General features: G+C 62.3%; 55 protein-coding genes (1 of these 55 running past the window's edge). 19 read left to right on the top strand and 36 right to left on the bottom strand.

Translation table 11 applies throughout. The features are described from left to right. Positions 1-36, bottom strand: the 5' end (the start) of a protein-coding gene (locus T5B8_RS13870; RefSeq protein WP_353179657.1) for an APC family permease. The gene continues 1,368 nt to the left of window position 1, outside the view; 36 of the gene's 1,404 nt are visible here — the first part of the coding sequence; the start codon lies at positions 34-36; the stop codon falls past the left edge of the window. Positions 37-389: 353 nt separating this feature from the next. On the opposite strand from T5B8_RS13870, the gene T5B8_RS13865 reads away from it, so the two are divergent. The 4 genes from T5B8_RS13865 (at position 390) to T5B8_RS13850 (ending at position 6,597) form a co-directional block, all read left to right on the top strand. Beyond that, entirely contained in the window at positions 390-1,880 is a 1,491-nt protein-coding gene (locus T5B8_RS13865; RefSeq protein WP_353179655.1) for an efflux transporter outer membrane subunit, read from the top strand. Between the two features lie 79 nt (positions 1,881-1,959). Further along, a complete protein-coding gene (locus T5B8_RS13860) occupies positions 1,960-3,192 on the top strand; it encodes an HlyD family secretion protein (RefSeq protein ID WP_353179653.1) in 1,233 nt (410 codons plus the stop codon). Continuing rightward, positions 3,189-4,712 (top strand): DHA2 family efflux MFS transporter permease subunit, encoded by a 1,524-nt coding sequence (locus tag T5B8_RS13855; protein ID WP_353179651.1) that lies wholly within the window; start codon positions 3,189-3,191, stop codon positions 4,710-4,712. The genes T5B8_RS13860 and T5B8_RS13855 overlap by 4 nt, the downstream gene beginning before the upstream one ends. Positions 4,713-5,094: 382 nt before the next feature. Next, positions 5,095-6,597 (top strand): M23 family metallopeptidase, encoded by a 1,503-nt coding sequence (locus tag T5B8_RS13850; RefSeq protein WP_353179649.1) that lies wholly within the window; start codon positions 5,095-5,097, stop codon positions 6,595-6,597. 483 nt (positions 6,598-7,080) lie between these two features. On the opposite strand, the gene T5B8_RS13845 is transcribed toward T5B8_RS13850, so the two are convergent. Beyond that, a complete protein-coding gene (locus T5B8_RS13845) occupies positions 7,081-8,754 on the bottom strand; it encodes a BCCT family transporter (RefSeq protein ID WP_353179647.1) in 1,674 nt (557 codons plus the stop codon). A 265-nt stretch (positions 8,755-9,019) separates the two neighbouring features. Between T5B8_RS13845 and T5B8_RS13840 the strand changes: the two genes are divergently transcribed. From T5B8_RS13840 to T5B8_RS13815, 6 genes are all read left to right on the top strand, one after another. Beyond that, a complete protein-coding gene (locus T5B8_RS13840) occupies positions 9,020-10,240 on the top strand; it encodes an acetamidase/formamidase family protein (protein ID WP_353179646.1) in 1,221 nt (406 codons plus the stop codon). A gap of 238 nt (positions 10,241-10,478) precedes the next feature. Further along, a complete protein-coding gene (locus tag T5B8_RS13835) occupies positions 10,479-10,637 on the top strand; it encodes a YqaE/Pmp3 family membrane protein (protein WP_353179645.1) in 159 nt (52 codons plus the stop codon). A 74-nt stretch (positions 10,638-10,711) separates the two neighbouring features. Then, positions 10,712-11,701, top strand: coding sequence for an LLM class flavin-dependent oxidoreductase (locus T5B8_RS13830; RefSeq protein WP_353179643.1), 990 nt, complete (start codon positions 10,712-10,714; stop codon positions 11,699-11,701). Between the two features lie 147 nt (positions 11,702-11,848). Continuing rightward, a complete protein-coding gene (locus T5B8_RS13825; RefSeq protein WP_502950702.1) occupies positions 11,849-12,310 on the top strand; it encodes a MarR family winged helix-turn-helix transcriptional regulator in 462 nt (153 codons plus the stop codon). Positions 12,311-12,445: 135 nt separating this feature from the next. Continuing rightward, the gene (locus T5B8_RS13820) at positions 12,446-12,592 is read left to right on the top strand and encodes a hypothetical protein (RefSeq protein ID WP_353179640.1); all 147 of its coding nucleotides are present in this window, start codon (positions 12,446-12,448) and stop codon (positions 12,590-12,592) included. A gap of 36 nt (positions 12,593-12,628) precedes the next feature. After that, a complete protein-coding gene (locus T5B8_RS13815) occupies positions 12,629-13,078 on the top strand; it encodes a hypothetical protein (RefSeq protein ID WP_353179638.1) in 450 nt (149 codons plus the stop codon). Positions 13,079-13,138: 60 nt separating this feature from the next. Here the strand turns inward: T5B8_RS13815 and T5B8_RS13810 are convergent, their stop codons facing one another. From T5B8_RS13810 to T5B8_RS13800, 3 genes are all read right to left on the bottom strand, one after another. Beyond that, a complete protein-coding gene (locus T5B8_RS13810; protein WP_353179636.1) occupies positions 13,139-13,450 on the bottom strand; it encodes a YMGG-like glycine zipper-containing protein in 312 nt (103 codons plus the stop codon). Positions 13,451-13,654: 204 nt separating this feature from the next. After that, the gene (locus T5B8_RS13805; protein WP_348765029.1) at positions 13,655-14,821 is read right to left on the bottom strand and encodes an acyl-CoA dehydrogenase; all 1,167 of its coding nucleotides are present in this window, start codon (positions 14,819-14,821) and stop codon (positions 13,655-13,657) included. Continuing rightward, positions 14,818-16,035, bottom strand: coding sequence for a 3-oxoadipyl-CoA thiolase (locus tag T5B8_RS13800; RefSeq protein ID WP_353179634.1), 1,218 nt, complete (start codon positions 16,033-16,035; stop codon positions 14,818-14,820). Before T5B8_RS13800 ends, T5B8_RS13805 begins: the two co-directional genes overlap by 4 nt. Before the next feature lie 371 nt (positions 16,036-16,406). Here T5B8_RS13800 and T5B8_RS13795 point away from each other — a divergent pair, with 371 nt between their 5' ends. Next, the gene (locus T5B8_RS13795) at positions 16,407-17,165 is read left to right on the top strand and encodes a class II aldolase/adducin family protein (RefSeq protein ID WP_353179632.1); all 759 of its coding nucleotides are present in this window, start codon (positions 16,407-16,409) and stop codon (positions 17,163-17,165) included. 120 nt (positions 17,166-17,285) lie between these two features. Here T5B8_RS13795 and lipP1 read toward each other — a convergent pair whose 3' ends face one another. The 29 genes from lipP1 to T5B8_RS13650 form a co-directional block, all read right to left on the bottom strand. Next, complete coding sequence (gene lipP1 / locus T5B8_RS13790; protein WP_353179630.1) at positions 17,286-18,236, bottom strand: LipP1 family hormone-sensitive lipase; 951 nt, start codon at positions 18,234-18,236, stop codon at positions 17,286-17,288. Positions 18,237-18,293: 57 nt separating this feature from the next. Continuing rightward, complete coding sequence (locus T5B8_RS13785; protein ID WP_353179628.1) at positions 18,294-19,085, bottom strand: alpha/beta fold hydrolase; 792 nt, start codon at positions 19,083-19,085, stop codon at positions 18,294-18,296. 26 nt (positions 19,086-19,111) lie between these two features. Then, positions 19,112-19,273 (bottom strand): DUF2256 domain-containing protein, encoded by a 162-nt coding sequence (locus T5B8_RS13780; RefSeq protein WP_353179744.1) that lies wholly within the window; start codon positions 19,271-19,273, stop codon positions 19,112-19,114. Positions 19,274-19,312: 39 nt separating this feature from the next. Next, complete coding sequence (locus tag T5B8_RS13775) at positions 19,313-19,750, bottom strand: GNAT family N-acetyltransferase (RefSeq protein ID WP_353179626.1); 438 nt, start codon at positions 19,748-19,750, stop codon at positions 19,313-19,315. A gap of 24 nt (positions 19,751-19,774) precedes the next feature. Continuing rightward, the gene (locus tag T5B8_RS13770; protein WP_353179625.1) at positions 19,775-20,881 is read right to left on the bottom strand and encodes a histone deacetylase family protein; all 1,107 of its coding nucleotides are present in this window, start codon (positions 20,879-20,881) and stop codon (positions 19,775-19,777) included. A gap of 90 nt (positions 20,882-20,971) precedes the next feature. Then, a complete protein-coding gene (locus T5B8_RS13765) occupies positions 20,972-21,910 on the bottom strand; it encodes a ketopantoate reductase family protein (RefSeq protein ID WP_353179623.1) in 939 nt (312 codons plus the stop codon). 142 nt (positions 21,911-22,052) lie between these two features. Beyond that, positions 22,053-23,204 (bottom strand): acyl-CoA dehydrogenase family protein, encoded by a 1,152-nt coding sequence (locus T5B8_RS13760; RefSeq protein ID WP_353179621.1) that lies wholly within the window; start codon positions 23,202-23,204, stop codon positions 22,053-22,055. A gap of 27 nt (positions 23,205-23,231) precedes the next feature. Beyond that, positions 23,232-24,419 carry an acyl-CoA dehydrogenase family protein gene (locus T5B8_RS13755; protein WP_353179619.1) on the bottom strand — a complete coding sequence of 396 codons (1,188 nt, stop codon included), beginning with the start codon at positions 24,417-24,419 and terminating at the stop codon, positions 23,232-23,234. A gap of 23 nt (positions 24,420-24,442) precedes the next feature. After that, the gene (locus T5B8_RS13750; RefSeq protein ID WP_353179617.1) at positions 24,443-26,530 is read right to left on the bottom strand and encodes a 3-hydroxyacyl-CoA dehydrogenase NAD-binding domain-containing protein; all 2,088 of its coding nucleotides are present in this window, start codon (positions 26,528-26,530) and stop codon (positions 24,443-24,445) included. Positions 26,531-26,607: 77 nt separating this feature from the next. Next, positions 26,608-28,266: a long-chain fatty acid--CoA ligase gene (locus tag T5B8_RS13745; protein ID WP_353179615.1), complete on the bottom strand. Its 1,659-nt coding sequence runs from the start codon at positions 28,264-28,266 to the stop codon at positions 26,608-26,610. Between the two features lie 179 nt (positions 28,267-28,445). Next, complete coding sequence (gene surE / locus T5B8_RS13740; RefSeq protein ID WP_353179614.1) at positions 28,446-29,249, bottom strand: 5'/3'-nucleotidase SurE; 804 nt, start codon at positions 29,247-29,249, stop codon at positions 28,446-28,448. Positions 29,250-29,309: 60 nt separating this feature from the next. Continuing rightward, positions 29,310-30,392 carry a phosphotransferase family protein gene (locus T5B8_RS13735; RefSeq protein WP_353179612.1) on the bottom strand — a complete coding sequence of 361 codons (1,083 nt, stop codon included), beginning with the start codon at positions 30,390-30,392 and terminating at the stop codon, positions 29,310-29,312. A gap of 2 nt (positions 30,393-30,394) precedes the next feature. Further along, positions 30,395-31,162 (bottom strand): SDR family NAD(P)-dependent oxidoreductase, encoded by a 768-nt coding sequence (locus T5B8_RS13730; protein WP_353179610.1) that lies wholly within the window; start codon positions 31,160-31,162, stop codon positions 30,395-30,397. Positions 31,163-31,226: 64 nt separating this feature from the next. Beyond that, entirely contained in the window at positions 31,227-32,441 is a 1,215-nt protein-coding gene (locus T5B8_RS13725) for an acyl-CoA dehydrogenase family protein (RefSeq protein WP_353179608.1), read from the bottom strand. A gap of 367 nt (positions 32,442-32,808) precedes the next feature. Further along, entirely contained in the window at positions 32,809-33,273 is a 465-nt protein-coding gene (locus T5B8_RS13720; RefSeq protein WP_353179606.1) for a PaaI family thioesterase, read from the bottom strand. A gap of 2 nt (positions 33,274-33,275) precedes the next feature. Further along, entirely contained in the window at positions 33,276-34,076 is an 801-nt protein-coding gene (locus tag T5B8_RS13715; protein WP_353179605.1) for an IclR family transcriptional regulator, read from the bottom strand. Between the two features lie 403 nt (positions 34,077-34,479). Then, on the bottom strand, positions 34,480-35,925 hold the full coding sequence (locus tag T5B8_RS13710) for a DHA2 family efflux MFS transporter permease subunit (RefSeq protein ID WP_353179603.1): 1,446 nt from the start codon (positions 35,923-35,925) through the stop codon (positions 34,480-34,482). A gap of 9 nt (positions 35,926-35,934) precedes the next feature. Continuing rightward, the gene (gene curA, locus T5B8_RS13705) at positions 35,935-36,966 is read right to left on the bottom strand and encodes an NADPH-dependent curcumin/dihydrocurcumin reductase (RefSeq protein ID WP_353179601.1); all 1,032 of its coding nucleotides are present in this window, start codon (positions 36,964-36,966) and stop codon (positions 35,935-35,937) included. A gap of 125 nt (positions 36,967-37,091) precedes the next feature. Then, a complete protein-coding gene (locus tag T5B8_RS13700; protein ID WP_353179599.1) occupies positions 37,092-38,261 on the bottom strand; it encodes an ABC transporter substrate-binding protein in 1,170 nt (389 codons plus the stop codon). A gap of 69 nt (positions 38,262-38,330) precedes the next feature. Continuing rightward, positions 38,331-39,038: an ABC transporter ATP-binding protein gene (locus T5B8_RS13695; RefSeq protein WP_353179598.1), complete on the bottom strand. Its 708-nt coding sequence runs from the start codon at positions 39,036-39,038 to the stop codon at positions 38,331-38,333. Further along, a complete protein-coding gene (locus tag T5B8_RS13690) occupies positions 39,025-39,789 on the bottom strand; it encodes an ABC transporter ATP-binding protein (RefSeq protein WP_353179597.1) in 765 nt (254 codons plus the stop codon). Before T5B8_RS13690 ends, T5B8_RS13695 begins: the two co-directional genes overlap by 14 nt. Beyond that, on the bottom strand, positions 39,782-40,825 hold the full coding sequence (locus T5B8_RS13685; RefSeq protein ID WP_353179595.1) for a branched-chain amino acid ABC transporter permease: 1,044 nt from the start codon (positions 40,823-40,825) through the stop codon (positions 39,782-39,784). The genes T5B8_RS13690 and T5B8_RS13685 overlap by 8 nt, the downstream gene beginning before the upstream one ends. Further along, the gene (locus tag T5B8_RS13680) at positions 40,825-41,688 is read right to left on the bottom strand and encodes a branched-chain amino acid ABC transporter permease (protein ID WP_353179594.1); all 864 of its coding nucleotides are present in this window, start codon (positions 41,686-41,688) and stop codon (positions 40,825-40,827) included. The genes T5B8_RS13685 and T5B8_RS13680 overlap by 1 nt, the downstream gene beginning before the upstream one ends. Positions 41,689-41,701: 13 nt before the next feature. Next, the gene (locus T5B8_RS13675) at positions 41,702-41,929 is read right to left on the bottom strand and encodes a hypothetical protein (RefSeq protein ID WP_353179592.1); all 228 of its coding nucleotides are present in this window, start codon (positions 41,927-41,929) and stop codon (positions 41,702-41,704) included. Positions 41,930-42,324: 395 nt separating this feature from the next. Then, on the bottom strand, positions 42,325-43,020 hold the full coding sequence (locus T5B8_RS13670) for an ABC transporter ATP-binding protein (protein ID WP_353179742.1): 696 nt from the start codon (positions 43,018-43,020) through the stop codon (positions 42,325-42,327). An 11-nt stretch (positions 43,021-43,031) separates the two neighbouring features. Continuing rightward, positions 43,032-43,778, bottom strand: coding sequence for an ABC transporter ATP-binding protein (locus tag T5B8_RS13665; RefSeq protein WP_353179590.1), 747 nt, complete (start codon positions 43,776-43,778; stop codon positions 43,032-43,034). Beyond that, complete coding sequence (locus T5B8_RS13660) at positions 43,775-45,055, bottom strand: branched-chain amino acid ABC transporter permease (protein ID WP_353179588.1); 1,281 nt, start codon at positions 45,053-45,055, stop codon at positions 43,775-43,777. Before T5B8_RS13660 ends, T5B8_RS13665 begins: the two co-directional genes overlap by 4 nt. Beyond that, positions 45,052-46,002, bottom strand: a complete 951-nt coding sequence (locus tag T5B8_RS13655; RefSeq protein WP_353179586.1) for a branched-chain amino acid ABC transporter permease — start codon at positions 46,000-46,002, stop codon at positions 45,052-45,054. Before T5B8_RS13655 ends, T5B8_RS13660 begins: the two co-directional genes overlap by 4 nt. A gap of 117 nt (positions 46,003-46,119) precedes the next feature. After that, entirely contained in the window at positions 46,120-47,388 is a 1,269-nt protein-coding gene (locus T5B8_RS13650; RefSeq protein WP_353179584.1) for a branched-chain amino acid ABC transporter substrate-binding protein, read from the bottom strand. A 266-nt stretch (positions 47,389-47,654) separates the two neighbouring features. Between T5B8_RS13650 and T5B8_RS13645 the strand changes: the two genes are divergently transcribed. From T5B8_RS13645 to T5B8_RS13620, 6 genes are all read left to right on the top strand, one after another. After that, entirely contained in the window at positions 47,655-48,440 is a 786-nt protein-coding gene (locus tag T5B8_RS13645) for an SDR family NAD(P)-dependent oxidoreductase (protein ID WP_353179582.1), read from the top strand. Between the two features lie 199 nt (positions 48,441-48,639). Beyond that, positions 48,640-50,277, top strand: coding sequence for an electron transfer flavoprotein-ubiquinone oxidoreductase (locus tag T5B8_RS13640; protein WP_353179740.1), 1,638 nt, complete (start codon positions 48,640-48,642; stop codon positions 50,275-50,277). Between the two features lie 82 nt (positions 50,278-50,359). Next, positions 50,360-51,106, top strand: a complete 747-nt coding sequence (locus T5B8_RS13635) for an electron transfer flavoprotein subunit beta/FixA family protein (RefSeq protein ID WP_293628002.1) — start codon at positions 50,360-50,362, stop codon at positions 51,104-51,106. Continuing rightward, positions 51,103-52,053, top strand: coding sequence for an electron transfer flavoprotein subunit alpha/FixB family protein (locus T5B8_RS13630; protein WP_353179580.1), 951 nt, complete (start codon positions 51,103-51,105; stop codon positions 52,051-52,053). Before T5B8_RS13635 ends, T5B8_RS13630 begins: the two co-directional genes overlap by 4 nt. A 96-nt stretch (positions 52,054-52,149) precedes the next feature. Further along, complete coding sequence (locus T5B8_RS13625; RefSeq protein ID WP_353179578.1) at positions 52,150-52,608, top strand: MaoC family dehydratase; 459 nt, start codon at positions 52,150-52,152, stop codon at positions 52,606-52,608. 10 nt (positions 52,609-52,618) lie between these two features. Beyond that, a complete protein-coding gene (locus T5B8_RS13620; RefSeq protein ID WP_353179576.1) occupies positions 52,619-53,401 on the top strand; it encodes an enoyl-CoA hydratase-related protein in 783 nt (260 codons plus the stop codon). Positions 53,402-53,583: 182 nt separating this feature from the next. On the opposite strand, the gene T5B8_RS13615 is transcribed toward T5B8_RS13620, so the two are convergent. Beyond that, positions 53,584-53,985: a four-helix bundle copper-binding protein gene (locus tag T5B8_RS13615; protein WP_353179575.1), complete on the bottom strand. Its 402-nt coding sequence runs from the start codon at positions 53,983-53,985 to the stop codon at positions 53,584-53,586. A gap of 311 nt (positions 53,986-54,296) precedes the next feature. After that, positions 54,297-55,253, bottom strand: a complete 957-nt coding sequence (locus tag T5B8_RS13610) for an NAD(P)H-dependent flavin oxidoreductase (protein WP_353179573.1) — start codon at positions 55,251-55,253, stop codon at positions 54,297-54,299. 341 nt (positions 55,254-55,594) lie between these two features. Here T5B8_RS13610 and T5B8_RS13605 point away from each other — a divergent pair, with 341 nt between their 5' ends. After that, positions 55,595-56,797: an acetyl-CoA C-acyltransferase gene (locus T5B8_RS13605; protein ID WP_353179571.1), complete on the top strand. Its 1,203-nt coding sequence runs from the start codon at positions 55,595-55,597 to the stop codon at positions 56,795-56,797. 153 nt (positions 56,798-56,950) lie between these two features. After that, positions 56,951-57,622, top strand: coding sequence for an NYN domain-containing protein (locus tag T5B8_RS13600; protein ID WP_353179569.1), 672 nt, complete (start codon positions 56,951-56,953; stop codon positions 57,620-57,622). The last annotated feature ends 49 nt before the right edge of the window (positions 57,623-57,671 follow it).

Raw genomic sequence — 57,671 nt, 5'->3', positions numbered from 1 at the left:
CCGCACGAAGCGTGGCGTTTCCCCACTCATGCTCATGATTCCCCCTGGCCCGCAGGCCGATTGACCGTCTACGCTTGCCCCTGTCACGCAGATTAGCACCGACGCGTCGTTTGGGGCATTGACCCAAACGTCATATAGCAACAATCGCGCCACGCCCGCTCGCTATCGTGTGACCACGTACCCGGCAGCCGACCTGCCCGCCGCCGCAGCTGGACCGCCGGCATGGCGTGGTGCGCTGCTATCTCCGTTGGTGTATTTGACAAATATTGTCATATGCACATAACTTGGCGCTCGAATGAGCGCTCCCGCTCTCGCACTTTTCATCATCGAGTGCCATGGCATCGACACCCCTTTTCCGGATCGGCGCATGCGCTTCGCGCGCGGGCGTCATGGCCAGCCTTGCCGGGCTGTTATTGCTCGGCGGCTGTGTCGTGGGCCCGGATTACGAGCGCCCCGATACGCCCGGCGATCAGGCCTACACCGTGGCGCCCGATACCGCGCCGACCGCGTCGGGTGAGGCACAGATGTTCGAACGCGCCGGCGAGGTCCGCGCCGACTGGTATCGAGTGTTCGGCTCGGACAAACTCGATCGGCTGATCGAAAACGCGCTGGCCGACAGCCCGACACTCGCCGCAGCACGCGCACGCCTGCAGTCCGCCCAGCAAGCGGTCGTTGCCGGACGCGCCGCGCTGCTGCCGCAGGTCGATGCCTCGGCCGGGGTCTCACGCCAACGGGCCAGCGGCATCGAACTGGGTATCGACGATCCATCGTTCATCAATACCTTCAATCTCTATCAGGGGCGAATCAGCGCCCGTTACGATCTCGATATCTTCGGCAAGACCCGGCGCGAGATCGAACAGACCCAGGCGCGCCTGGATTTCGCCCGCTTCGAAGCGCTCGATGCCTACGTCACCCTCATCAACAACATCGTGGCCAGCGCGATCGCCGAAGCCGGGGTCAACGCCGCGATCGATACCACAAAACAGATCATCGATAGCCAGCAACGTACGCTGGATATCGTCGACCGCCAGATCGAATACGGGGTAGCGGTCGACGCCGACGCCGCTCAGATACAGACCCGGCTGGCGCGTACCCGTGCCTCGCTCGAGCCCCTGCGCAAACAGCGTGCGATCGCGGTCAACCGGCTGGCGGTACTCACCGGATCGACACCGGGTACATTCGCCGACCCGCACTTTCATATCGACGACCTCACCCTGCCCGCCACGCTGCCGGTAAGCCTGCCCAGCGCGCTGGTGCGCCAGCGCCCGGACATTCTCGCCGCCGAGGCCATGGTGCACGCCGCCAGCGCCCAGATCGGCATTGCTGCGGCCAACCTGTTGCCGGATGTCTCGATCGGCGCCTACTACAGCCGCGAAGGCCTGAGCCTGGGCGATTTGAGCGATCCGGTGACGGCACTCTGGCAGCTCGGTGCTTCGGCGAGCGCGCCGCTGTTCGCGGGCGGCCGCCTGCGTGCACAAAAACGTGCCGCGGGCGATGCCTATGTCGCTGCCCTTGCGGATTATCGTGCGACCGTGCTCGCTGCCTTCGGCGATGTGGCAGACAGCCTGCGCTCGCTGGAATCCGATGCACGCGCGCTCGAAGCCCAACAAACAGCGGCCGACCAGGCGCGACGCAACCTCGATACCGTGCGCGCCCGGGTCGATAACGGCGCGGCCACGTATATCGCCTTGTATACCGCCCAGGTCCAATACCAGGACACGCTCCTGGACGTGGTCGATGCACGCGTGACCCGCTATAGCGATAGCGCTGCGTTGTTTCGCGCACTCGGCGGCGGTTGGTGGAATGCCGACGATCCGCTCGACATGGCCGACGCCCGCCCCGCCAAACCACGCCGTATGAGCACGGATCGGCCCGGCTGACGCCGCGCCTGTGCTCGATCGTTGTGGGCAGCGGACGCCGTTCGTTGTCTCGATGCTGAATCAATAATCAGGAATGCCCATGGCCGATGCTGCTACTTCGACCGACCGTGAACTGCCCCGCTCCGGCAACAGCCGCCGCAAGTGGTATCTGCTGGGCCTGGCGGCGTTGTTCATATTGATCGGCGTGGCCTATGCGGCCTATTACTTTCTCGTCGCCCAGTTCTATGCCGACACCGACGACGCCTACGTCCACGGCAATCGGGTGATGCTGGCCCCGCAACGCGCGGGTACGGTCACCGCCATCTATGCCGAAGATACCGACCGCGTGGAAGCCGGCGATACCGTCATCGAACTCGACGATACCGATGTCGACAACGCGCTGGAGCGCGCCAGCGCCCATCTGGCCCAGACCGTACGCCAGGTGCACCAGCTGTTCGCCCAGGCCGATGAGCAGCGCGCCACCGTCGACATGCGCCAGACCCAGCTTACCCAGGCCCGGCGCGACTACGAACGCGATCAGAAGCTGCTCAAGGTCCATGGTGTCACCCGCAAGGCCTACGAACACAGTCGCTCGGATTTCGAGCAGGCACGCTCGGCGCTGTCCGCAGCCCGGCACCGGCTGGGCGAACTCGAAGCCCAGACCGAGGGCACTACGCTGCGCGGCCATCCTGCGGTACGCGAGGCCGCGGCCCAGCTGCGTTCGGCCTATCTGGATGTCCAGCGCAGCCGGGTGCCGGCGCCGGTGGCTGGCTACGTCGCCCAGCGCGATGTGCAGCTCGGCCAGCGCGTCGAGCCGGGCAAGCCAATGCTCTCGATCGTGCCTATCGATCAGGTGTGGGTAAACGCCAACTTCAAGGAAACCCAGCTGGCGGCGATGCGTATCGACCAGCCCGCGACCGTGTATGCGGATTTCTATGGCGACGAGGCCGTCTACCACGGTCATGTCGCCGGCATCAGTCCCGGCACGGGCGCGGCCTTCGAACTGCTACCGCCACAGAATGCGTCCGGCAACTGGATCAAGATCGTACGGCGTGTGCCGGTGCGTATCGTGCTCAGCGGCGACGAACTCAAGCAGCATCCGCTGCGGCTGGGGCTGTCGATGCACGTAAGCGTGGATCTGCACGATAGCAGCGGCCGTCCGCTGGCCGAGGCGGCACGCGACAAGGCACGGCTGCGTACCGATGTCTATCGCCAGCGCGAGGACGGCGCGGCCGCGATCATCGACCGTATCATCGCCACCAACGACGGCGACCCCAAGACCACCGCCCGCGCCCCGGCGAACACGATCGGCCGGCTTACCGCCCACCCATGAGTACCGCGCAGGACGACAACACGCACCCGCCGCTGCCCGCCGGTGCGCTGTTCGTCGTGACGCTCAGCCTCGCGCTGGCGGTATTCATGAATGTGCTCGATGTGTCGATCGCGAATGTGTCGATCCCGGCCATCGCCGGCAATCTGGGCGTCTCCACCAGCCAGGGCACCTGGGTGATCACCTCCTTTGCGGTGGCCAACGCCATTGCCGTACCCGTGTCCGGCTGGATGGCTAAACGGGTCGGCGAAGTGAAGCTGTTCGTGTGGTGCACGGTGCTGTTCACTCTGTTTTCGTTTCTATGTGGCCTGTCCGGTTCCTTCGTGATGCTGCTGGTCATGCGTGCCGCCCAGGGGGTGGTCGCCGGGCCGATGATTCCGCTGTCGCAGAGCCTGCTGCTGGCCAACTATCCACCCGACAAGCGCGGCTTCGCCAATGGCATCTGGGGCATGACCGCGGTGGTCGGGCCGGTGGCCGGGCCGATTCTCGGCGGCTGGATCACCGACAACATCAGCTGGTCGTGGATTTTCTATATCAACGTGCCGGTGGGCGCGTTCGCCGCAGCCGGCACCTGGCTGGTGCTGCGCAACCGGGAAACCGAAACCCAGCGCCTGCCTATCGACCTCGTGGGGCTCGCACTGCTGATCGTGGGTGTGGGCGCGCTCCAGGTCATGCTCGACAAGGGCAACGATGAAGCCTGGTTCCAGTCCACCTTCATCGTCGTGCTGGCGATCACCGCGACCGTGTTTCTGGCCTTTTTCGTGGTCTGGGAATTGACCGACGACAACCCGGTGGTCGATCTCAGGCTGTTCGGTCGCCGTAATTTCACCGTGGCCACGCTGTGCGTAACGCTGGGCTTCATGACCTATTTCGCGGGCGTCGTTCTGCTGCCCTTATGGCTACAGAACGAACAGGGCTATACGCCCACCTGGGCCGGTATCACCACGGCCTCGCTCGGACTGATGGGCGCAATCTTCTCGCCGATCGTGGGCCGCCTGACCGACAAGATCGATCTGCGTTTCATCGTCACCTTCGGCATGTTGCTGTTCGCCGGACTGTCGTTTCTCAAGGCGGATGCGAATACCCAGATCAATTTCGAGCGCCTGTTTCTCACCCGTCTGCCCTGGGGCATCGGTCTGGCCTGTTTCTTCATTCCGCTGATCACGCTGTCGTTGACCGGCCTGCCTGCCAGCAAGGTAGCCAGCGCGTCGGGGCTGTTCAACTTCATGCGCCTGATCGCGCTGAGCTTCGGCACGTCATTGTCGGTCACGATGTGGGATCGCCGCCAGGCCTATCACGATCATGTGCTCTCGGCGCATACCTCGGTCACCGACCCGCTCACCCAGCAATGGCTTGCTCAGGCACAGGCCCAGGGAATGAGCGAACAGCAGTCCTACGGCGCGCTGGCACGCGTGATTTCGGAGCAGTCGTTCATGCTCGGCCTCAACGAGATGTATTACCTGGCCGGGGTGATCTTCATCGGCCTGACCGTACTCATCTGGCTGTCCCGGCCGAACGAGTGAAACGCGTACCCGGCCGACGACATCGCCGCCAATCGGCCATCGCGCGCACGACGACCCGATTCGCCCGCGGGCCCGCGCGGCTGCCACAGTTCAGGCGTTGCCCGATCAACGCCGCGTTAACCCCCAAAGGTAAAGCGAAAACATGGCCCGCCGATACAGCTGACGCGCGTCGCGAAGCGCAGGTTATCGCAGCGTGGGCTCGTGTTCGCCGCGATGTTACTGTATAACTCTGCGCTCACGAGCGGTTTGGCAGCACGCTTCGGTGGGGACCGGGCGCACAGTGGCAACTGCGACGAAACTTTTCGCCTCCATGGCATGTCGAAGACGACTGTCGGGCGATAATTTCATCGTGCAAGAGCGCGAGAAAGACCGAGGGTATTGAATGCGTTGGTCGAATTTTCTGCGGGCCGGTACACACGGCGCGCTGGGTATGAGTTTGTTTGTGTGCATGGGCACCAGTGTTCATGCAAATCCGTTCTCGCATGGCGCCGAGGCCGGACTTCATGCCACCGCATTCGATAGCGGTACTGCCCTGGGCACGCACGAATCCCGGCCCCAACTCGCCGACGAACTCGGCCCCGACGAACGCCAGGCGCTGCTGGCCAAAAGCGCGCCCGAGATCACGCCCTGGCGCGAAATCACGGTCGCCCCGGGGGATTCGCTGTCACGGATCTTCGAACGCGCCGGCCTGCCCGCACGCGAGCTCATGGCCCTGGTCGGCCTGGGCGATATCGTCGACCCGCTCAAACGCCTGCGCCCGGGCAATACCCTGGAACTGCGCAAGACCACCGATGGCCGGCTGGCCGAACTCCGCTTCAAGCTCAATGCGGTCGATACGCTCTCGATCGCCCGCTCGGGGCTGGACAGTGACGGCGGCCCGGGCGCACTCGAGGCCGAGATCGTGCACCTGAAAACCCAGACCCGGCGCATGACGGCCCGCGGTACGGTCGACGGCTCCCTTGCCCAGTCACTGGCCGAAGCCGGCGTACCCGCCGGGGTGGCGACACAACTGGCCCATATCTATCGCTACCGGGCCAATCTGTCTCGGCATATGCACCCGGGCGATCGCTTCAGCGTGGTCTATGATGCCGAATATGCCCAGGGTGAGCGCGTGGCGCTGGGCCCGGTAATCGCGGCGAGCATCACCACCGGCGGCCAGAACCTGAAAGCCTTTCGGGCCATCGACGAGGACGGCGACGCCCGCTATTACGACGCCGAAGGCCATGCCTACGAGCCGTCGCTGTCGCGCCATCCGGTGAATTACTCGCGAATCAGTTCGCCGTTCAATCCCGATCGCATGCATCCGATCCTGCATATCCGGCGTCCGCACTGGGGCGTGGATATGGCCGCACCGCGCGGTACGCCGATTCATGCCGCCGGCGATGGCGTGGTGAAATTCGTCGGCCGTCGCCACGGCTATGGACGGATCGTGCAGCTGACCCATTTCGACGGCTATTCGACCCGCTATGGGCATATGTACAAGTTCGCCAAGGGCCTCAAGCGTGGCGACCATGTCAGCAAGGGCCAGATCATCGGCTATGTCGGCGCGACCGGCGAAGCCACCGGCCCGCATCTGCACTATGAAATCCGCCTGAATGGCCACCCCCACAACCCGTTGACCATGAAGCTGCCGGACGGCCACCCCTTGCCCAAATCCCGCCTGGCGGCCTATACCAACCGTATTCAGCCATTGGTCGCGGCCCTGGATAATGTCCCCGACATGCCGCATACGCTCATTGCCTCGAGCACCGGCGTGGATGCCCGTCACGGCTGTACCCAGGCGAGCACGGTCAACGCGACCTTCGCGCTGGCGCCGGAGAACTCGCGGCGCCGCCATTCGCTGGCCGAACTGTTCTGCGTGGTCTCGACCGACACGAACGCCTAGTCGCGCACCGCGCCGCACAATCGCGAGCCCCGAACAGCAACGCCGGCTACGTGCCGGCGTTTTTTTTTGGGTTTGAACACAGCGCACGTGCGTTTTTAACGATCGGCCTTCGGCCGTCGGTGCGCCTGTTCGCGTTCATGTGCAGACAGAATACGGGCGTAAGTCGCGCGCTCAAACAGCGCGGCACTGGCGCCTCCATCAACGTACGACAGCAACGGTTTTTCGTCGTCAAACAAGGAAACCGGTCCGCGAATGCAAGCCAATACTTGCTCAGGGAAACCGGTGCGATCGGCAAGCCACCGGAGCCGGCGCAATCCGTGCTTCGCTTTGTTCGCGTGTCTTGGCGTTCATTGGCCAACAATCTGCCGGCCTGGACACCGCCCACGGGGTGCCCTACATAATGCAGCACGCAGGTTTGTCCGGTTCACAAAGCGAGCCTGGGCCACGCCGAGTCTGCGTCGGCGTGGCCCGGACTGGCAGGCGTTAGGAAGCCGGCTCGTTCGCGCCTTTCGAGCGCGTGCCTTCGTCGTCGGCGTCTTCGAGATCTTCTTCGTCCCAGACATCGTTGAGAATGTCGCGGGCTTCGAAGGCGTCGGCACCGACCGGCATCGACTCGTGCTTTTCATACAGGTCGAGCAGCATGCGCCGACGGTCGTCGCGCAGTTCCTTGGCGAGCACGAAGACCATGCAATAAAGCACGAACACGAACGGCAGTGCGGCGAGCAAGGCCCCGGTCTGCAACCCCTTGAGGCCACCGGCGACGATGAGCGTCAGACAGATCGCCGAAATCAGCAGGCCCCAGGACAACCGCTTGTACAACGGCGGTTCGAGCGAGCCTTCGTCGGTCATCTGCGCCACGATATAGGACGCCGAGTCGGCCGAGGTCACGAGGAACACGAAGATCAGGCACATCGCCAGTATCGACAGCGCGGTACTGAAGGGCATCATTTCGAAGAAGGTGAACAACGCCGAGGTAATGTCCTTGTCGGCGGCGGCGGTGAGCGTACCCGCGGCATCGCCGAACAGTTCCATATGCAGCCCGGCCCCGCCAAACACGCCGATGAACCCACAGGCCAGCAGCGGCGGCACGATGAGCACGCCCATGACGTACTCGCGAATCGTGCGGCCCTTGGAAATACGGGCCACGAACGTACCCACGAAGGGCGACCAGGCGATCACCCAGGCCCAGTAGAACACGGTCCAGGTCGAGATCCAGTCTTCGCCGGTATCCTCGAACGGGTTCATGCGCAGACTCATGGCGACGAAATTCTGGATGTAATCGCCAATACCCACGACGATGGTGTTGAGAATGAAGATCGTCGGGCCGGTGAACAGCACCCAGCCCATCAAGCCCAGACACAGCGCCAGGTTGATGTTCGACAACCACTGAATGCCTTTATCGAGCCCGGAATAACTGGATACGGTATAGCAGGCACACATCACGCCCAGAATGATGAACTTCCAGAGCGTGGTATCCGGCACGCCGAACATCTGGTTGAGGCCGCCGTTGATCTGTAGCACGCCCAGGCCAAGCGATGTCGCCACACCCATGACCGTGGCCACCACCGCCAGAATATTCAGGCCATCACTGGTGGGCTGACGGGCAGCTTCGGGCAGCTTGTCGGTAAGTGGCTCGACGACCGTGGACACCAACCCCGATTTGTTACGGCGAAACTGAAAATAGGCAATGATCAGGCCGACGATCGAAAAACCGGCCCACTGGCTGATGCCCCAGTGGAAAAAGCTGTACTGGATCGCATAACGCGCCGATTCCGGCGTCGACCCTTCCATGTCGTTATAAGGCGGGTTCAGATAATGCAGCACCGGCTCGGCCAGGCCGTAGAACACCAGCCCTACACCGAAACCGGCCGCCAGCAGCATGCTCACCCAGGAGAAAAAACTGTACTCCGGCTCGCTGTAGGGTTCGCCCAGGCGAATCTTGCCGTAGCGACTGAATGCCAGACCCACCAGAAAGATCACGAACCCGAACACCGACAACAGATACAGCCAGCCGAAAACATGCGATACCGCATTCAGCGCACTGTTGGCGAAATCGCCGAATGCCTTCGGAAAACTCGCGCCGACGATCACCAGGGCCAGAATGATCAGTGCCGAGCCGGTATAGACGCGCTGGCTACGCGATAGCAATTTACTCAAGAGACCCCCAGAAATCGGTGTAAGCGTAACGCCGGTCGCTGCGGTGCGCCTCGGCCGTGGTTACGCCGTGTTGTGCGAGCGTTGCCACCATTACTAGCACTTCATTACAGCCCCCGCAAACGTGTCGAATATGCAGCGGACCGCCGGGCGGCCTTTCGGGGCGTGGCTTTCGCGAGCGCAGTTGCAGCCTTAGTGAGCACGTATTCCGAAAAGCTGGTGCGTCTCTTGCTAGAACACCATTTCATTTTAGTTCGAGACCGATTTCATGAGATACACCATCGCAGGCGCGCTGGCACTATGCTGCAGCGCCCTGAGCGTGCCCGCGGGCGCGGCCGATTTCGACGTACTGCAGCCCTTGGCCGACAAGCCGCAGAAGATGACCACCGGCGACTACGCCGGCAATTACTACGTGCCGTCCACCACGGAAACCGTGCGCTGGGGGTATCTGCCCAATAAGAAGGCAAAACCGGTGCTCACCGTGCCCTCTGGCAGTGCAGTGACCTTCGATACGATTTCGCACGAAGGCATCCTCGAAGACCAGGGCCGGGATCCGGTGGCCTACTTCGCGAGCAAGAACGTACCCGAACAGCAGGTGCTCGACGATGCCATCGCGATCACGGCCTCGGATATGGCACACGATTTCTTCAAGGACGGCCCGCATATCGTCACCGGCCCGGTGGCGATCGAAGGTGCCGAGCCCGGCGACGTGCTCAAGGTGGAGGTCATCAAGCTCGAACCCCGGGTGCCCTACGGCGTGATCTCCAATCGCCATGGCAAGGGCGCGTTGCCGGGTGAATATCCGAAGACCGAGCCAAAGCCCAATCCGAGCAGCGAATACCCCGAACGCTATGCCAACGTCTCGACCTTCGCGCCGATCGAGAAGGACGGCGATCAGTGGTATGGCGTGCTCGATGCGGGTAACGATAAGGCCATCCGTTTCCCGCTGCATCCGTTCATGGGCATCATGGGCGTCGCCCCCGACACCGACGAGCCGGTCAACTCGGTGCCGCCTTCGCGTATCGGCGGCAATGCCGATATCAACGATCTGGGCGCGGGCAGCACGGTCTATTACCCGATCGAGGTCGACGGCGCCCTGTTCTATACCGGCGATAGCCATTTCACCCAGGGCGACGGCGAAGTCGCGCTCACTGCGCTGGAGGGCTCGCTACGTGCCACGCTCAAGCTGACCCTGCTCAAAAGCGGCAAGGCAGAGCTGCCGGGCAAACAGGTCGACAAACTGTTGGGCGAAACCAGCGATTACTGGATCACCGTCGGCCTCGACGAAGATCTCGATCTGGCCATGAAGGATGCCGTACGCGAGTCGATCCGTTTTCTGCATCAGCAGTACGGCATCGATGAAGCGCTCGCACTGGCCTATCTGAGTGCCGCGACGGACTTCGAAGTGTCGCAGGTGGTCGACAAGACCAAGGGCATCCACGCACTGATCCGTAAATCGGATTTCGACGCATTCGATACCAACCCGTAACCCACCATCTGCGCATGGCCCCGGCCGCGGCGTATTGCCGCGGCCGGCTTTGAGCCACCCTTGAGAACGCAGCGGGCTATCTCTGCAAGCGTTTAGCCGACCCGAGACGGATCGAGCGTACGTCAGCGTTGTTCGCCTGACGACCACGCCGCGGGTGGATTGCGATGCATGGCGTCGTTCAGGCCCTGTTCGACAAATGAATTACCATGCGCCCCTGTTTTCCCGACCTACGAAATTCATGGATATCATTCGTATCCTGCTGTCGATTCTCCTGCCCCCGCTGGGTGTATTCCTGCAAGTGGGCATCGGCCTGCACTTCTGGCTCAACATCCTGCTGACCCTGTGCGGCTATGTGCCGGGCATCATCCATGCGGTTTATATCATTCTCAAAAGATAAGACGCACAGGCTGTAAAAATACCGATTCATGCCCACTTATATGACAGCGTTTCTGCCGGCATGAGACTCGTTCTATGAAAGCCGATCTATCCGTTCTCGATCTCGTCCCCGTACCCAGCGGCGTGGCCGCGTCCGAAGCGGTGCGTAACAGTATCGATCTGGTGCGCCTGGCCGAACGCTGCGGCTATACCCGTTACTGGGTATCCGAACATCACAGCATGCCGAGCATCGCCAGTTCCGCGCCCGAGGTGCTGCTCTCGCGCGCTGCGGCGTTGACCGAGCGTATTCGGGTCGGCTCCGGCGGCATCATGTTGCCCAATCATGCGCCGCTGCGCGTCGCCGAAACGTTTCAGACGCTCGAAGCTTTGTATCCGGGACGTATCGACCTGGGCCTGGGGCGCGCGCCCGGATCGGACGCCCGTGCCAGTCGCGCCCTGCGCGCGGCCTCGGGCGAGCAGTTCGCCGATCTGCTCAATGAAATGCTGGCCCTGTCGCGCGGCACGCTGCGTCGTGGTCATCCCTATGAAGGCGTAACCGTAAGCCCCAGCGATGCGCCGCTACCGCCGATCTGGATTCTCGGCTCCAGCGGCGCCAGTGCGCATGTGGCCGGTTCTGCCGGTATGGGCTACAGCTTTGCGAGTCACTTCAGCCCGGTGCCGGCCGAACCGGCACTACGGCGTTATCGCGGTGCATTCTCGCCCTCGCCGGGCTTTGCCGAACCCCACGCCATTCTCGGCGTGTCGGTCATCTGTGCGCCGACCGACGAAGAGGCCGAATACCTTGCGGCCACTGTCGATCTGATGTGGCTCAGACTGCGCAAGGGCGAGTTTCTGCCCCTGCCCTCGCCCGAGGAAGCGCTGGCGTACGACTACTCCGAAATGGAGCGCAACGCGGTGCTCGAAAATCGCCAGCGCCATATTGTCGGTGGCCCGGAATCGGTGCGCGCGCAGCTCGAGGACTTGTATAGCGACAGCGAGCCTGATGAAATAATGGTTGTATCCAACATACACGATCCAGCCAAGCGCCTACGCAGCTATGAACTGGTCGCCGAAGCGATGCGATAAGCCGCCGGGAGCGGCTATGAGTTTGATATTAAAAACCTAACTTACGACCCTGAAAATCGGGAATTTTTCCCCAAGTCGGCTTTTAATTAGCGCTTATCGTTCAAAAGCGTCACAATACGTCACGCACGTACATACAGGCCCCGGGCTATGCGCGCTTCGACCGCACCAGAAAACGAAGAATCAGATCTGCGCTTGCTTGACGAGCAGCTGTGTTTTTCGTTGTACACGGCGACGCATCGCATTATCCGTGCCTACCGGCCCCTGTTGGAGCCGTTAGGGCTGACCTATGTCCAGTATCTGGTCATGCTCGTACTCTGGGAGCACGCGCCGCGATCGGTAGGCGAGCTGGGCAGCGAACTGTATCTGGACAGCGGCACCCTTACGCCCTTGCTCAAACGCATGGAAAAGACCGGCCTGATCGCGCGCGAGCGCGATAGTGAAGACGAGCGCCGGGTTCTTATCTCGGTGACCGATGAAGGCCGCGACCTGCAGCACAAGTCCGCCGAGATTCACGAGGCGATGCTGTGCCAGATCGAGCTGACCCGGCCGGAAGCACTGGCGCTACGTGAACGCATCATGGAACTGGCCGACACCCTGCGCCAGGCCTGAACGGTTCGCCGTTTACAGCAAACTGCGCGCCGCACGTGACATCGCCTGTCGACGCTCGGCAATTCTACGCATAGCCCTGGCGCACGGGCTCGCGCAGAATTGCGCGCCGCTTATCCGAAACAAGGCCGACCAACCATGTGGCAGTGGATCAACGACAATGCCCAGGCCCTGTCTTTCTTCGCCAGCATCGGCACACTCGGTGTCTGGCTGTTCTATGCCCACCTGCTCTATGCCGGTTTCCGGCGGCAGCGTCAGGCCCGTATCCTGATCAACCAGGGCTAGGGCCAGCAGATCGATTCGGTGTGCCTGATCAGTAATATGAGTCAGGAGCCTATCTATATCCATAGCCTGGTGATGACGATTCGCGCGAGTGATGACGAGTACAGCGAGTCGATTACCGACTTCGACAATGCTCAGCCCAGCGACAGCGAAGACCGGCCGCAGCACGTAACCCGTCAGGGGCCGTTGAACTCTGGCGAACAGATGAATCTCGGTACGTTTCGTTCCATCATCCGCCAGACGTCGAAACGACACGACAATCTTGACGCCGATGACGAGCAGCCGATTCGTACGCTGGCCATCGAGAACTTCAAGATCACGGTGATCGCCAGCTACGGCCCCGAGGGCGGGATTATCGGCGCCCAGCGCAAGTTCATCGTCTCCGGTGAAGACAACGAATTGATGCGCCCGGCGGCGACCACCACCAAACGCATGGCCAAACGCCATGCGCGGGCCAAGCTCCAGCACTGGCTCGAACAGCAACTCTAGGTCGGCACTTGGCGGCGACCCGGCACGACGATCGCGCCGTGCCGGGCTAAAGAACAGACGCTAGCAGCGCCCCTTCTTGGCCTGCCCCGGCGGGCAGTGATAACCGCGATGATCATCGCGGCGATCGTGATAGTCATGATGGTCGTCGCGATCGGTGGTGATCGCGGCACCGCCTGCGGCCCCTGCAGCGCCACCCAGAATCGCGCCGGTACGCCCGCCGACTTCATTGCCGATCGCCGCACCCGCCGCACCACCCAGACCGCCGCCGATCGCGGCGTCGACGGTATTGTCGTCGAGCGCATAAACCGGCGCGCTCAACGTCATCGCCAGCAGACCGGCGATCGTCACTCGTTCCAGGATAGTGCTTTGCATGCTCGGCTCCCAACGCCTGTTCAGCGGCTTGTTTGTCATTGCGGCGTATTTAACCCTTGGCGCGCTGAACGTCTTATGAACTACCGACGCACGGTCGGCACGGCGCGGCTATGGCCCATCAGGCCTCATAGGCGAGCATAAAAAAAGCCTGCCTGGATCAGACCAGACAGGCTTGCGATCCATACCGCTTTTCAGGCGGCGAAGCTAGCCGAACGCCTGAATCCCGGTCTGGGCGCGGCCCAGAATCAGCGCATGCACATCGTGCGTGCCTTCATAGGTATTGACCGCTTCCAGGTTCATCACATGACGGATGACATGGTATTCGTCGGAAATACCGTTGCCGCCGTGCATATCGCGTGCCTGGCGGGCGATATCCAGCGCCTTGCCGCAGTTGTTGCGCTTCATCAGCGACACCATCTCGGGCGCCCAGTTGCCTTCGTCCATGAGCCGGCCCAGACGCAGACAGCCCTGCAGGCCGAGCGTGATCTCGGTCTGCATGTCGGCCAGCTTTTTCTGGATGAGCTGGGTGGCGGCCAGCGGACGCTTGAACTGCTTGCGATCGAGCGTGTAGCTGCGCGCGGCATGCCAGCAGAACTCGGCCGCACCCATCGCGCCCCAGGAAATGCCGTAGCGGGCCTTGTTCAGGCAGGAGAACGGGCCTTTGAGGCCTTCCACGTCGAGCCGGTTTTCTTCCGGCACGAAGCAATCGGAGAGCATGATCTGACCGGTGGCCGAGGCCCGCAGCGAGAACTTGCCTTCGAGCTTGGGCGTTTCCATGCCGCCGAAGTCGCGCTCGACCACGAAGCCGTTGATCTTGCCGTCGAGATTGGCCCAGACCACCGCCACGTCAGCGATCGGCGAGTTGGTGATCCAGTTCTTGGCGCCGTTCAATACATAGCCGCCGTCGACCTTCTTGGCCTTGGTGCTCATGGAGCCGGGATCGGAGCCGTGATCGGGTTCGGTCAGCCCGAAGCAGCCGACCCATTCGCCGCTGGCCAGCTTGGGCAGGTATTTCTCGCGCAGCGTTTCGCTGCCGAAGGTATAGATGGGAAACATCACCAGCGAGGACTGCACGCTCATCGCCGAGCGATAGCCCGAATCCACCGACTCCACTTCGCGGGCGAGCAGGCCATAGCAGACGTGGTTCAGGCCGGCGCCGCCGTACTGTTCGGGAATGGTGGCACCCAGCATGCCGAGCTCGCCGAGCTCGTTCATGATCTCGCGATGAAAGATCTCGTGGCGGTTGGCTTCGAGCACGCGCGGCATGAGGCTGTTCTGACAATAGTCATGACCCGCATCGCGGATCATGCGCTCGTCTTCGGTAAGCTGCGCATCGAGCAGCAGCGGATCGGACCAGGCGAAATCTTTCATGAAGAGGCTCCATTCTTTCGTTCGATAAGCATGGCCACACCCTGCCCGATGCCGATACACAGGCTGATCAAGGCATAGCGGCCGTTAATACGTTCGAGCTGACGCAGACCGGTGAGCGCCAGGCGCACACCCGAAGCACCCAGGGGATGACCCACCGCGATGGCGCCGCCGTTGGGATTGAGACGTTCGTCGTCGCCGGACAAGCCCAGTTCGTGACAGCAACCCAGGACCTGGGCCGCGAACGCTTCGTTGATTTCGATCACGTCCATGTCCTTGAGCGTGAGCCCCGCACGGTCGAGCACCTTCTGGCAGGCGCCGACCGGGCCCAGACCCATCACCCGCGGTGGCACGCCCATTACACCACCGGCGATGATACGCGCCCGCGGCGTCAGACCTGCGGCAACGCCCGCTTTTTTCGAGCCCAGGATCAACGCACCGGCGCCGTCATTCACGCCCGAGGCATTGCCGGCGGTAATAATGCCATTGGCCACGATCGGCGGCAGCTTGGCGAGTTTTTCTGCCGTACTGCCCGGCCGCGGATGTTCGTCGGCGTCGACGGTCAATGGCGGCTGCTTGCGTCCCTGAGGCACATCCAGTGGCATGATCTCGTCGTCGAAAAACCCCTCGGCGCGGGCGGCTTCGTAGCGCGCCTGCGACTGGGCCGCATAGGCATCGGCGGCCTCGCGGCTGATGCCGAAATCGTCGGCGACGTTCTGGGCCGTTTCCGGCATGGCGTCGGCGCCGTACTCGTCGAGAATCTTCGGATTGGGAAAGCGCGCGCCGATCGTCGAATCGAATACCGAAACATTGCGCGAATAGGCCTTGTCGGCCTTGGCCATGACGAATGGCGCGCGGCTCATGGATTCCACCCCGCCGGCGATCACCAGCGCGCCTTCATCGACCGTGATTGCACGGGCGGCATCGACAGTCGCAGCCAGTCCACTGCCGCACAGACGGTTGACGGTCTGACCCGCCACCGACACCGGCAAGCCAGCCAGAAGGCCTGCGTGACGCGCCACATTGCGCGCATCCTCGCCTGCCTGGTTGGTACAGCCGGCGATCACATCCTCGTAATCGTTGCGATCGAACGGGTTGCGTTCGACAAGCTGGCGAATGACCGCCGCAAGCATATCGTCCGGGCGAACCGGAGCGAGCACGCCGCCATGGCGGCCGAACGCGGTTCGCAGACCGTCGTAGATATAAGCGTCGAGCATGCCATCTCCATCAGCTATCGCGACCCGATGTCGCCGCAACCGCCGTCGGCGTTGCACCGGCGGCATCGCGTTTTTTTCGCATTGTTATTCGTTGTGGGCTCGAACACGGCCGTGCGCCGACCGAGCGGCGAACAAAGCACAGCGCTCAGGCTACACTCAAGAGGCCGCGCTTGCCGAAACACCGTTTCGAAAACCGCGAGCAAGAATAGGCGGTGGCCGAATACAACGCAACCGCAAGCACGGGTAGCGCGGCGCTATGCGCCCGCCTGCATCCAGGTTCAACGCGTGGATTGACCCCACTCCGAGCAAGGGCTACTTTGCCTGACAGCAAAATTGCGTTTTACAAATAACTTGCCCATAGGAGGAGACTCATGGCAGATGCCGCGACCCATCGTTCGCCCCGGATGACCGAAGAGGAATGGCAGGTCCGCAAGGATCTCGCTGCTGCCTATCGACTGGTATCGCTCTACGGCTGGGACGATCTGGTGTTCACCCATCTTTCGGCGCGCGTGCCCGGGCCGGAGCATCATTTCCTGATCAACCCCTACGGCTGGCTGTTCGACGAAATCACGGCGTCGTCATTGGTGAAGGTCGACGAGGACGGCCAGATCGTCGACCCCGGCGCCACCAACCGCGTGAACCCGGCCGGCTTCACCATCCATAGCGCGGTTCATATGGCCCGCGAAGAAGCCGGCGCCGTACTGCACCTGCACGCCGCCGACGGCGTAGCCGTCAGCGCGCATCCCGACGGGCTGCTGCCACTGAGCCAGACCGCCATGCTGTGTATCCCGCATATCTGTTTCCATGAATACGAAGGCGTAGCACTGAACCTGGACGAGCGCGAGCGTCTTGTCGCCGATCTGGGCGATCACGACATCATGCTGCTACGCAATCACGGCACCCTTACGGTCGGCAAGAACGTCGGCGAAGCCTTCACCTATATGTATTTCCTGATGAAGGCCTGCCAGATCCAGGTACGTACGCTGGCCATGGGCGCCGGACACATGCCCTCGCAACAGGCCCTGGATACCACCGCCCAGCAGGCCCAGAGCCTGGGTGCGGGCCACAAGCTGGCCTGGCCGGCCCTGATCCGCAAGCTCGAGCGTATGGGCAGCGACTACGCGACCTGAACACCCAGAACGCCAGCGAAAGCACATACCCCGGTTCGGCGATGAACCGGGGTTTTTTCGTTTATACGCCGATCGCGTTCGTATTCAGCGGCTGCCGCCGCGCACTTGGGCGCCGACGCGCTATGCCGGCTGGGCGAAAACGCGCTGCAAACGCATGCCGCAGGCTTCCAGGCATTCGTGCGCCGCGTCCAGAACGCCGGGCATGTTGATGAAACCGTGGATCATGCCCGGGTAATGCAGGTGCTCGGCGTCGTTGCCATGGGCGCGCAGTTGTTCGTAATAGGCGATATCTTCGTCGCGTAGCGGATCATAGCCGGCGGAAATCACCAGCGCCGGTGGAAGTCCGCCGAGGTCGTCGGCATGCAGCGGCGACGAGTACGGATCGTTCGCGTCCGCGGGTTCACCACTGAAATAATGATTCATGAACCAGTCGAGCAGGGGACGCGTGAGTCGGTAACCTTCGGCAAGTTCGGTGTGCGAAGGCTGACTGCGCGTACGATCGGTGCCCGGATATATCAGCAGCTGATAGACGAAATCCGGTCCGCCCTCGGCCTTGGCTTTCAAGCAGGTCACCGTGGCCAGGTTGCCGCCAGCGCTGTCGCCACCGATGGCGATACGGTCGCGACGCACGCCCAGCGCCTCGGCCTGCTCGACGATCCAGTTCACCGCCGCCCAGCAATCCTCGACCGGCTTCGGGTACGGGTATTCGGGCGCCATGCGGTAATCCACCGAAATCACCATGCAGTCGCCGTGTATGGCCAGATGACGACAGGGAATATCGTGACTGTCGAGACTGCCGATCACATAGCCGCCGCCGTGGATATAGATCAGCAAGGGCATGGCCTCGCCGGCCGGATCGCGCGGGGTATACACGCGCAGGCCGATATCGCCGAGCGGCCCCGGGGCGGCGATATCGCGCACCGCGAACATCTGCGGTGGGCGGCCGCCCACCATGGCGCAGCCTTTTTCGTACTGTAGGCGTGCCGCCTCGGGCGAGAGTGTTTCCAGAAGTGGCAAATCACTTTGTTCGGCGGCCTGGAGTACACGGGCGGCCTGCGGGTCGAGTGTCATGGGCAATCTCGATGCGGCGACGCGATACCCCGTCGCCGGTATGAAACAAAAATACGACTAGTCGATACGTTGCAGAAACGCCTCGATCGCGGCATTGACCGGCTGCGGGTGGGTCAGATTCGCTGCATGCCCGCCGCCCGGCACGACGACCAGCTCGGCATCGGCCAGGTTGTCCGCCAGCTGCTGCGCACGTTCCATGGGAATGGCCATATCGGCATCGCCGTGCACCACCAGCGCCGGTTGCGCGATCTGGCCGAGCTTGGCAGTAATATCGTCACGCGAGGTCAACGTATGAAATGCGGCCAGCAGGTTATGCGACTGCCAGGCACGCCATTTGTGTTGCCAGTGGGCGGTTTCCTTGGCATCCGCGCCGAGGATGATGCCGGCAATCGTATCCGCGATTTCCTCCGGCAGACCGTGGGTCGCCCAGGTATCGATCATCTGCTTGTAGCCGGGCAGATGGTCGGGGTTCTCCTGTCCGGCCTGGGTATCGAGCAGAATCAGCGCGCGCACACGACTCGGGTGCGTCAACGCACAGCGCAGGCTCAGAAAACCGCCCTGGCTCATGCCGGCGAGAATCGCATTCTCGATGCCCAGATGATCGAGCAGACCGACCAGATCATCGGCCGAATCATAGTAGCTGAATGGCGCCGGCGTCTGGCCGCTGGCAGTCTGACCATGCGCTCGTTCGTCCCAGACGATGCAGCGGTAGCGATCCTGAAAGGCCGCGACCTGGTGAGCGAACATTTCATGATCCATGAGCAGACCGTGCGAGAACACGATCGCCGGCGCATCGCCGCCGCTGTCCTGATAGAAGATCTGCTGTCCATTGATCGAAGCAAACGGCATCGGGCTCTCCCCGTCGTTATCAGTTGTCATTCGCGCAAGCGCGCATTGGCGCGCTGCTTGTACGCCCGCTTGCAGGCCTGACTGCAAAACCGGATCGCCGGCCAGTCGCGTGCCCACTTCCTGCGCCAGGCAAACGCCCGCTCACAGTAAAGACAGTTTTTGGCGGGCAGGTCCGCCTTCCTGCGCATTCGTCCCATGTCCGCACTCGCTGTACCCAGGGGCCGCGCTCACGGATAGCGAAGCACATCCTCGCCATGAAAATGCTGGCCGGTATCGACGAAACCGTGGCGCTCGTACAGGCGGCGCGCGGCGGTATTGTCCGGGGTGAGGCTGATCAGAATCGGCGCGTCCGGGCGTTCGTCCTTGAGCGTGTCGATCAACGCCTGCAGGGCCAGTCCGCCATAACCGCCGCCCTGCCAGGCGGTATCGATCATGAAGCGCGGAATGTTGTAAGCCTCGCGCGCGGGCAGGTATTCGGCCATCGCGAAACCGATGAGCGTGGCGTTGGCATAGATGGCGTAGGGTTCGCAGCTCGGCTGCACATAGGCCTCGGCCAGCGAATACAGATTGGAGGCTACGCGCGTGGCCTGTTCGGGCGACAGGCGCAAGTGGATCACCTGCTGCCAGTTGCTCAGATCGACCGGGCGCAGTGTTACCGTCGGCATGGGGTCGTCACTCGGCATCGCAGATCATTCCATATCGGCAAACGCCGAACGGTGGAATTCGGCGATCTCGGCGACCTCATCCACCCCCGGCTCACGGACCGTGGCCGGTGTACCGCCGGCCATCACCTCGAGCACCCGGTGCGTGCAGCGGGCCAGCGTGTCCGGGTTGTAGCCACCCTCCAGCGCCATCACCAGCCGACCGTCGCAATACTGATCGGCCAGGCGCTGCACGATCCCCGCCAGTGCACTGTAGCCATCGAAGCTCATGTTCAGACACAGCTCCGTACGGTGGGCGTCCATACCGGCCGATACCAGAATCAGCTCCGGATTGAACCATTCTGCGGCCGGCACGAGGATATCCTCGAATGCCTTGATAATGGCCAGGTCGCCGGCATCCTCGGGCAGCGGCACATTGACCGTCGTGCCTTCGCCCAGGCCTTCGCCGATTTCCTCCAGATCGCCGGTGCCGGGATAGAACGGCGCGGCGCGATGGGTATCGAAGAACATCACGCTCGGATCGGCCGCGAAGATATCCTGCGTACCGTTGCCGTGATGCGCATCCCAGTCGATGATCAGCACGCGCTCGATATCCCAATGGAACTGGGCATGGGCCGCGGCCACCGCGATATTGTTCAATAAACAGAAGCCGCGCGCGCGCACCGCATTCGCGTGATGCCCGGGCGGGCGGCAGATCACGAACGCTGACTGGGCCTTTTTCTCGAAGACGGCATCGATCGCCGCAATGGTCGAGCCGGCGGCCACCTCTGCCGCCTCGAGACTGCCGGCGGACACCGCGGTGGTATCCACATCCAGCCAGGCCTGTTTACCTTCCAGCTCGTGCAGGCTTTCCAGATACGAGGTGGTATGCACGCGATTGAGCTGCTCCTGGGTCGCCTTCTGGCCGGTGGCGACACGCACGCCGGCAATGGGCTCGGCGCTGAGCAGCTCCTTGATTGCGATCACCCGGCCTGGATGTTCGGGGTAACTCCATTTGGCCTCGACGCCGAGCCCGTCGAGGATATGCCGAATCCGCTTGTCCATGCGGCCCGGCAGAAATTCTTCCTCGGCCTCGGGTCGGTGCGCGAGCACCCGTTCGTCGTAAATCACCAATACGTCACGATCGCCCACCACGGCAGATACTCCTTGGTAACCCTCGCACGAGCCTAACAGCTGCCCCATGGGGGCCGTTGGTCACGGCCAAGAATAAACAATTCGCAGCAGTTACGCCTGTTTATCGCCCAATACCTCGCGCATGGCAAACGTCACGCGCATGGTTTCCAGGCGCGGCACATCCACGCCGTGCCGGTGGGCGATGTCCACCACGTTACCCAGAATCGCCTCGATTTCCATCGGCCGGCCGTTGAGGTAGTCCAGGGCCATGCTGTTGATATAGGCCGGCATCTTGCGGGTACCGGCGATGTTCTTGTCGATTGCGTCTTCGGGCATCGGATAGCCGTCGGCCGCGGCGACCGCACACACCTCGGCCATCATCGCCCGGGCCAGCGCCTCGCCGCCGGGCGTATCCAGCAGAGTGACCGTATCGGCACCGCCGGCCAGCACCGACAACGGGTTGAACGGCGTATTCCAAAGGCTCTTGCGCCAGCGCTCGCCGACCACGGCCTCGGAACGTTTCACATCGATGCCGCCGGCCTCGAACAGCGCTGCGATCGCGCGACATTCCTCGCTTACGCCTTCGGGCCAGCTCCCCATGGTGAGTGCGCCGAACGCCTTGTGCTCGATTTCGCCGGGCGCGACACGGCTGACCGCAATGAACGCCAGACAACTGATAATCGGATTGTTTGGCAAGGCATCGGCGACTTCGCGTTCGATATCGATACCGTTTTCGATGAGCACGACACGGGTGTTGTCGCTCACCCAGGGCTTGATCAGGGCACCGCGGTCGATCGACGACAATACCTTCACGCAGCAGATCACGTAGTCGGCTTCGCCTTCGGGCGTATCGCCGTCACGATAGACCGCGTCGGGCCGGTACGACAGGTCGCCCAGCGGGCTGTCGATTCGAAAGCCGTTGGCCTTGACCGCGTCGTACTCCGAACGCAGCACCACGCTTACATGGCAACCGGCACGCTTGAGAATCGCGCCATAGAAACTGCCGATCGCACCGGCACCCACCACGACAACACGTGTGCTTTCACTCATCGCAAATTCCTTTTCGGTGTTGCAGCGCCGGCACGTACACCGGCCCGCGCTTCAATGTAACGCCAAGTGCGCTAAAAACCTAAAAAAAACGGGCTGCCGGCAAGCGCCGACAACCCGTGATTCGCCAGCCGCGACGCCCGGATCAGGCGGCGGCGTTTTCCTCGACCAGCAGGTCGATGAGGCGGTCGGTGTGGTAGTTGCCATCACCCAGGTAATGGTCGATCAGCACGATCCGCTTGGCGTAATGCGAGATGGAGGATTCGTCCATCATGCCCATGCCGCCGAACAGCTGGATCGCCTCTTCGGCCACGTGCCGGCCGGCCTTGCTGACCATGGCCTTGGCCGCGGCCAGACGCTGACGACGCTCGGCGTCCGGGGCCTCCAGCGAACAGGCCGCCCACAGCGCCAGCGAACGCACTTTCTCCAGCGAAATACGCATGTCCACCATGCGATGCTGCAGGGCCTGGAAGCTGCCGATCGGCACGCCGAACTGCTTGCGTTCCTTGATGTAGTCCAGGGTCAGATCGCAGGCCACTTCCATGGCACCGGCGGCCTCTGCGCACAGGGCGATGATGCCGCGATCCAGCGCATACTGCAGCGGTGCGGCCGCGCCGCCCTCTTCGCCCACCAGCGCGTCGGCGCCGACCTTGACGTTGTCGAGGCTGATTTCAGCGGCTCGGTGGCCGTCGAAGGTCGTATAGCCTTCGCGCGACACGCCGTCGGCGTTGCCGTCGACCAGGAAGGCACTCAGGCCGTTCTTGCCCGGGTTGTCGCCGCTGCTGCGGGCGATCACCAGCAGCCGGTCGGCGCTGTCGCCGCCGAGCACCACGGCCTTCTTGCCGGACAGCACATAGCCGTCGCCGTCCTTGGTCGCCGTGGTTTCGATCCAGAACGGATCGTAGCGGCCATTGGGCTCGTAGCAGGCCAGCGCATATTTCTGTTCGCCGCTGATGATCGGCGCCAGGGCGTCCGCCTTGGCATTGTCATCGAGGGCGGCATCCAGGAAGGTACCGGCCAGTACCACGGTCGACAGATAGGGCTCGACCACCAGACCGCGGCCAAAGCCTTCGGCTACCACCATCAGCTCGGCGCCACCGCCATCGAAACCGCCGGCGGCTTCCGAGAACGGCACCGCCAGCAGGCCGAGTTCGGCGAACTGCGACCACACCTCGGGCGAGTAGCCGGGTTCGGATTTGATGATCTTTTCGCGCTGCTCGAAGCTGTACTGATCGGCCACGACGCGGTCGACCATGTCCTTGAGCATGCGCTGCTCGTCGCTATAGGAAAAATCCATTGTCTATTCCTTTTCCTGCGTACCGGACTACAGTCCGAGGATCGCCTTGGAAATGATGTTCTTCTGAATCTCGTTGGAGCCGCCGAAGATCGACAGCTTGCGCAGATTGAAGTACGTGGAGGAGGCCGAGGCCGAGAACTCGGGGCCGAAGGCGTCTTCGCCCACCTCGAGATCGGGGAACGGCAGCGCATAGGGGCCGGCCAGCTCGCGATAGAGATCGGAGATCTTCTGGCGCACTTCCGTGCCCATGACCTTCAAAAACGAGCTTTCTGCGCCGGGTACGCCGCCGGCCTCGGCCGCGGAGACCACACGCAGGTTGGTCATTTCGACCGCCATGAGTTCGAGCTCGAGTTCGACCAGACGTTCGGCCACACGCGGATGCTCGATCAGCGGCTTGCCTTCAGCCTGCTCGTTGCGCGCGATCTGCTTGAGGTGTTCCAGCGCAGCCTTGGAGATACCCACGCCGGCAATACCGGTACGCTCGAAGGTGAGCAGGTACTTGGCACAGGTCCAGCCCTTGTTCTCTTCGCCGACCAGGTTCTCGACCGGCACCTTCACGTTGTCGAAGAACACTTCGTTGACTTCGTGCGCACCGTCGAGGGTGATCAACGGACGCACGGTCACGCCGGGGGTGTTTTCCATGTCCACGAGCAAAAAGGAAATGCCTTCCTGCTTCTTGACCGTGGTATCGGTGCGCACCAGCACGAAGATCATGTTCGCGTGCTGGCCCAGCGTGGTCCAGGTCTTCTGACCGTTGACGATGTAATGGTCGCCATCACGCTCGGCGCGGCACTTCAGACTCGCCAGGTCCGAACCGGCGCCCGGCTCGGAATAACCCTGGGCCCACCAGTCCTCGCTTTTGAGGATACGCGGCAGGTAGTAGTCCTTCTGTTCCTGGGTACCGAACTTGATGATCACCGGGGCGACCATGTTCAGGCCGAACGGCAGGATACGCGGCGCGCCCGCTTCTGCACTCTCTTCCTCGAAGATGTGCTTCTGAATCGGGCTCCAGCCCGGGCCGCCGTATTCCTTCGGCCAGTTGATCGCCAACCAGCCTTTTTCATACAGCGCGCGCTGCCAGGTGATCATATCCTCCGGCGAGACATGCTCGGACGACTTCACCTTGTCGGAAATTTCCTTGGGCAGTTTCTCTGCCACGAAGGCCCGGACCTCGTCGCGGAATGCGAGTTCGGCTTCGTTATATTGAATATCCATTGATTACTCCGTAGTGCGCAGCGTTACAGGTCGCCGAACTTGCGGCCTTCGCTGGCCAGCTTTTCCAGCAGGGCCGACGGCTGCCAGACCGGATCGCCCGATTCGTCGTAGAACTGTTTGACCTTGGCATGGATCGTGTCCAATCCGACCTGGTCGGCCCAGAACATCAGACCGCCCCGGTAGACCGGGAAACCGTAGCCATAGATCCATACGATATCCACATCCAGCGGACGCATGGCGATGCCTTCCTCGAGGATCTTGGCGCCTTCATTGACCATCACGTAGAGACAGCGTTCCAGAATTTCCTGATCGCTGACCTCGCGGGTCTCGATGCCCTTCTCGGCACGATACTTCTCGATCTCGGCCATGGCCGTTTCCGACGGACGCGGGGTGCGATCGCCTTCGGCGTAGTCGAACACGCCGCCGCCGGTCTTCTGGCCCCAGCGTTCCTGCTCGGCCAGAGCGTCCATCCAGTCGCGCTCGGGCGCGTTTTCCGGATCGTCCTCACGCAGGCCTTCACGAATACGCCAGCCCACGTCCAGACCGGCCAGGTCGGCCATGGCAAACGGGCCCATCGGCAGGCCGAAATCGAACAACACCTTGTCGACCTGCGAGGGTGTTGCGCCTTCGTTGACCAGCTTGACGGCCTGGGCCTGGCGCTTATGCAGGATGCGGTTGCCCACGAAGCCGTTGCACACGCCCACCAGCACGCCGACCTTGCCGATACGCTTGGACAGGTTCATCACCGTGGCGATGACTTCATCGGAGGTCGCCTCGCCGCGCACGTTCTCGAGCAGCTTCATGACGTTGGCCGGCGAGAAGAAGTGCATGCCGATCACGTCTTCGGGGCGCTTGGTGGACTGGGCGATTTCGTTGACGTCCAGCGTCGAGGTATTGGTGGCCAGAATCGCGCCGTCCTTGCAGACGCGATCGAGCTCGCCGAACACCTGCTTTTTGACCTTCATGTTTTCGAACACGGCCTCGATGACCAGATCCACATCGGACAGGTCGTCGTAGGACAGCGTCGTGCTGATCAGCGACATGCATTTTTCGACCTGCTCTTCGGTCATGCGGCCTTTCTTGGCGGTCGCTTCGTAGTTCTTGCGAATGAGCGCCACGCCCTTGTCGAGCGCTTCCTGCTTCATTTCCAGCATCTTCACGGGGATACCGGCCGACAGGAAGTTCATGGCGATGCCGCCGCCCATGGTGCCGGCACCGATGATGCCCACCTGCTTGATCTCGCGCTGCGGCGTTTCCTTGGAAATGCCGGGCACCTTGCCCACTTCACGCTCGGCAAAGAAGACGTGGCGCTGAGCCGCGGATTCCGGCGAATTCAGCAGTTCGGTGAACAGCTCGCGTTCGCGCTTCATGCCGGCGGCGAAATCCAGTTCGGTGGCCGCCTGAACCGCCTTGATGCAGTGGAACGGCGCCAGGAAGCCGCGCTTCTTGCGGGCGATGGACTGTTCGAATTCCGAAAAGACGTTCTCGCTTTCCTTTTCGACGGACAGCTCGCTGACCTTGCGCCGCGGCGCGCCGTCGGCTACCAGTTTTTCGGCATAGGCAATCGCCTCGGCCTTGAGATCGCCGGAGACGACTTCATCGACCACGCCCATTTCCTTGAGCTTGGCGGCCTTCATCGGCTTGCCTTCGACGATCGCCTGCATGGCGGCCTTGGCGCCGATCAGGCGCGGCAGACGCTGGGTACCGCCGGCACCCGGCAGCAGACCGAGATTGACTTCCGGGAGGCCCATCTTGGCCGAGTCCAGGGCCACGCGATAATCGCAGCCCAGGGTGATTTCCATGCCGCCGCCGAGTGCGGTGCCATGCACCGCGGCGATCAGCAGCTTGTCGCTGTTCTCCAGCGTCTGTACCACGTCGGGCAGACCCGGTTCCTGCGGCGGCTTGCCGAATTCGCGGATATCGGCACCGGCCGGGAAGGTACGCCCGCCGCCGATGATCAGCAGCGCCTTGGCGCCATCGTCGGCCATGCCCTTGTCCAGCGCATCGACAATGCCCTGGCGCACGGCGTGCCCGAGCGCATTCACCGGCGGATTGTCGACCGTGATGACGCCAATATCGCCATCGCGTTCATAGGAAACCACTTCGCTCATAACTACTCCTTGTCCAATCGGTTGCCGGGCACGCAGGCCCGGTGTGTTTATTCGTTGTTTGAGTCGCGATTACCGCATCAGCCGGCCTGCGGCCATTCCTGTTCCTGCAGGGCGCGCCACATGAGCTTGCCGGTGGGCGAGCGCGGCAGTGTTTCGCAGATTTCGATCACCCGCGGCACTTTATAAGCCGCCATGTTTTCGCGACACCACTCGCGAATCTCTTCGGCCGTAGCCGCATCGGCGCTGTTGAGCACCACACAGGCTTTCACGCTTTCGCCGCGGCGCGGATCGGGCGTGGAAATCACGCAGGCCTCGCGGATCGCCGGGTGACGATACATCAGGCTTTCCACCTCCGCCGGCCAGACCTTGTAACCCGAGGCGTTGATCATGCGCTTGACCCGGTCGACGATGAAGAAATAGCCCTCGTCGTCGTAGTAGCCGATATCGCCGGTACGAAAGAAGGACTTGCCGCCCAGATCAATGAACGCCGCCTCGGTCTCCTCGGGTCGTCGCCAGTAGCCGGAAAACACCTGCGGGCCGTTGGTCACGATCTCGCCAACTTCGTTGGGGCCCAGTTCGGTCAGCGTTTCGGTATCGATGATGCGCGAGTCGACGTCGAATACCGGTATACCCAGGCACTGCGGCTTGGGCGCATCGAAGGGGTTGATATGGGTGCCGGCAATGGTTTCCGACAGTCCGTAGCCTTCGATGTAGTGCAGTCCGGTCAGATTGAACAGCTTGTCCGACACTGCGGCCGGCATCGCCGCGCCACCGCCGCCGATGTTCTCCAGGCTCGACAGATCGTAGTTGTCGATCTCCGGATCGGAGAGCATATCGATCGCCATGGTCACGATATTCGTCCAGCGGGTGATGCGATAGCGCTCGATCAGCCGCGCCGCGGTACGCCGTTCCCAGCGCGTCATCAGCACCACCGTGCCGCCGATGTAGATGGGCGCGTTCATGCCGTTCTGCATACCGGTGACATGAAAATACGGCAGCGTGGCCAGGGACTTGCCTTCGGACGTGCTGCGACTCCAGTAGACGCTGTGCACCGCGGTCGCCATGACCGTGCGATGCGTATGCACACAGCCCTTGGGCGCACCGGTGGTACCGGAGCTGTAGGGCAGCACGCACAGATCGTCGGGGCCGGCCTCGTGGGCACGCGGCGTGTGCCCGGCATTGATCGCATCCGCCCAGAGCACCGCCTTGTCGCTGGCCGCGGCCTGCGTGTCGGCCTTGACCTCGGCCGGCAGATCCAGATCGGTGGGCTCGGTGACATAGTCGCCGTAGTTGGCTACGATCGCCTGTGCGAGCTTGCCGCTGTCGAGCAACGGCGCCACCGCTTCGTAACGCTCCTGACCGCAGAGACAGATCGTGGCCTCGGTATCCTCGACATAGTGTTCGAGTTCGACGCTACGGTTCATCGGGTTGACCGGCACCACTGCGGCATCGGCACGCAGGATGGCGTAGTAGCCGACCACGAACTGCGGCGCGTTCTGCATGAACAGCAGCACCCGGTCTCCGCGCTTGACGCCCTGCGCCTGCAGATAGCCGGCCAGCGCACGCACCTGTTCGTCGAGTTCGCGATAGGACAGCGGCGTATCGTAGTAAATGATCGCCGGGCGATCGGGATAGCGCCGCGCCGAAATCTCGAGATTCGTGTACAGGCTGGTCTGTGGCAGACCCAGCGAATGCGGCAGGTTGGCAGGCCAGACGGCATAGTGCCGATCGAACATAAAGGTCATCTCCTCGCTTTCCAGCGGTCTGCGCTGCCGCACTCTTGCCCGGTGCTTGGCAGGCGATGGCTTGGGTTGCCATGGATGTACAGCGCCTGTCGCACGAGCGACATGCCACGGGCGGCGCACATACCTGACATTTTACAATTGAAATACCGTTTCGTTTTTCAGCGGCTTTTTTACTCTGCAGCCTCGCCGATGTCCAGTCGCCACTGCCCGTGATCGGCCGTGTCGGCAAGCAATGCTTCATCGCAACGGCTGCCATGCAAGGGCGTGGCCGAGACATAGCCGTCGCGCAGCGCGACCACATCGGACAGCGGATCGGCGATGGTCGTGGTATCGCGCTCGAAGCTCAGCCAGTGATACACCAGCCCGCGCCCATCGGTACCCGCGATCAGCCGCGGGGCGACGATGGTACCGTTTGACTGCCGGGTAAAACGTAGCCCCTGTATCGTCTCGGGCGCCCGCATGGGGAAATTCAGATTCCAGCAACAACGCCGGTTCGAATCCCGTGCCGCCCATAGTTGGCGTATCGCCTCGACCGCATAGGCTTCGGTGGCTGTGAAGTCGAGCGCGCCGCGGTCGTGAAACGCCTGGCTCAGCGCGATCGCCGGGATACCCAGATGATCGGCCGCCAATACCGCACCCACGGTGCCCGAATACATCACCGAGTCGGAGAGATTCGCGCCCCAGTTGACCCCGGACAGCACGAGATCCGGCGGATCGTCGCGTAGCCAATCGGCCATGGCGACCATCACGCAATCGGCGGGCGTGCCGGTGAGCGCGTAGCGCCGGGTGCCGTATTCAGTCACGCGCAGCGGATGGTGCATGGATATGCCCTGGCCCACGCCACTCTGGTCGGCCATGGGCGCGACCACCCAGACCTCGTCGGCCACCGCCGCGGCAACGCGTTCGGCTACGGCCAGCCCGGGCGCCTCGACGCCGTCATCGTTGGTCAACAGTATTCGGCGAATCGGCTTCATGGCATTGTATGGCTGTCGGATACCGGCAGGCGCAGTCTCGCATGCGCCTGTGTCGATCGTTTAATCATGCGCACGGGCCACGGCCCAGCCGCGTTCGGCGATCAAACCGGCACGCCGGCCGACATTCAATGCATCGCTGTTGCTCGCGTTGCCCTGCAATGCACGCGCATACACGCCCTGCAGAATCGCGGCGGTACGAAACAGCGAAAACGCCACGAATACCGGCCAGTCGTCGATCGGCGCCAGCCCGCGGGCCTGGCGATAACGCTCGAGTTGCTCGGCCTCGGTCGGAATGCCGTGGGCGGCCAGGTCCAGCCCTTCCACGCCCCGCACACCGGCCACGCCATGCGGCAGGTAATAAGGCATGCAGGCATAGGCCAGGTCCGCAAGCGGATGGCCGATGGTGGCCAGCTCCCAGTCGAGCACCGCGGCCACGTCGGTCGAATCCGGCGCGATCAACAGATTGCCGATCCGAAAATCGCCGTGGGCGATCGCGGGCGTGGTGTCGTCGGGGATGTGGTCGGTCAGCCACTGGCCGAGCGCATCCATATTCGGGTCGGTTTCGGTCGCCGAGGCCTCGTACTGGCCGCGCCAGCGTTTGATCTGGCGTTCGACATAACCGTTCGGCCGGCCGAAATCGGACAATCCCACCGCCTCGACATCCACGTCGTGCAGCGCGGCCAGCGCATCGATGAGGCCGCGATAGATCTCGCCGCGCTCACCGGCCGCCAGTTCCGGCATGGCCGGATCGCCGAATACACGCCCGGGCACATAGTCCATGACATAGAACGGCGTACCGATCACGTCGGCATCCTCGCAGTGCACATGCATGCGCGGCACCGGTACGCCGGGCGCGTCGACCAGCGCCGACATCACCCGGTATTCACGGTCGATACGATGGGCCGAGGGCAGAATCTTGCCCGGCGGCTGTTTGCGCAGCACGTAGTGGCGCGGGGCGCCGGCACCGCCCGTGGTCAGAAAAAAGGTCGGGTTCGATTGCCCGCCCTGAAACTGGCGCACCTCGAGTCCGCCCTCGACCAGCCCATGGTCACGTAGATACTGTGCCAACGCATTCTCATCGAAGCGGTGCGCCTCGCGCACCGCCACGATTTCCGGCGCGCCGGCCTGGTTCTTTTCAGCCATGGTTAGCTGATCGTCTCGCCGCCATCGGCGACGAGCGTCTGCCCGGTTACATAGGCACTGGCGTTAGTGGCCAGGAAGATGGCGACGCCGGCAATATCCACCGGTTCGCCGATACGCCGTACCGGCGTACGCTGTTCGGCCTGTTCGAGCCGCTTCGGATCTTCGACCAGCGCCTTGGCGAAATCGGTGCGGACCAAGCCGGGCGCGATGGCGTTCACACGAATATTCTTCGGCCCCCATTCGACGGCCAGATTACGCACCAGCGCGGCTTCGGCAGCCTTGGACACGCCATAGGCGCCGATCACGGTATTGCCACGCAGGCCAGCGATCGACGACAGCACGATCACGTTGCCGCCGCCTTGCTCGGCCATGCCGGGCAGTACCATGTTGCATAGCCAGAACGTGCCGCGCACGTTGGTTTCCATGATCTTGTCCCAGGCCTCGTCGGAAAGCTCGGCGGTGGTGCCATAGACCGGGTTGGTCGCGGCATTGCACACCAGCACATCAATCTGGCCATAGGTTTGTTTCGTCTTGTCGACGAGATTCTGCAGGTCTTCTTTCTTGCCCACATGACAGGCAATCGCGATGGCATCGTGGCCGGCCTTGCGCAGCTCTTCGGCCACCGGCTCGCAGGCTTCGCTCTTGCGGCTGGAAATCACCACCTTGGCACCGTGCTCGGCCATCTGCCAGGCAATTGCCTTGCCGATACCGCGGCTCGAGCCGGTAATGACGGCGACCTTGCCGTTCAAATCAAACAAACTGGACATCAAATTCTCCTCACGTTGACAAACGCGTGCCGGCGACCCGCAGGCCGCCGGCACAGGGCCGACAAAGCTAGCCGCGGGCTGCGCGCTGACGGCGCAGTTCGAGCTTGGCGATGCTGTCCAGATGCACTTCGTCCGGGCCGTCGGCCATACGCAGCGTGCGCACGTTCGCCCAGGCGGAGGCCAGGAAGGTGTCCTGACACACGCCCATCGCGCCGTGTGCCTGAATGGCACGATCGAGCACGTTGAGCGCCATCTCGGGGGCGATGACCTTGATCATGGCGATTTCCTGGCGGGCTTCCTTGTTGCCCACCTCGTCCATCATCTTGGCGGCCTTGAGCGTGAGCAGACGGGCCTGTTCGATTTCGATACGCGAACGGGCGATGTTCTTGCGAATCGAATCAAACTCGGAGATCTTGCGGCCAAAGGCCTCGCGGTTTTCCACCCGTTCGCACATGGCTTCCAGTGCCCGCTCGGCGATGCCGATGGTGCGCATGCAGTGATGGATACGTCCCGGCCCCAGACGACCCTGCGCGATCTCGAAACCACGGCCTTCGCCCAGAATCAGGTTCTCGGCAGGCACGCGCACGTTGTCGTAGTGGATTTCGGCATGGCCCTTGGGGGCATGGTCATAGCCGAACACGTGCAGTGGCCGCTCGATGGTCACGCCGGGGGTATCCAGCGGCACCAGAATCATCGACTGCTGGCGATGCTTTTCGGCGTTCGGGTCGTTCTTGCCCATGACGATCGCGATCTTGCAGTTACGCGCCATCGCACCGGAGGACCACCACTTGCGGCCGTTGACGATGTACTCGTCGCCGTCGCGCTTGATTTCGGTGGCGATATTGGTGGCATCCGAAGAAGCCACGGCCGGCTCGGTCATGGAGAAGCAGGACTTGATCTTGCCTTCCAGCAGCGGCTCCAGCCACTCTTTCTTCTGGGCTTCACTGCCGTAGCGCTCGAGCACTTCCATGTTGCCGGTATCCGGCGCGCTGCAGTTGAACACGATGGGCGCGATCGGCGAGCGGCCCATGATTTCGCACAGATGCGCGTAGTCGTAATTGGACAGCCCGGCGCCGTAATCGCTTTCCGGCAGGAACAGGTTCCATAGACCTTCGGACTTGGCCTTGGCCTTGAGCTCTTCCATGATCGGCGGCCAGGCCCAGCGATCTTCGGCTTCCTCGTGCTGTTTTTCGTAGACCGGTTCGGCCGGGTAGACGTGTTCGTCCATGAACGCGAGCAGCCGGGCGTGCAGATCCTCGGCCTGCTTGGATAGTGCAAGCATGATCTCTCCTCATTGTGGCGGACTGTTGTGCTCGCACCCGTTTGCGCGGGCAAACGAATCCAAGCGTGTTCTTGTACCGACCGGAAACTGACACAGCCCGAATGGGTCGTCAATTTAATGAAATGCAGTTTCGAATCGGCATGAACGATCGTTCGTTTTCGCGACGCGGGATATCCTCTGAATGGTCCATTCACGGATCATGCAAAGGCCGGCCCCGAAACCGAACGATCGTTCACCGAACTCGACCATACGCCGAGTCGCGATAAAAATCGACTGTTTATTGCCGGTTTTCGATGACCGGTGCCGTAGGCTTGAGTAATCGGGGTGGCCCCGCCGCTGGCGAGCGCCTGTGACCCCATGGCTGGCTTTAGGCGTTGCTGGCGACGCCGCGCGGATCTTCGCTGCCCCGGCGCAGGCGGTAGGTACCTTCGCCGATGGCCAGCAGGCGCTCGTCGGCATCGACGATATCCACGCTCGAGTTGAAAATACGCTGTCCTCCGGCACGGCGGCGACCGATTGCGCGCACCATGCCAACACTGGCCTGGCCGGTGAACGTGGTGGTCATGGACAGCGTGATCGCCTTGCGAATGCGCCCCGGATACGGGCAATAACTACCCGCGGCCGCCCCGGCGATATCCAGTAGCGTCGCGAGAATGCCGCCGTGCAGAACGCCCGCGAGATTGAGATGCCATTCCTGGATGTCGAGCTGGAGTACGGCGCGATCCGGCACCCATTCGACGAACTCGAAACCCAGGTGCGCGGCAAAGCCGCGATCGTAGCGGGCATTGGCATCGGCCAGCGAGAAATGACCCGCTTCATTGCGTTCGCCCATCGCTAGTCGCTACCCACGACCAGCGCTTTGACCTGTTCGACCACCTGCTTGAGCCGCGGGCCGAGGTTGTCGATCATCACCTCGCGGGTCAGCCGCTGCGCCGCACCGCCGCAGTTGAACGACACCACGCGCTGGCCATTCTCCAGCACCAGCGGTACGCCCACCGCGCTGATATCGCGACTCCAGGTACTGGCCGTCATGCAGAAGCCATAGCGGTCATAGTCTTCATAGGCGTACTCGAGCAACGATTCGACCTGCGGCCAGGGCATGCTGCTTTCGGCGCGAATACGCTCGTAGTACGGCTCGCGCGCCGCCGGCGTATGCGCAGCCAGAAATGCCAGCCCCATCGAGGACAGCCCCATGGGCACCCGGGAGCCCACCTGCAAGCGCAGAATCAGCGGCCCCTTGCCCTGACAGGCCTGGGTATAGGTCATCTGCGCACCTTCGGGTACGCCCAGTGCGACCATGCAGTCGGTCGCGTCGGCCAGTTCCTGCATGAACGGACGCGCGATATTGCCCACGCCTTCGCTGGCCAGATAGCGATAGCCCAGATCGAGTACCCGCGGGCCCAGCCGGTATTTCTCCAGATGCGGCATATACAGCAGATAGCCGAGCTGGGTAAGCGTTGCGGTTAGACGCGATACGGTAGGTCGCGGAATGTCGGTGCGCTTGGCCAGTTCCGCATTACCGAGATATTCCGCTGCATCGCCAAAACAGCGCAGCAACTCCAGCCCCCGCGCGAGCGCGGTGACATAGTTGTGGCCTTTCGTATCCGCACTGTCCGACGACATCGTCTTTCGCATGATCTAGATTCCCCACCCACCAGTTTGTACCGCGGCCTGCCCAATACAAGGCCGCAATATCGGTTTTCCAATTATCACCCCGAGGCCGCCATCGTGTGGCAGCCACAACTCAAAGGCGCTTGCCCGACCGCAGGCCGTACCAGCCCGCCTGATCGATCACCCCACCACCGCGCAAGGCTACAAGATAGACATAACCGTGCGTATATGCCATACGGAAAAAGTCGCATGGCAACAGGGCTCTGTCCGTGCGCCATGTCCTCGATCTTATACACAGACGTTCAGATCCAACTACCATGGTTTTAAAACAAGGCCGCGCGCGCTGAATATTATCGCGCAGCGCCGACCGAATCGAGAAATTAATCTTTTTTTGATTTTCCAGGCAATCCCCGCTGTATCAGCCGGATCAAACCGCATCCCTCGCGATTGCACGTGAAAGCCTGTGCAGCGGCCAGAAGGCAAGCACGAATAACAGCGCGAGCACCACGAACGCGTAATCGAAACCGGCTTCGAACACGCGGGTGGCGGGTTCGTTGGGGTGGCGAAAGCGATAGAAATCGCTGGCGTACTGCGCCAGAACCGCGGACAGATTCACCCCTAACGCGCCGCCGATCTGGCGGCCGAAATTGATAATACCCGAAGCGCGATCGAGCTGATCTTCGGGCAAAAGACCCAGGCTCGCGGTGGTGATCGGCGGCATCATCAAGCCCACACCCAGGCGCCCGAACAGTGCCCACACGACCAGCCAGGCTGCCGAGGTCGGGATTTCCGCGGCCGCCAGCAACACCATGCTCGCCACGAAAAACGCCAGACCGGCGGCCACGATCCAGCGTATGGGCACGCGGTCGGTCAGATGACCGGCCACCGGGAACACGAACGCCATGGCCAGACCCGCTGGAACCAGCATCAGACCGGAGGCCGACGCACTCATGCCCGCCGACTGCTGAAAATACAGCGGCGCCAGATAGGTGCTGGCGAACAGCCCTGCGCCCATGACGATCGACAACACGAAGCCGCTGGCAAAACCGGGCTGGGCGAGCACCCGCAGCTCCAGCAGCGGCTCGCGCACGCGCCGCTGCCAGGCCACGAATAGCAATGCCAGAATGATACCGCCGAACAGCGCCAGGCCGACCCACGGATCAAGCAGCCCGCGTCGGTGCAAGGAGGCGATCGCCCATAACAAGGCGAGCAAGGCGGCACTGAGCAGCGCGACACCGAGCCAGTCCAGCGACGCGCGCCGGGGCCCGCGCCCGGGCAGAAAACGCCAGGCCAGCCCAGCGGCCACGGCACAGGCTGGCAGAACCACAATAAACGTCGCCCGCCAGGAGAAACTGTCGACGAGCACCCCGCCCAGTGCCGGCGCAATGGCCGGGCCGAGAATCACGCCCATGCCGTAAATACCCATCGCCTGGCCGCGTCGATGCACCGGAAAAACCTGAAAGATGGCGACCAGCGCATGCGGCTGAATCATGCCCGCGGTCAGCCCCTGACCCACGCGGGCGGCAACGAGCACGGCGAAATCGCCACTGAAACCACCGACGAGCGAGGCAAGAATAAACCCGCCCATCGCCAGGGCGAAGGCGCCGCGCGAGCCAAAACGTGCGGCCGCCCAGGCATTCAGGAGCATGCCGACCGTCATGGCGGCAAGAAAGCCGGTCGCCAGCCAATGCACCTGATCCTGGGCGACCGCGAAACGGGTCATGATCGCGGGCACGGCCACGTTGATGATGGTCGCAGCCAGGACCACCGAGAAGGTGCCGAGCATCACCGTGGCCGACACATACCACTTGTAGCGTGCGCCAAAGCGCTCGCCGAGTGTGGCGTAGGTTCGCGCCTGTGCGTGGCCGTGCAACGCCGCGCCCTAACCGCGGGTGGGGTCGGCCGCTACGCGTACCAGCAACTTGCCGCGGTTGCGCCCCTGCAACAATCCCTGGAAAGCATCGACCGCATTCTCCAGGCCGTCGACGATATCCTCCTGGTAGCGCACTTCGCCGCTACGAACCCAGGCGCTCATGTCGCGCTGAAAATCCCCGGCGCGATGGCGATAGTCGAACTGGATGAAGCCCTGTACCCGCAGGCGTTTGACCAGCACCTGGCCCATGAACGCCACCAGCCGATCCGGGCCGGGCGGTGCTTCGCTGTCGTTGTAATGCGCGATACGTCCACACACCGGCATACGTGCGAAGTCGTTGAGCAACCCGCGTACCGCTTCGAATACGGTACCGCCGACGTTTTCGAAATAGACATCGATGCCATCCGGGCAAGCGTTAGCGAGCTGGGCTTCGAAATCGTCGTCCTTGTAGTTCACACAGGCATCGAAGCCGTATTGATCGACCACATGCGCGCACTTGTCGGGCGCACCGGCCACGCCCACCACACGACAACCCTTGATCTTCGCGATCTGGCCAACCACCTGACCGACCGCGCCGGCTGCAGCCGATACCACCACCGTTTCGCCGGCCTTGGGCTGGCCGATTTCGTCGAGGCCCACGTAGGCCGTAAAACCGGGCATGCCGAGCACGCCCACGGCTGTACTGATGGGCGCGGCGTCGGGATCCAGCCGGCGCAGCGTCTTCGCCGCCTGCACGGCATATTCCTGCCAGCCGCCATGGGCAAGCACGTAATCGCCGACCGCCAAACTGTCGTCGTTGGATTCGACCACCTGACCGATGGTCGCCCCTTCCATGACCGCACCTTCGGCCACGCTGGCAGCATAGGACTTGGCCGCGCTCATGCGCCCGCGCATGTACGGATCCAGCGAAAGATAAATGGTCTTGACCAGCACCTCGCCCTCGCCGGGGCTGGGTATTTCGGCCTGCTGCAACTGCAGGTGGCTTTCATCGGGCATGCCCTGGGGACGCCGGGCAAGAATGATCTGACGATTGACGCTCATCGAGAACTCCTGAAAATCGATCGTACGCTGACTATTGGGCGTCGACCCTGACAAAACACCATCGCCGCAAAGAAAACAGGGGCACCGGAGTGCCCCTGAAGAGGCGGGAGTGTCCCGTCAAGGACCTATTCGGCGCCGATCTCCGAGATCTTGCGCAATTCGACCTTGCCATCGACCACTTCCGCGATCTCGACATCCACGGCCAAGTTGCCGCTATCGGTGATGTCCTTGACCTCATAGGGGTTGTGGTTGGTGGCCACCTTGCTCAGTGCCTGCGGAATCGCCGCCCGGATGGCCTTGGCATCCTCGACCGTGCCGGCCTCTTCCATGGCGCGCGCAACCAGGAACATGGCGAAATAGTTATAGGCGGTTTCCGAGGTCGGTACGCCGTCGTGACTCTTCTTGTAGAGCTTGACGAAGTCCGCCGCACCCGGGTTGTCGGAATAGACCAGCGGGGTCACGCCGACCGCGCCCTCGACGGCATCCATGCCGCCGGCAACATTGGCCACTTCATCGATCTTGGCCTGATCCATGACTACGAAGCCGCCCTTGAAGCCCAGTTCGCGTGCCTGACGCACCACCAGGCCGGTCGGCTCGGAGGCGCCGCCCACGAACAACACGTCCGGGTTGGACGCGAGCACCTTGCTCACACCGGTATAGAAGTCGGCCGACTTGTTGTAGTCCATCGGATTGCTGGCCACGACTTCACCGCCAGCGGCTTCCCAGGCCGGCACGAAGGCCTTGGTCCAGTACTTGGCATAGTCGTGGGTAGCATTGGCCACGCCCAGCTTGTTGCCGAAGCGATCCATGGTGAGCTTGGTGAACGGCTTCACGTAGTCGGTGAAGTTCGGCGGAATCTTGACCGTGAGCTCATTGCCCTTTTCCGTGACCGACGGAATCGAGGTGTAGGACATGATCAGGAAGCCGTCGCGTTCGTTGAACGCCTGCAGCGCGAAGGTGCCGCCCGAATGCGGGGTGAACACCACCGGCGTGTTGGACTGCTGAACCAGACGCTTGCCGTTGACCGCCGCGCGGCTGGGCGAATACATGTCGTCTAGACTGACGATATTGATTTCGTAGTTGGTGCCATCGACATCGATGCCACCGTTGCTGTTGATCTCCTCGGCGGCCATGCGCAGGCCTTCCAGCGTGTTCTCGCCGTAGAGTGCGGCACCGCCGGACAGCGGCCCGGTAAAGCCGATGTTAACCTTTTCCGCGGCCTGAACCGCACCGACCATGCCCATGGCCAGCGCCGTGGCCACCGCCGCGCGGCGTAGCGTTTTCTTGAATGTCATTGTCTATCTCCCCTCTTTTATTCGGGTTGGTTGGCTAGCACTCGTGTGATTACGAGATTCTTCGAATGTCTAAGCGCCGATATAGGCCTTGCGTACGGCCTCGTTACCGAGCATTTCCTCACGGCTGCCCTGCATGACCAGCTTGCCGTTTTCGATCACGTAGGCCCGGCTGGCAATCTTGAGCGCGGCATAGGCGTTCTGTTCGGCCAGCAGCACGGTCGTGCCTTCGGCATTGATCGATTGCACCGTCTCGAATACCTGCTTGACCACCAGCGGCGCCAGCCCGAGCGACGGCTCATCCAGCATCAGCAACTTGGGCCGGCCCATGAGCGCACGCCCGACGGCGACCATCTGCTGCTGACCGCCGGACAGCGAGCCGGCCGGTTGATCCTTCTTTTCTTCGAGGATCGGAAACATGGCCAGAATATGCTCGAGCGTGCGATTCATGCCGGCTCGGTCGCGCCGGTGGACATAGCCGCCCAGACGCAGATTCTTGAGTACCGACATGCCGGGAAAGAGCTTGCGCCCTTCCGGACACTGAACCACGCCCGCGGCGACCAACGCCGAGGGCTTGCGCCCGGTCACATCCTTGCCATCGATACTGATACGCCCGGCCGCCGGCTTCATCAGCCCGCTGATGGTATTGAACAACGTGCTCTTGCCGGCGCCATTCGCGCCCAGCAGCACCACCAGTTCGCCGGCATCGATTTCCAGCGATACGTTGTCCAGGGCCTTGAAACTGTCGTATTTGGCGTCGACGCCCTCAAGCTTCAGCATCTTCTTTCCCCAGATACGCTTCGATGACCACCGGGTCGTTCTTGACCTGTTCCGGTGTGCCTTCGGAAATCTTCTCGCCGTGATCGAGCACGATGATCTTGTCGGCGATACGCATGATCATGTCCATCTTGTGTTCGATCAGACAGACCGTGATGCCGTGATCGACCATCTTGTGAATCAGATCGACCAGGCCGTCGGTTTCTTCCGGATTCACCCCGCCGGCCGGCTCGTCGAGCAGCACCAGTTCCGGATCGGTCGCCAGCGCCAGAGCAAAGGCGATACGTTTGCGCTCTTCCTGGCTGGTATCGGCGATATAGCGATGGCCGATATGCGACAGGCCCACGAACTCCAGGGTTTCGGCAGCCTTGTCGCGGCAGCGTTTCTCGTCGGCCCTGAGGCGCTTGGAATTGATGATCACATCCCACAGCCGCGATTCGGTACGCAGCCGATGACCGACAATCAGGTTGTCGAGCACCGTGGATTCCTCGAACAGCATCGTGGTCTGAAAGGTCCGTGCCACACCAAGGCGGGCGATCGAATCCGGCGACTTGCCGGCCAGATCCTGCCCCTTGTACTCGATCACGCCTTCGGTGGGCGGCATCGCCCCCGCGATGAGGTTGAAGAACGTCGTCTTGCCGGCGCCGTTGGGGCCGATGATGGCGTTGATCTGGTTGGCGCCGAATTCGACGCTCACGTTGTCGACCGCGGCCAGCCCGCCGAAGCGCTTGGTGAGATTGCGGATATTAAGCATTGTGACGCGCCTCCTTGGTATCCGCCCTGTGCTTGCCGGCATCTTCCACGCGCGATTCGCGTGCCGAACGCGGTGCCTGACGCGCCATGCGTCGGCCGCGCCAGCCCAGGAAACTGCCGACGATGCCGCGCGGGAAGAAGATCACGAGCAGCACCAGCATCGGGCCGAACACGATCATTCGATATTCTTCGAGCGACTGCACCGCCTGGGTCAGCCAGGTCACCAGCAGCGTGCCCAGCAACGGACCCATGAGCGTGCCGATACCGCCAACCAGCAGGTAGGCAATCATGTCGAAGGTATGGATGAAGTTGGCTTCTTCCGGGCCGATGAAGCGCACCACGCCGGCATACAACCCGCCCGCGGCCGCCGCATAGACCGTGGAAATCACGAACGCCAGAACCTTGTTGCGCATCAGATTGATACCCAGCGACTGGGCCAGATCGTCACTGATACGAATGGCGCGAAAGGTGCGCCCGAGCAGGGATTCGGAAATCCGGCGCGTCAGCCAGATCGAAAGCGCCAGAAACGCCAGCACCAGATAATAAAAGGGAATGGTCTGGGTGAAGTCCACCAGCCCGAAGCCTTCCGGCGGCGCGATATTGATAATGCCCAGCGAGCCGTGGGTCAGCGCCTCCCATTTATCGATCATCAGATAGATGATGTAGCCGACACACAGGGTGAAGATGGCGAAGTAGTGCTCCTTGAGCCGTAGCGAGACGATGCCCACCACGAATCCGAACACCGCGCCGAACAGGCCGGCCGCCGCAAACGCCGGCCAGAAGGGCCAGCCGTGATCGACGGTGAGAATGGCCACCACGTAGGCACCGATGGCAAAGAAGCCGCCATGGGCCAGATTGAGCTGGCCGCAATAGCCGGTGATGATGTTCATGCCATAGACGGCGATCGCCCAGATGAAGGCCAGCGCCATGACATAGATGTGGTACTCGTTATCGGTGACCAGCGGAAAGATCACCGCCAGGGCCAGCAGCAACCAGCGCATGGTCGAGCCGAGCATGAAATCGATTGCACGGTTCATTAGCGCACCCCCTTGGTGAACAGACCGGTCGGCTTGATCGACAGGATCACCACCAGAAGTACGAACGCGATCACGTCCTTGTAGGTGCTCGACAGATAGAAGCCGCCGAGTGCTTCGGAAAAGCCGATGATCAGCCCGCCGATGATCGCCCCCGGAATACTGCCCATGCCGCCGAGGATGATGATTACGAAGGCCTTGAGCAGCACCAGATGGCCCATGGCCGGATAGACCAGGTTGATCGGTGCGAACAGCCCGGCCGCGACCGCAGCCAGCGCGCCGGCGATGGCGAAGGTCATCATTGCCACGCGGTTGGCATCGATACCCACTAGAAACGCGCCCTCGCGGTTCTGGGCCATGGCCACGATGGTCGCGCCGGTCATCGTCTTTTTCAGATACAGATGCAGGGCGCCCATCAACGAAAACGCGCCGACGATGATCAGCAGCCGCTGTGCCGGCAGGGTCAGCCCGCCCAGCTGCAGAATCTGGTCATAAGGCGTGGGGATACGACGGAAATCCGCGCCCCAGTACATCTGTACCACCGCTTCGAGAAACAGCAGGATGCCGATCGCCGCGATCTTGTCGTGGATCGGCGGTGCGTGACGCAAGGGATGAAACACCAGCCGCTCGCAGATGACCGACATCGCGGCCACCACAACGGCCGCGGCCGCGATCGCCACCCAGTAGTTCAGCCCCAGATCCGCCATGGTGAAATAGCAGACATAGGCGCCGACCATGTAGAGCGCGCCATGGGCGAAGTTGGGCACATGCAGAATGCCGTAAACCAGCGTCAGCCCCAGGGCAACGAGCCCGTAGATGCTGCCGAGCGTCAGGCCGTTGAGAACCTGCTGAAGGAACAAATCCAAGACGTCTCTCCCCCTATTGAGCGAGCAGTGGTCGCCCGCCGTGCGTCGCCCCCGCGGCGCGCACGACAGACAAAACGAAGCCCGCATCGATCACGACGGCCGAACCGACGCAACGAAACAGGCGCAAGCCATGGGGTGCCACACCGGCGCACGACGACACATCGCCGCCCGGGGTCTGGGCATGCAGGGGGTGCCGGCACACATGCGCCAGCGACCGCGTATCGACCCGATGATCGCTCATGCGGTGATCTCCTCCGATTGTATGCGCCGATGTTTACGGTGACCTTGTTCGCGGTTGCGTCGCGGCCCCGACGGCATTTTTGTTTTCTCGCAGTCAAAGCTGCCACGGCCCAACAGCGCCGTCAACAGGATAATGAAACTACATTTCACATGTTTGATGCAGCGATCTGTCCGAGCCAAACGCCTGAAAACGACAGAAAAAACGGCAATCGCTTAAGCCACGGGGCATTCGCGATCGAACGTTCGTCCGATGACTAGACAGACAGCCGCGAATGGCTAAGACCAAAGCAGGACCGCCCGCCGCCACCCGGGCGCGCCGAGCACGGTTTCAGGGTGCCGGCCGCGCCCGTAGCGCCCAAGCCCGCGCACAACACGACGGAGGGCAAGCGCTGGCGATCACACCTCGAGCCATTCGCGGCGCACCGCATCATCGGCTTCCAGATCGCTCGGCGTGCCTTCGAACACGATCCGGCCGTGCCCCATCACATACACCCGATGCGATACCCGCATCGCGATACTCAGGCGCTGCTCGACGAGCAACACCGAAATCCCTTTTTCGGCGATCGCCAGTAGGAAATCGCCGACCTGCGACACGATCTGGGGCGCCAGACCTTCGGTCGGCTCGTCGATCATGACCAGCTTGGGATCGCCCATGAGCGTACGGCACATGGTCAGCATCTGCTGTTCCCCGCCCGAGAGCAGATCGGCCTTCACATCGGCGCGTTCGGCCAACCGCGGAAACAGCTGGTAGGCATCGTCGAGCGTCCAGCCGGTCTTGGCACCGACCTTCTTCACCCCCATGTCCAGGTTTTCCCGGGTCGTCAACCCGGAAAAGATCAAGCGGTCCTCCGGCACATAGCCGATGCCGCGGCGTGCGACCTGATGGCTTTTCAGCCCGGCCACCGACTCGCCGTCGAAAACGATCTCGCCCCGAGGGGCAACCAGCCCCATGATCGCCTTGCAGGTGGTGGAACGCCCCACCCCGTTGCGCCCGAGCAGACTCACGATCTCGCCACGACCGACGTTGAAATCCACGCCCTGCAATACGTGACTCTTGCCGTAATAGGCATGCAGGTCCTTTACTTCCAGCATCTTGGCTTCCACTAGTGCGCCTCGCCCAGATAGGCTTCCTGAACCGCGGCATTGGCACGAATCGCCTCGGGCGTATCGCTGGCAATGATCTGGCCATACACCAGCACGCTGATGCGATCGGCCAGTTCGAACACCACGCCCATATCGTGCTCGACCATGAGCAGCGTTTTGTCCTGGGTGACTTCGCTGATCATGGCCATCGTATGATCGCGCTCGGCCAGACCCATGCCGGCAGTCGGCTCGTCGAGCAGAATCACATCGGCGCCGCCAGCGATGGTGGTGCCGATTTCCAGCGTGCGCTGTTCGGCATAGGTCAGCAGCGATGCCAGCACGTCGCGACGCGCGGTCAGCCCCAGCCGCTCGAGCCATTGATCGGCGGCCTCGTTGAGTGCCGCCTGGCGACCGATCATATGCCAGAAGGAATACTTGTAACCCTGGGCCCACAACAGCGAACAGCGCAGATTCTCGAACACCGTCATGTTCTGGAACAGGTTGGTGATCTGAAAGCTGCGGCTGAGCCCGCGCCGGTTGATCTGATGCGGCGCCAGCCCGCTGATACGCTTGCCATGCAGGCTGATTTCGCCCTCGCTGGGCGTATAGCGCCCGCTGATCAGATTGAACAGTGTGGACTTGCCGGCGCCGTTGGGCCCGATAATGGCATGCCGCTCTCCCGGCGCGACCGTGAGATCCACACCGCGGATGATCGGCGTCTCGCCAAAGCGTTTATGCACGCCGGCAAGCTTGAGTGCATCGCTCATGTGCCTTCTCCGGTGGTGGCCATCGCGCGGTTGACGTCGGCCCAGCGTGCACGCACCACGCGCGCGGCAGCGAGCACGCCGGCAATACCGCCAGCCAGCACGACCAGCGCGACGAGCCAGGCGACAAGACTGGTGGCATTGACCTGCATGTAGAACAGATCGATCGGCTGCGACGGATCGTAGGCCAGCGACAGCTGATAGCCCATCTCGACCACGCCCACCAGCCCGGCGATCGCCAGCAAGGCCGGCACAAGTGCCAGCGCATAGCCCGGCAGCAGCCGATGCATGAGCCCGGCACGCCAGGGCGCGAAATGCGCCGATATGACGCCGGCGATACCGCCCGGCGCATACATCACCATGAACACGAACAACAGACCGAAATAAAGTATCCAGCCCTCGGAGAAGCCGCTGAGCGCGGTATGCATGTAGGTCACGAACACCGCGCCGATGATGGGGCCGAAGAACGCGCCGATACCGCCAATGAAGGTCATCAGCAACACCATGCCGGACTGCACCAGCCCCACATTGGGTGCGGTCATGATCTCGAACATGATCGCAAACAGACCGCCCGCCACACCGGCGAAAAAGCCGGACAGCGAAAACTGCATGAACCGCACGATCGTGGTGTTGTAACCCACGAACTGGGCCCGTTCGGGATTATCGCGCACCGCGTTGGAGATGCGCCCGAGCGGGGTCTTGGTCAGCAGATACATCAGCAGTGCGGCAATCACCGTCCATGCCCCGATCAGGTAATAGACCTGCACCGACGGGCCATAGCTGAACGGCAACAACGTCACGTCCAGCACGCGGTTGCCGGAGATACCGCTTTCACCACCGAAGAAGTCGGTGAACATGTTGGCACTCGACTCGACCATCGAGCCGATGCCGAGTGTGATCATCGCGAACGTCACCCCGGCACGCCGGGTCGAGATTGAGCCGAAAATAATGCCGAAGGCCAGCCCACCAAGGCCGCCGATCAGCGGCATCAGTTCGAGTGGAAAGCTCCAGGCGCCATCGTTGACACCGCGCATGGCATGCAGCGTGAAAAAGCCGCCCAGGCCGAAATACACCGCATGCCCGAACGAGAGCATGCCCGCCTCGCCCAGCAGCATGTTGTAGGACAGCGCGAAGATGATGAACACCCCCATCTGGCTCATCATCGAAATCGAGCTGCTGGAGGTGAAGATATACGGCAGTACGGCGATCACCAGCGCGAACAGCGCCCAGATCACCACCTGCCACAAAAGCGCGCCGCGTACGGGTTGTGTGTTGCTCATGATTCGCGGGCTCCCATCAGCCCACGCGGGCGAAAGATCAGAATCAAAACCATCATCAGGTAAGGCAGCATCTGGCCGATACGCGACAGGTTGATATGCGCCAGACCGCCGCCAACGGCATCGTCACCGATGGTCAGGCCGACGACCGAAAGCAGGTCCGCGATCGAATAATTCAGGCTGACGGCGAACGTGGTCACCAGACCGATGATCAACGACGCAGCCAGCGCACCGCCCAGCGATCCCAGCCCGCCGAACACGACCACCACGAATACGATCGGCCCCATTGAGAAGGCCATGCCCGGTTCGGTCACGTAATAGTTGCCGGCCATCACACCGGCCAGCCCCGCCAGCCCGGTGCCAAAGGCGAATACCAGCGTGAATATGCGCGGCACGTCATGGCCGAGCGCGCCGACCATATCCGGATGCGACAGCGCCGCACGAATGATCATGCCCACGCGCGTACGTACGAGCAGCAGGTAGATGGCCACGAACATGGCGATCGCCACGAACAGAATGAAGCCGCGATAGGCCGGAAAGCTGGTATCGAACAGCGTGAACAACGTGAAATCCAGCGACGGCGGGATCGTGTAGTTCACCGGCAGCTGGCCCCAGATCAACACCACCAGTTCGTCGATCACATAGACCAGGCCGAAAGTCAGCAACAGCTCGGCGACATGGCCATGCTTGTGAACATTACGCAAACCGAAGCGCTCGGTGAGCGCGCCGAGAAAGCCCACGAACAGGGGTGCGACGATCAGCGCCACCCAGAAATTGGTATACGAGCTGATCGTATAGGCGCAATACGCACCCAGCATATAGAAGCTGGCATGGGCGAAATTGAGCACGCCCATCATGCCGAAGATCAGCGTCAGACCGCTGGCCAGCATGAACAGCAGCATGCCGTAGAGTAGCCCGTTCAGCACGGAAAAAACAATGGATTCGAGCATCACCAAGCAACCCGCGATGGCGAAATGGGAAAGCGTCAGGCATGCCGGGCACCCAGCGCGCACGCCGGGGCCTGGCCAGCCTCATGCCGGCCACCGTTCAAGCGTGATCGGTTGCGATCAGCTCGACGGACGCTTCATTTCGCAGCTGCTTTCGACTGCGGTATCCGCAGCGTCCAGCTTGGCGTCCATCACCCAGCCGATGCCGGTGTCTTCGGAGTCGTACTTGGCATAGTCTTCCGAGAACGTGGAGATGAACAGCGGCTGCAGCAGCTGGTGATCCTGCTTGCGCATGGTCACTTCGCCAAACGGCGTTTGCATGGTCATGCCTTCCATGGCCTGGGCCACAGCCAGCGGATCGGTGCTGCCGGCCTTTTCCATGGCCTTCTTGAGCATGTCCATTTCGGTCTTGATACGCAGGTAGTAGAACTCGATACCGTCATAGCGGTCTTCGAATTCCTCGAGAATCTCGCGCAGCTCCGGTGCGTCGTAATCCTCGACCAGGTTCTCCTGCCATTCGGTGACCATCTTCACGTGGCCCGCGCCGGCCTTGCCGAGCGCGGTGGGCGTGCCGAGGCCGCCCGCATAGTAGGTGTACCAGTCCACGTTGAGCCCGGCCTGGGAGCCGGCCTTGACCAGCAGCGACAGGTCGTTGCCCCAGTTACCGCTGATCACGGTATCCGCGCCCGACGACTGGATCTGCGAGATGTAGGGCGAGAAGTCCTTCACCTTGCCGACCGGATGCAGCACGTCGCCGACGATTTCGATGTCCGGACGCTTCTGCTTGAGCATTTCCTTGGCGATACGTGAAATCGCCTGACCATGCGAGTAGTCCTGATTGATCAGAAAGACTTTCTTGATATCGTCCTGCTCGGCCATGTAGTCGGTGATCGCCTGCAGCTTCATGGCGCTGTTGGCGTCGAAGCGGAAGTGCCAGAACGAGCACTTGTCGTCGGTCAGGGACGGGTCGACCGCGGCGTAGTTGAGATACACCATGCGGTTGTCGGGATTGCGGCGATTGTGCTTCTCCACGCCGTCCACCAGCGCGCCGCCCACATGCGAGCCGTTGCCCTGGGTGACGTAGTGCACGCCTTCGTCGGCGGCCTCACGCAGAATCTGCAGCGATTCCTGAGCACTGGACTTGTTGTCGTAGCCGATGATCTCGACATCCTTGCCGAGAATGCCGCCTTCGGCATTGATGCGCTCGGCCAGGTATTTGAAGTGCTTGAGTCCGGCATCGCCAACATTGGCGAACGGCCCGGACAGCGGGTCGATATAGCCGATCTTGATCGTGTCGTCGGCTGCCGTGCCGACCGCGGGTACGGCCAGCGCCGCTGCAATACCCACGGCTGCCACCGCCCGCCGCACGAGCCCCTTGTAGTGCTTCATTGCGTCTCCTCCGGTTTGTTTTCGTGTGGCTTTTTGCCACTTGTTATCGATGCCTCGTGCACCGTTGATCTGAAACTAGCACCCTCTGATCGGCAACGCCAACACTGTGTGCTGCATACCGCTATCCAGCGCCCAAGCCAATGCCCGTAAACATTTGAACGATCGTTCGTAATCTGGTGAAACACAGTTTCACCGACATTGACGCCCCCCGGGCCTTGTGTAGAATTCGACGCGCGATCAAGGAGAGAAAAATGACAAACGCCGGCATGAAACGATTCGACAACCGCACGGTGATCGTCACCGGCGCCGCCAGCGGTATTGGCCGCGCCACTGCACTGCGTTTTGCCGCCGAGGGCGCGCGCGTGGTGCTCGTGGACCGCGTACCGGATGCCCTCGAACGCGTGCGAGACGAGCTCGCTGGCAGCGGCCACGAAATGGCCGCGCTGGATGTGCGCGACGCCGCAGCAGTCACCGAGCTGGTCGACCGGATCGCCGCCGACCACGGCGCGATTCACGTGCTCTGCAACAACGCCGGTATCGCCGGCAGCGATTACACGCCGATTACCGACAACGACCTGGATACCTGGCGCGATGTCGTGGACGTGAACCTGTTCGGCACCATGCATTTCACCCGCGCGGTGGCACGCCACATGCGCGAAGCCGGCGCGGGCGCGATCGTGAACACCGCCTCGGTGGCGGGCGTGCGCTCCGGCGCTGGCGGCAATGCCTACAGCGCATCGAAAGCGGCGGTGATCAATCTCACTCAGACCAGCGCCTGCGATCTGGGCCAGTACAATATCCGCGTGAACGCAGTCTGCCCGGGCCTGGTCAAGACCGGCATGACCAAACCGGTGTTCGACTATGCCGAAGCCAACGACAAGACCCACAAGCTCGGCGCACGCTGCGAACTGCGCCGCTACGGCCGGCCGGAAGAACTGGCCGCGGCGATCACGTTTCTGGCCAGCGACGATGCCAGCTTCATTACCGGCCAGGCCTTGCCGGTCGACGGCGGCAACACCGCGTCGTTGAACATGCCGGGCATGAAGGTCTGAGCTCATGCCGGGCGTTGTCGAGTTGTTGCCGCTCCATCGTCCGGCATGGCCGGCGCAGGATGGCGGCACATGAATATCGGTGCCATCATGGCGCCCTTCGCTCGTTGTCGAGTGCCTGCAGCCGACTCCACCGACGGCTGCCCGCACGCTTGATCGGTCAACGAGCCAGCCAAGAGCTAAAAACGATATGAGTGAAGAAATCGAACGCGATGTCATGGAGTACGACGTACTCATTGTCGGCGCGGGCCCGGCGGGCCTGTCGGCGGCCTGTCGGCTGAAACAGAAAAGCCCGGAGCTTGAAGTCTGTATCGTCGAAAAAGGCTCGGAAGTCGGCGCCCACCTGCTCTCCGGCGCGGTCTTCGAACCGCGTGCGCTGGATGAGCTGTTTCCCGAATGGAAGGACAACGGCGCCCCGCTGAACGTACCGGTCACGCGTGACGAAATCTATTTCTTCACCAGCGAAAGCAAGGCCACGAAGATGCCCAACGCCTTCGTGCCGGCCCCGATGCACAACGAAGGCAACTACATCATCTCGCTGGGCCAGCTCGGCCGCTGGCTAGGCGAACAGGCCGAAGCGCTGGGCGTGGAAATCTATCCCGGCTTTGCCGCGCAGACGCCGATCATCGAAGACGGCGTGGTCAAGGGCATCGTCACCGGCGAAATGGGTGTCGGCAAGAACGGCGAACCCAAGGACAGCCATGTGCCCGGCATGGAACTGCGCGCCAAGTACACTTTCTTCAGCGAAGGCTGTCGTGGCCATATCGGCAAGCAGCTGATTCGCGAATTCGAGCTCGACAAGGGGGTCGACCCGCAGCACTACGGCATCGGCCTCAAGGAAATCTGGGAGATCGACCCGGAAAAACACGAGCCCGGTCTGGTGATTCACGGCGCCGGCTGGCCGATCAACGTCTCCGGTAGCGGGGGTTCGTTCCTGTACCACCTGGAAGACAACCGCGTGGCGGTCGGGCTGATCGTGGACCTGAACTACGAAAACCCCTATCTGTCACCGTTCAAGGAATTCCAGCGCTTCAAGCACCATCCCAAGATCGCCCAGTATCTGGAAGGCGGCAAGCGAGTGTCCTACGGCTCGCGCGCGATCGCCAAGGGCGGGCTGAACTCGCTGCCCAAGATGACGATGCCGGGCGCGGTGCTGATCGGCTGCGATGCCGGCACGCTGAACTTCGCCAAGATCAAGGGCAACCACACGGCCATGAAGTCGGGCATGCTGGCGGCCGAAGCCGCGGCCGACGCACTGGCCAATGGCGGCGAGGGTCACGACGAGCTCACCGCCTACACCGATGCCTTCAAGGCCAGCTGGGTGTACGAAGAACTCTATGCCAGCCGCAACTTCGGCGCCTCGCTGCACAAGTTCGGCACCTTCAAGGGCGGCGCGCTCAACTATATCGAGCAGAACTGGTTCAAGGGCAAGGCACCGTGGAACTTCCACGACACCACGCCCGACTATGCGGCCACCAAGCCGGCCGATCAGTGCACCGAGATCGAATATCCCAAGCCCGACGGCAAGCTGTCGTTCGATATTCTGTCTTCGGTGCATCTGTCGAACACCGGTCACGAGGAAGACCAACCCTGTCACCTCAAGCTGACCGATCCGTCGATCCCGATCGAGCACAACCTGCCCAAGTACGCAGAACCCGCCCAGCGCTACTGCCCGGCGGGTGTGTATGAAGTGGTCGAGGACGACAACGGCAAGCCGCGCTTCCAGATCAACTTCGCCAACTGCGTACACTGCAAGACCTGCGATATCAAGGACCCGGCCCAGAACATCACCTGGGTACCGCCGGAAGGCGGCGGCGGGCCGAAGTATTCGGCGATGTAGGCATGCCAGCGCATCGCCACAGGCCGGAACCGGCCCGTGGCGAACGGGTATTTTTAAGACATAGCGACAAGAGAACCGACACATGAAAGTACTGGTGAGCGTCAAGCGCGCGATCGACTACAACGTGCGCATCCAGATCAAGCCGGATGGCTCCGGCGTCGTCGAAAACGGCGTCAAGCACAGCATGAACCCCTTCGACGAAATCGCCGTCGAACAGGCCATGCGCTGGAAGGAAGCCGGCAGCGCGGATGAAGTCGTGGCCGTGACCATCGGCCCGGAAGCCGCCAAGGAACAGCTGCGCAGTGCGCTGGCCTTCGGCTGCGACCGCGCGATCCACGTCAAGACCGACGAACCGGTACAGCCGCTCACCGCCGCTCGTGTGTTCGAAGCGCTGGCCAAGAAGGAAGAGCCCAAGGTCTTTCTCATGGGCAAGCAGGCGATCGACGACGACTCCAACCAGACCGGCCAGATGACCGCCGCCCTGCTGGAATGGCCGCAGGCGACGTTCGCCTCCGAAATCGAACTCGACGGCGAGACCGCCAAGGTCACCCGTGAGATTGACGCCGGCCTGGAAACGCTGGATATCGACCTGCCCGGCGTGATCACTGCCGACCTGCGCCTGAACGAGCCGCGCTATCTCAAGCTGCCGGACATCATGAAGGCGAAGAAGAAACCGATCGAAGACACCAGCCTCGACGACCTCGGCGTGGAACGCGCCGCGATGCTCGAAACCGTCAAAACCGTGGCCCCGCCCGAGCGTGGCGGCGGCATCAAGGTTGAATCGGTCGACGAACTGGTGAGCAAACTCAAGGAAAAGGGCCTGCTATGAGCAACAAGATTCTGATCATCGCCGACTATCTCAACGGCGAACTCATCCAGTCGACTGCACGCGCGGTCACCTGTGCACAGCAGATGAGCCCGACCGCGATCGACGTGCTCGTACTCTGTGACGACGGCGCCAACATCGCGGCACAAGCGGCCAAGATCGAAGGCGTGACCAAGGTCCTGCAGGCCGACAACGATGCCAACCAGCATCCGACCGCGGCCGCCCTGGCCCCGCAGATCGCCGCCGCCGCACAGAACGGCGAGTACAGCCATGTACTGGGCCCCAACACCACCTTCGGCAAGGATCTGATGCCGCGTGTGGCCGCCAAGCTGGGCGTGGCCATGATCACCGACATCATGGCCGTGCATTCCGCGCATGAGTTCGATCGCCCGATCTATGCCGGCAACGCAATCATCACGGTCAAGGCGCCGGAAGATCAGGTGCTGGTGGCCTCGGTGCGCTGTGCCTCCTACCCGGCTGCGGCCGAGGGCGGCAATGCCGAGATCGAAACCCTGAGCCTGGACGCCGAAATTCCGTCGCATACCCGCTTCGTGAACCTCGAGCAGGCCAAGAGCGATCGTCCGGACCTGCAGACCGCGCCCAAGGTCATCTCCGGCGGCCGCGGTGTCGGCAGCGAAGAGAACTTCAAGATCATCTACGACTTCGCCGACAAGATTGGCGCGGCCGTGGGTGCATCGCGTGCCGCGGTCGACGCGGGCTTCGTGCCCAACGACATGCAGGTCGGCCAGACCGGCAAGATCATCTCGCCCGAGCTGTACATGTGCTTCGGCATTTCCGGTGCCATCCAGCATCTGGCCGGCATCAAGGACGCGGGCACCATCGTGGCCATCAACAAGGATGAAGAAGCCCCGATCTTCGAAGTGGCCGATATCGGCCTCGTCGGCGATCTGTTCGAAATCATCCCGGAACTCGACAAAGCCGTAAGCTAACCCAAGCGTTGGCCATGGCCTGTCGACCGGTATCCGCGGCGCTCGTTTCGGGCGTCGTGGGTACCGGTTTTTTATTGGGCGCGAGAGGAGAATATCGTGCAGATCATTGAGAACATGGACGCACTCGAAGCGTTCGTCGGCCAGGAAATGGGCGTCAGCGACTGGCTGACGATCGATCAGGAACGCGTCAATCAGTTCGCCGATGCCACCGAAGACCACCAGTGGATTCATGTCGACGTGGAACGCGCCAAGCGCGAATCCCCCTTCGGCGGGCCGATCGCCCACGGCTTTCTGACCCTGTCGCTGTTGCCCCAGCTCACCAGTCAGATCAAGCGTATCGAAGGCGTGACCACCACGGTCAACTACGGCCTCGACAAGGTGCGCTTCATCGCCCCGGTACCGGTTGGCTCGAAAGTACGTGCCCGCCAGACGCTGGAATCCATCGAGCCCCGTGGCGACAATCGCTACATGCTGCGCAATACCGTCACCATCGAAATCGAGGGCGCCGACAAGCCGGCCTGTATCGCCCAGTCGCTTTCGTTGATCGTCTTTTGAGGAAACCGTCATGACCCAGCCCGAACTCACCAGCGGCTTCATCCGCGCCGAAAACGACGACGGCGTGCTGCACGTGACCATCGATCGTGCCAGCAAGCGCAATTCGCTCACCGCGGCGATGTACGACGATCTGTCGCGCTGTGTCGCTCACGCCGAAGCCGACGACGCGGTACGCACACTGCTCATCGACAGCGAAGGCGACATGTTCTGTGCCGGCAACGATGTGGCCGAATTCGCCAATGCCTCACCGGAAACGCGCAAGGCCGGCAGCGCCGGGCCGGCGCTGAGTTTCATCAAGCAGTTGCGTGCGCTCGACAAACCCGTGGTCATCGCCGTGCAAGGCCAGGCCACCGGTATCGGCACCACCATGCTGCTGCATGCCGATTTCGTGATCGCCGACGAGCGCGCACGTTTCTATACCGCCTTCATCGATCTGGCCCTGGTGCCCGAAGCCGCCTCTAGCCTGCTCTTGCCCGGCCTGGTCGGGCGCCAGAATGCCGCCCGCCTGCTACTCGCCGGCGACACCATCGATTCCGAAGAAGCCTTGCGCATGGGCCTGATCGCCTATCGCGTGGCCGACGCGGCGTTAGCGCACGAGGCCATGAAACTGGCCAAACGCCTGGCTGCCAAACCGCCGGAAGCGATGCGTCAGAGCAAGCAGCTGCTGCGCCAGGGCCTGGGCAGCGATGACGTCGACGGCCAGATCGAGCGCGAAGCCGAGCGCTTCGGCGAACGGCTATTCTCCGACGAAGTTCGCGAGATCATGAACAAGTTTCTGCAACGCAAGAAATAGCGCTGCCAACGACCCGACTCTTGAAAAGCCGCTTCCAACCGAAGCGGCTTTTTTGCAGGGGCCGGTGCAGCGCTTGTGCGCCAGCGCACGACCGTGGCGAGCTGCCGTGCCTTCTACGGGCATAAAAAAAGCACGGCGCGCTCACGCGCCGTGCTTCGTAGCGGACCCGTTGTCGCTAAGGCTTACGAGTCGATCTCGCCGAGCAGATCGTCGCAGGCCTTCACGCAGCGGTTGCAGGCGTCTGCACACAGCGCGCAATGCTGATGATGATCGCGATGGCCTTCGCAGTGCGCGGCGCACTTCTGGCAGGCATCGCGGCAGGCCTTGACCTGCGTGGCGGCCGGCGATTCGCCAAAGGCGGTCTGGCGCGACAGCACACGCGCGGTGGCGTTGCAGATGTCGGCACAGTCGAGATCGGTACGGATGCAGCCGCGCAGGTCGGCTACGTTGTCTTCGGCCAGACAGGCATCGGCACAGGCGGTGCAGTGATGCGCACAGTCGAAGCAGGCTTCGACACAGGCGACCAGCTGTTTCTGGACCGACAGCGGGTTCGGGTGGCTCTTGAGCATGGCTTCTGCTTGCATGATTTCGCTCCTTGCGACGTCAGCGCGCTACCGCGCCCACGTTAGAATTCGTATCCACCGCCCGGCGGGGGCGGCGGCTGTTGAATCCGCATGGAAACGAAACCCATGCTGCGGGTATATCAGCAGTCTTACGGAGGGCGCGGCCGCCACTGTCATGAGCGCGATACGTGATCGCGTTCGACGCGCCTGCCGGCGTCTAACGCTCGGTCCAGCCACGTCTGGCGCCCGATTAGTGCGCGATTGGGCGCCAGACCACGCCTGATCCGCTGCGGTGCCAGCCACCCGGCCGGCACCGCGACGACCGTGCCGGCTTAAGCGAAGCGCTTGCGCGCGGCAGCGTATTCGGTCGCCAGGCGGTCGACGATTTCACTGGCCGGCAGCACGCTGTCGATACTGCCCACGCCCTGCCCGGCGCCCCAGATATCCTTCCAGGCTTTCTTCTTCTCGCGGTCGCTGCCGAAGGTCATGGCTTCCTTGCCGGATTCGGGCAACGCGTTCGGGTCTAGACCTGCGTTCTCGATCGAGCCGCGCAGATAGTTGCCATGCACGCCGGTGAACAGGTTGGAGTAGATCACGTCCTTGGCGGTGGACTCGGTGACCATCGCCTTGTATTCGTCGACCGCGTTCGCCTCGGCGCTGGCGATGAATCGCGTGCCCATATAGGCGAAATCCGCACCCATTACCTGGGCGGCGAGAATATGTTCGCCACGGGTGATCGAGCCGGACAGAATCAGCGGGCCGTCCCAGAACTGGCGGATTTCGGAAACCAGCGCAAACGGGCTGAGGGTGCCGGCATGGCCGCCCGCGCCGGCACAGACCACGATCAACCCGTCCACACCCGCTTCGATCGCCTTCTCGGCATGGCGCACGCTGATCACGTCGTGAAACACGTGGCCGCCGTAGTCGTGGGCTACCTCGACCGCGGCGTGCGGCGCGCGCAGGCTGGTAATCATCAACGGCACCTTGAAGTCCGCACAGGCTTTCAGATCGTGTTCGAGCCGGTCGTTCGACGCATGCACGATCTGGTTCACCGCAAACGGCGCGATCTTGGCCTGCGGGTCGGCTGCACGGGCCTCGTCCAGCGTGGTGGTAATGCGTTCGAGCCATACCGGCAGCTCCTCCGCCGGGCGCGCGTTCAGCGCCGGAAACGAGCCGACGATACCGCTCATGCACTGGGCGATCACGAGATCCGGATTGGACAGGATGAACATCGGCGAACCGATGACCGGCAGACGCATCTGGGCGTTGAGTTGATCGACCAGCGACATGAAGACTCCTTTTTATTCTCGCAATTAGACGACGAACGATACCGAACGATCGTTCACCGCGTGTAAGATACGCGATGGCATGAGGCCGCGATACCGCCACACAGGGATCGCGCGCCAAGCCAGTGTAGCCGCCAAACCATGGCGTCGAGCTCGCTTGACGCCCTTTACGCGGCTCAACATACTGCGACACGGCTTTTTTCGAAAGGCCGTTTCAAAAAACTTATAGCGGCTTTCATTGCCCCGACGGCCCGGCGCCACAGCCAATCCGCGTAACCCGCCTGCCCTGACGGGCCGAACAACAACGCGCCAGGCCACTACCGCAAGAACAATCGAGGAGTCCCATGCGACAAGCAGTCATCGTTTCCACCGCCCGCACGCCGATCGGCAAGGCCTATCGCGGCGCTTTCAACAATACCCAGGCACAGGCACTCGGCGGCCATGCCATTGAGCATGCGCTCAAGCGTGCCAAGCTCCAGGGCGAAAACATCGACGACGTGATCATGGGTGCGGCGCTCCAGCAGGGCTCCACCGGCCAGAACGTGGCCCGCCAGTGCGCGATTCGTGCCGGCCTGCCGACCTCGGTACCGGGCATGACCATCGATCGCCAGTGCGCCTCGGGCCTGATGGGCATCGCCACCGCAGCCAAGCAGATCGTCAACGACCGTATGAATATCGTCGTCGGTGGCGGCCTGGAGTCGGTGTCGCTGGTTCAGAACGAGCACCAGAACACCTTCCGTGCCCGCGACCCGTGGCTGGTCGAGCATCGTCCGGACATCTATATGTCCATGCTCGAAACCGCCGAAGTGGTGGCCGATCGCTACAACGTCTCGCGCGAAGCGCAGGACGAATATGCCTACCAGTCGCAGATGCGTACGGCAGCCGCTCAGGAAGCCGGTAAGTTCGATGACGAAATCGTGCCGCTGACCACCATCAAGAAGCAGCAGGATAAGCAGACCGGCGAAATCAGCGAAGTCGAAGTCACCCTCGACCGCGACGAAGGCAACCGCCCGAGCACGACGCTGGAAGGCCTGCAGGGCCTGAACCCGGTGTTCAAGAACGGCCAGCAGATCAGCGAAGGCCGTTTCATCACCGCCGGCAACGCCTCGCAGCTGTCGGACGGCGCCTCGGCCAGCGTGCTCATGGAAGCCGCCGAAGCCGAACGCCGCGGCCTGGAACCGCTGGGTGCCTATGTCGGCATGGCGGTAGCGGGCTGCAACCCGGACGAAATGGGCATCGGCCCGATTTATGCCGTGCCGAAACTGCTGGAACGCTACGGCCTGAAGGTCGACGATATCGGTCTGTGGGAGCTCAACGAAGCCTTCGCCAGCCAGTGCCTGTATTGCCGTGATTATCTGGGTATCGACCCGGACAAGTACAACGTCAACGGCGGCTCCATCGCCATCGGCCATCCCTACGGCATGTCGGGTGCACGCATGACCGGCCATGCCCTCATCGAAGGCAAGCGTCGCGGCGCCAAGTATGTGGTCGTGACCATGTGCGTAGGCGGCGGCATCGGCGCGGCCGGCCTGTTCGAAGTGTTCTAACGAACTTGAATAAGGCATTGCATTAATCAAGCGTTTGTTGAATACTGATCTCTAACCTACCCCTTGGCGTGGTCACGATGACCTACGCCTTGGGGCGAAAAAGCCGCCTTCGGGCGGTTTTTTCATTTGTAGATCTATCAATCAGCTGATCACGTGCTTAGACCATTACGCACCATCGCTTATATCGATGGCTATAACCTCTACTACTCGGCGCTCACCGGTAGTCGATTTAAATGGTTGGATCTACGTCGTCTCATCGAACGAATCATCATGGAGTCGGCGCCGAATCCGGCGTTCGAACTTGTCACCGTCAAGTTTTTCACCGCGCCGATCCTGGGACGATACGTATCGGACCCGGCTTCGCCGGATCGGCAACGCCGCTACCACAACGCGCTGAAGTTTGCGCCCTCGGGGCCGACAGAAGTCATCAACGGCTACCATGCCTCGACGATCAAAAAGGCGCGTTTACTGGAAACGGGCGAACTCGAGCGGGTCGATGTGCTTGAGGAAAAGCAAACCGACGTCAACATTAGCCTGCATATGTACCGCGACGCGGCGCACAACCGCGTGAATCAAATCGTCCTCGTGAGTAACGATTCTGATCTTGCGCCGGCACTGGGCATCATCAAACACGATTTTCCCGACATCGTCCGGGGTGTGGTTTTGCCTTCGCTCAATCGTTCCAGTCGACGTAGCGGGCAATTGGATGCGCTAGCCCACTGGACTCGAAGGCAGCTCAAAGCAGAAGACCTATCGCGCAGTCAGTTACCAAGGGCCGTAATCAACCGCAAAGGAAAGCCGATCCTCAAACCTGACGCATGGTAAGGGTTCTACCCCGTTTCCGCGGACGATTGAGAAAAGGTTAACGGATATT

Origin of the sequence: Salinisphaera sp. T5B8, from assembly GCF_040361255.1 — a bacterium.
Lineage (GTDB): Bacteria > Pseudomonadota > Gammaproteobacteria > Nevskiales > Salinisphaeraceae > Salinisphaera.
This window is presented reverse-complemented; position numbering and strand designations above follow the sequence as displayed.

Bases quoted from the DNA above. Each gene is read 5' to 3' on its own strand.
- T5B8_RS13865 (WP_353179655.1), top strand. From the start codon at position 390: ATGGCCAGCCTTGCCGGGCTGTTATTGCTCGGCGGCTGTGTCGTGGGC.
- T5B8_RS13860 (WP_353179653.1), top strand. From the start codon at position 1,960: ATGGCCGATGCTGCTACTTCGACCGACCGTGAACTGCCCCGCTCCGGC.
- T5B8_RS13855 (WP_353179651.1), top strand. From the start codon at position 3,189: ATGAGTACCGCGCAGGACGACAACACGCACCCGCCGCTGCCCGCCGGT.
- T5B8_RS13850 (WP_353179649.1), top strand. From the start codon at position 5,095: ATGCGTTGGTCGAATTTTCTGCGGGCCGGTACACACGGCGCGCTGGGT.
- T5B8_RS13840 (WP_353179646.1), top strand. From the start codon at position 9,020: ATGAGATACACCATCGCAGGCGCGCTGGCACTATGCTGCAGCGCCCTG.
- T5B8_RS13835 (WP_353179645.1), top strand. From the start codon at position 10,479: ATGGATATCATTCGTATCCTGCTGTCGATTCTCCTGCCCCCGCTGGGT.
- T5B8_RS13830 (WP_353179643.1), top strand. From the start codon at position 10,712: ATGAAAGCCGATCTATCCGTTCTCGATCTCGTCCCCGTACCCAGCGGC.
- T5B8_RS13825 (WP_502950702.1), top strand. From the start codon at position 11,849: ATGCGCGCTTCGACCGCACCAGAAAACGAAGAATCAGATCTGCGCTTG.
- T5B8_RS13820 (WP_353179640.1), top strand. From the start codon at position 12,446: ATGTGGCAGTGGATCAACGACAATGCCCAGGCCCTGTCTTTCTTCGCC.
- T5B8_RS13815 (WP_353179638.1), top strand. From the start codon at position 12,629: ATGAGTCAGGAGCCTATCTATATCCATAGCCTGGTGATGACGATTCGC.
- T5B8_RS13810 (WP_353179636.1), bottom strand. From the start codon at position 13,450: ATGCAAAGCACTATCCTGGAACGAGTGACGATCGCCGGTCTGCTGGCG.
- T5B8_RS13805 (WP_348765029.1), bottom strand. From the start codon at position 14,821: ATGAAAGATTTCGCCTGGTCCGATCCGCTGCTGCTCGATGCGCAGCTT.
- T5B8_RS13800 (WP_353179634.1), bottom strand. From the start codon at position 16,035: ATGCTCGACGCTTATATCTACGACGGTCTGCGAACCGCGTTCGGCCGC.
- T5B8_RS13795 (WP_353179632.1), top strand. From the start codon at position 16,407: ATGGCAGATGCCGCGACCCATCGTTCGCCCCGGATGACCGAAGAGGAA.
- lipP1 (WP_353179630.1), bottom strand. From the start codon at position 18,236: ATGACACTCGACCCGCAGGCCGCCCGTGTACTCCAGGCCGCCGAACAA.
- T5B8_RS13785 (WP_353179628.1), bottom strand. From the start codon at position 19,085: ATGCCGTTTGCTTCGATCAATGGACAGCAGATCTTCTATCAGGACAGC.
- T5B8_RS13780 (WP_353179744.1), bottom strand. From the start codon at position 19,273: ATGCGCAGGAAGGCGGACCTGCCCGCCAAAAACTGTCTTTACTGTGAG.
- T5B8_RS13775 (WP_353179626.1), bottom strand. From the start codon at position 19,750: ATGCCGACGGTAACACTGCGCCCGGTCGATCTGAGCAACTGGCAGCAG.
- T5B8_RS13765 (WP_353179623.1), bottom strand. From the start codon at position 21,910: ATGAGTGAAAGCACACGTGTTGTCGTGGTGGGTGCCGGTGCGATCGGC.
- T5B8_RS13760 (WP_353179621.1), bottom strand. From the start codon at position 23,204: ATGGATTTTTCCTATAGCGACGAGCAGCGCATGCTCAAGGACATGGTC.
- T5B8_RS13755 (WP_353179619.1), bottom strand. From the start codon at position 24,419: ATGGATATTCAATATAACGAAGCCGAACTCGCATTCCGCGACGAGGTC.
- T5B8_RS13750 (WP_353179617.1), bottom strand. From the start codon at position 26,530: ATGAGCGAAGTGGTTTCCTATGAACGCGATGGCGATATTGGCGTCATC.
- T5B8_RS13745 (WP_353179615.1), bottom strand. From the start codon at position 28,266: ATGTTCGATCGGCACTATGCCGTCTGGCCTGCCAACCTGCCGCATTCG.
- surE (WP_353179614.1), bottom strand. From the start codon at position 29,249: ATGAAGCCGATTCGCCGAATACTGTTGACCAACGATGACGGCGTCGAG.
- T5B8_RS13735 (WP_353179612.1), bottom strand. From the start codon at position 30,392: ATGGCTGAAAAGAACCAGGCCGGCGCGCCGGAAATCGTGGCGGTGCGC.
- T5B8_RS13725 (WP_353179608.1), bottom strand. From the start codon at position 32,441: ATGCTTGCACTATCCAAGCAGGCCGAGGATCTGCACGCCCGGCTGCTC.
- T5B8_RS13720 (WP_353179606.1), bottom strand. From the start codon at position 33,273: ATGGGCGAACGCAATGAAGCGGGTCATTTCTCGCTGGCCGATGCCAAT.
- T5B8_RS13715 (WP_353179605.1), bottom strand. From the start codon at position 34,076: ATGCGAAAGACGATGTCGTCGGACAGTGCGGATACGAAAGGCCACAAC.
- curA (WP_353179601.1), bottom strand. From the start codon at position 36,966: ATGAGCGTCAATCGTCAGATCATTCTTGCCCGGCGTCCCCAGGGCATG.
- T5B8_RS13700 (WP_353179599.1), bottom strand. From the start codon at position 38,261: ATGACATTCAAGAAAACGCTACGCCGCGCGGCGGTGGCCACGGCGCTG.
- T5B8_RS13695 (WP_353179598.1), bottom strand. From the start codon at position 39,038: ATGCTGAAGCTTGAGGGCGTCGACGCCAAATACGACAGTTTCAAGGCC.
- T5B8_RS13690 (WP_353179597.1), bottom strand. From the start codon at position 39,789: ATGCTTAATATCCGCAATCTCACCAAGCGCTTCGGCGGGCTGGCCGCG.
- T5B8_RS13685 (WP_353179595.1), bottom strand. From the start codon at position 40,825: ATGAACCGTGCAATCGATTTCATGCTCGGCTCGACCATGCGCTGGTTG.
- T5B8_RS13675 (WP_353179592.1), bottom strand. From the start codon at position 41,929: ATGAGCGATCATCGGGTCGATACGCGGTCGCTGGCGCATGTGTGCCGG.
- T5B8_RS13670 (WP_353179742.1), bottom strand. From the start codon at position 43,020: ATGCTGGAAGTAAAGGACCTGCATGCCTATTACGGCAAGAGTCACGTA.
- T5B8_RS13665 (WP_353179590.1), bottom strand. From the start codon at position 43,778: ATGAGCGATGCACTCAAGCTTGCCGGCGTGCATAAACGCTTTGGCGAG.
- T5B8_RS13660 (WP_353179588.1), bottom strand. From the start codon at position 45,055: ATGAGCAACACACAACCCGTACGCGGCGCGCTTTTGTGGCAGGTGGTG.
- T5B8_RS13655 (WP_353179586.1), bottom strand. From the start codon at position 46,002: ATGCTCGAATCCATTGTTTTTTCCGTGCTGAACGGGCTACTCTACGGC.
- T5B8_RS13650 (WP_353179584.1), bottom strand. From the start codon at position 47,388: ATGAAGCACTACAAGGGGCTCGTGCGGCGGGCGGTGGCAGCCGTGGGT.
- T5B8_RS13645 (WP_353179582.1), top strand. From the start codon at position 47,655: ATGAAACGATTCGACAACCGCACGGTGATCGTCACCGGCGCCGCCAGC.
- T5B8_RS13635 (WP_293628002.1), top strand. From the start codon at position 50,360: ATGAAAGTACTGGTGAGCGTCAAGCGCGCGATCGACTACAACGTGCGC.
- T5B8_RS13630 (WP_353179580.1), top strand. From the start codon at position 51,103: ATGAGCAACAAGATTCTGATCATCGCCGACTATCTCAACGGCGAACTC.
- T5B8_RS13620 (WP_353179576.1), top strand. From the start codon at position 52,619: ATGACCCAGCCCGAACTCACCAGCGGCTTCATCCGCGCCGAAAACGAC.
- T5B8_RS13615 (WP_353179575.1), bottom strand. From the start codon at position 53,985: ATGCAAGCAGAAGCCATGCTCAAGAGCCACCCGAACCCGCTGTCGGTC.
- T5B8_RS13610 (WP_353179573.1), bottom strand. From the start codon at position 55,253: ATGTCGCTGGTCGATCAACTCAACGCCCAGATGCGTCTGCCGGTCATC.
- T5B8_RS13605 (WP_353179571.1), top strand. From the start codon at position 55,595: ATGCGACAAGCAGTCATCGTTTCCACCGCCCGCACGCCGATCGGCAAG.